Source organism: Micromonospora sp. TSRI0369 (genome assembly GCF_001905625.1).
Classification (GTDB): Bacteria; Actinomycetota; Actinomycetes; order Mycobacteriales; family Micromonosporaceae; genus Micromonospora; species Micromonospora echinospora_A.
In genome coordinates, this window is record NZ_LIVU01000015.1 from 1 (window position 1) to 57,671 (window position 57,671).

The window sequence follows — 57,671 nt, forward strand, 5'->3', positions numbered from 1 at the left end:
CGAGCAGGGAGGTCATGGTCGCTCCGTGAGTTGTCCGGTGTGGCCGCGATGCCAGCGCAACGCGCGTCGCTCGACGAGCTCGAAGAGTTTGGCGAGCCCGAACCCGAGCAGGCCGATCAGCAGCACCCCGCTCCACATCTGCGGGATGGCCCAAACCCCACACCGCACCACCGTCCAGGTCGGTCAGAGGCTCGGAGTCGTCCACGGAGACGGCACCGCTGGTCAACCACCACAGCCGACCCTCGACCTCAGTGACTGCAAGCGCCTGCGCGACCGCCAGTGCCTCGACGACACCGGCGCCGGCCAGCGACATCAGCGAGATCATCCCGGCGACCCGTCCTGCGGCCGCCGAGGCGGCGGACAGCCGGCGCGCGATCTCGTCCCGGTCCAGCGCGCCCAGCACTACCGGCACCACCTCGGCGCCCCGCTCCGCCAGCCCGGCCAGCAACGGGTGGTCCTCCTGGCCGGGGACCATCAGCACCAGCCAGGAGCCGGTCAGGTTCTCGTTCCCGGTCACGTCCTGGCGCCGCCACACCACGCGGTAGCGCCAGGAGTCCACCGTCGACCGCTGCTGTGCGGCCCGCCGCCACTGCGCGAGCTTCGGCAGGACCGCGCTGAACGGTTCGTCCGCGCCGACACCCAGCTCGCCGCCGACCAGGTCGGGGTCGCCGGACTCCACGGCCGCCCAGAACCGCCCGTCGAGAGCTTCGCCGTGCACGTCCCGGCGGGCCGCGGGCGCCGCCTCGGGCCAGTACCAGGTGTGGTCGAAGGCGTACGTGGGCAGGCCGACCACGCCCGGCCGGGCACCGGTCTGACCGTGGTAGGCAGCCCAGTCCACCGGCACACCCGCCACCCACAACTGCCCCAACGCCGCCGTCAACACGCCGACCTCCGGCTGATCCCGCCGCGACACCGCGACACACCGCACCCCGGCATCCGCGACGATCTCCGCCACCATCGCCGTCAACGTCGCGTCCGGGCCGATCTCCAGGAACGTGTCCACCCCCTGCCCCCGCAGAGCAGCCACCCCGTCGGCGAACCGCACGGGCTGCCGCACATGCCGCACCCAGTACTCCGGGTCAACCAACTCCAGCAGCTCCGCGACCGCGCCGGTCACGTTCGACACGATCGGGATCCTCGGCACCCGCCAGTCGAGCCCCGCCACCACCGACGCGAACTCCTCCAACATCGGATCCATCAACCGCGAATGGAACGCGTGACTGACCGCCAGTTCCTTGACCCGCCAACCCCGCTCACGGCAGGCCCCCACCACCACCGCAACCTCACCCACGGCACCCGACACCACCACCGACGCCGGCCCATTCACCGCCGCCACGTCCGCTCCGGCACCCGCAGCGTCGATGACCTCCCGCACATCAGCCTCAGACGCACCCACCGCCGCCATCACCCCACCCGACGGCAACGCCTGCATCAACCGACCCCGCGCCGCCACCAGGGAACAGGCGTCCGCCAACGACAACATCCCCGCCACGTACGCCGCCGTCACCTCACCGATCGAATGACCCGCCAGGAAATCCGCCCGCACCCCCCACGACGCGAGCAACTCCCACAACGCCACCTCCACCGCGAACAGACCAGCCTGGGCAAAGACCGTCTGATCCACCAGGGCAGCCTCATCCGACCCCGCCCGCGCGAACACCACACCCCGCAACTCACGCGGCAACAAACCATCGAACCGGACGCACACCTCGTCCAACGACGCCGCGAACACCGGAAACGCCTCGTACAGCTCCCGGCCCATACCCGCACGCTGCGAACCCTGACCCGTGAACAACACCGCCCGACGACCCGCCGACACCACACCCGACAACCGACCCTCGGCCACCGCCGACAGACCAGCAACCAACTCGTCCACCGACGAACCCCACACCACCGCCCGATGCTCCAACGCAGCCCGCGACGTCACCAACGACCACGACACATCCACCGGCGACAGACCACGACCACGCACGAACGACGCCAACCGCGCCGCCTGACCCGCCAGACCCCGCTCCGAACGCCCCGACACCACCCACGGCACCGGCAAAGCCACCGAAGCACCCCCGGCAGACGCCGGGGCAGACTCCGGCTCCGCCGCGACCTCGGGGACGGCCTCGGGCTCCGGCTGCTCCAAAATCACGTGCGCGTTCGTGCCCGAGATGCCGAACGACGACACACCCGCACGCCGGGGACGCTCCACGCCCGGCCACTCACGCGAGGCCGTCACCAACTCCACCGCACCCGACGTCCAATCCACATGCGACGACGGCACATCCACATGCAACGACGCCGGCACGGTCCCGTACCGCATCGCCAAGACCATCTTGATGACGCCCGCCACCCCCGCGGCGGCCTGCGTGTGACCGATGTTCGACTTCACCGAGCCGAGCAACAGCGGCACATCCCGGCCCTGCCCGTACGTCGCCAGCAAAGCCTGCGCCTCGATCGGATCACCCAACGACGTACCCGTACCGTGCGCCTCCACCACATCCACATCACCCACGCCCAGCCCCGCACTCGCGAGGGCCTGCCGAATCACCCGCTGCTGCGACGGACCATTCGGCGCCGTCAAACCGTTCGACGCACCGTCCTGATTCACCGCCGAACCCCGCACCACCGCCAGAACCCGACGACCGTCACGTTGCGCATCCGACAACCGCTGCACCACCAGCACCCCGACACCCTCGCCCCACGCGGTGCCGTCCGCAGACTCGGCGAAGGCCTTGCAGCGGCCGTCCGCCGACAGCCCACCCTGGCGGGAGAACTCGATGAAGGCGCCCGGGGTGGACATCACCGTGACGCCGCCGGCCAGCGCGAGGTCGCACTCGCCGGACCGCAGCGCCTGCGCCGCCAGATGCAACGCCACCAGCGACGACGAACACGCCGTGTCCACAGTCACCGCCGGGCCCTCGAAACCGAACGAGTACGCCACCCGACCCGACAACACGCTCGCGGAGGCACCCGTCGCGCCGTACCCGGCGAGCGACTCACCGGCCTCGCGTACGACGGTCTCGTAGTCCTGGCCGTTGGTGCCGGCGAACACCCCGACGCGGCTGCCGCGCAGCGCGAGGGGTTCGATCCGGGCGTCTTCGAACGCCTCCCAGGAGACCTCCAGCAGCAGCCGCTGCTGCGGGTCCATGGCGAGCGCCTCCCGCGGCGAGATGCCGAAGAACTCCGCGTCGAAGCCGCCCGCGTCGGCCAGGAAGGCCCCGCGCGAGACGTAGGAGTCGGTGCCGGTCAGCGATTCCAGGTCCCAGTGCCGGTTGGCCGGGAAGTCCGACATCGCGTCGGCACCGGCCGTCAGCAGGTCCCAGAGCCCCTCCGGGGACTCGGCTCCGGCCGGGAAACGGCAGCCCATGCCGACGATGACGATCGGGTCGTCGCCCACGACGGGGCCGGTGGCGGCGGGGACGGGCAGCGCCTGCCCGCCGAGCAGCTCGGCGTGGATGTGGCCGGCCAGAGCCGCCGAGTTCGGGTAGTCGAAGGCGAGCGTGGTCGGCAGCGCGAGGCCGGTCGCCGCGTCGAGCCGGTTGCGCAGCTCGACAGCTGCCAGCGAGGTGAAGCCGAGATCCTGGAACGCCCGGTCCGGCGCCACCCGCTCGACGGACTCGTGGCCGAGCACGGCGGCGACCTCGGCGCGTACCAGCTCACCGAGGACGCGCAACTGCTCCGTGCCGGGCAGTCCCGACAGGCGCAGGCGCAGGTCGGCCGCCGGCACTGGGGCGTCGGCGGGCACCGCCGCGCCGGCCTCGGCCAGCAGGTCGCGGACCAGCGGGTGGGCGCGCCGCGGACCGGTGGCGGCCACCCGGGCCCAGTCGATGTCGGCCACGACGAGGTACGTCTCGTCGCGGTCCAGCGCCCGGCTGAAGGCGCGCACGGCTGTCTCCGGCGCCATCGCGCCGAAACCGGTACGGCTGAGCCGCTGTTCGAAGTCGCCCGCGCTCACCCCGCCGTCGGCCCACAGGCCCCAGGCGAGCGAGGTGCCCGGCAGCCCCTCGGCGCGGCGGCGCTGCGCCAGGGCGTCGAGGAACGCGTTGCCGGGCGCGTACGTGGCCTGGCCGGCGGCGCCCATGAGGCCGGCGAGGGAGGAGAAGAGGACGAAGGCGGAGAGGTCGCTGCCCCGGGTCAGCTCGTCCAGGTTGCGCGCGGCGTCGACCTTCGCCCGCAGGGCGGTGGCCAGCTGGTCGACACTCACGGAGTCGACGACGTTGTCGTCGAGGGCGGCGGCGGTGTGCACGACCGCGCTCAGCGGAAGCTCGGCGGGGACCGAGTCGAGCAGCGTCGCGAGCGCGGCCCGGTCGGCCACGTCGCAGGACGCGAGGGTGACCCGGGTGCCGAGCCCGGCGAGTTCCTCGGCGAGGGCGGTCGCGCCGGGCGCCTCGCCACCCCGCCGGCTGACCAGGAGGAGGTGTTCGGCTCCTTCGGCGGCCAGCGCGCGGGCGACGTGTCCCCCGAGTGCCCCGGTGCCGCCGGTGATCAGCACCGTGCCGCGCGGCGTCCAGGAACCGCGCGCACCGGTGTCGCCGTACGTCGCACGAACGAGCCGGCGGGCGTGGCCGCCGGTGCCGCGCAGGGCGATCTCGTCCTCCCGGCCGGTGCCGGCGATCAGCGTCCGGAGCATCCGCACGACGCTCTGGTCGGGCTGCTCGGGGAGGTCGACGAGCCCGCCCCACCGGTGCGGGTGCTCGGCGCGCAGCACGCTGCCGAACCCCCACGCCATGGCCTGCACGGGGTCGACGTGCCGGTCGCGGGATCCGACGGAGACCGCGCCGCGGGTGGCGATCCAGAGCCGGGCGGTGATCCCGGCGTCGCCGAGGGCCTGCGCGAGCGCGACCGTGGCGGCGAGGCCCGTCGGCACGGAGGCGGCCCCGGCGTATGGCCGGGTGTCGAGGGCCAGCAGGGAGAGTACGGGCAGCACGTCCCCGTCGCGGCCGGTCGACGCCTCGGCGAGGTCGTGGGCGAGGCGCTTGCGGTCGCACGTGGCGTCGACCTCGACGATCCGCCCGCCGGCGGCGCCGAGGGCGGCGGCCCAGTCCGTCACGGCCGCGTCGGCGTCGGCCGGTACGACGAGCAGGAAGTCGGTCGCCTCGGCGCGGGCGGCGTCGTCCGTGAGCGGCTGCCAGGCCACCCGGTAGCGCCAGGAGTCGAGGGCCGCCTCGGCGTCCCGGCGGCGTCGCCAGGTGGACAGCGCCGGCAGCACGTCCGCGAGGGGGGCGTCGGCGTCGACAGCCAGGCTCTCGGCGAGGGTCGTCAGGTCCTCCGCCTCGATCGCCCGCCAGAAGTCCTCGTCGGCGGTGGTACGCCGGGCTGCGGGGGGACGGTAGGACCGCGTCGCGGCATTGATCCAGTAACGTCGATGGTCGAAGGCGTACGTGGGCAGGTCGACCACGCCCGGCCGGGTGCCGGCCTGGCCGTGGTACGCCGCCCAGTCGACCGGCACACCCGCCACCCACAACCGTCCCAACGCCGCCGTCACCGCAGCGAGCTCCGACTGGTCCCGCCGCGACCCCGCGACACACCGCACCCCGGCATCAGCGACGATCTCCGCCACCATCGCCGTCAACGTCGCATCCGGCCCCACCTCCAGGAACGTGTCCACCCCCAGCGCCCGCAACGCCACCACACCGTCGGCGAAGCGCACCGGCTGCCGCACGTGCCGCACCCAGTACTCCGGGTCGACCAACTCCAGCGGCTCCGCGACCGCGCCGGTCACGTTCGACACGATCGGGATCCTCGGCACCCGCCAGTCGAGCCCCGCCACCACCGACGCGAACTCCTCCAGCATCGGATCCATCAACCGCGAGTGGAACGCGTGACTGACCGCCAGTTCCTTGACCCGCCAACCCCGCTCACGGCAGGCCGCCACCACCGAAGCAACCTCATCGGCGGCACCCGACACCACCACCGACGCCGGACCGTTCACCGCCGCCACGTCCACCGCCGCACCGGTCACGCCGATCAGCTCGGCGACAGCCTCCTCCGACGCACCCACCGCCGCCATCACCCCACCCGAGGGCAACGCCTGCATCAGACGACCCCGCGCCGCCACCAGGGAACAGGCGTCCGACAGCGACAACATCCCCGACACGTACGCCGCCGTCACCTCACCGATCGAATGACCCGCCAGGAAATCAACCCGCACACCCCACGACGACAACAACTCCCACAACGCCACCTCCACCGCGAACAGACCAGCCTGGGCAAAGACGGTCTGATCCACCAGGGCAGCCTCATCCGACCCCGCCTGCGCGAACACCACCTCGCGCAACGCACGCGGCAACAAACCATCGAAACGGGCGCACACCCCGTCGAACGACGCCGCGAACACCGGAAACGTCTCATACAGCTCCCGGCCCATACCCACACGCTGCGAACCCTGACCCGTGAACAACACCGCCCGACGACCCGCCGACACCACACCCGCAGACCGACCCTCAGCCACCGCCGACAGACCCACCACCAGCTCGTCCACGTCCGAGCCCCACACCACCGCCCGATGCTCCAACGCAGCCCGGGTCGTCGCCAACGACCACGACACGTCTACCGGCGCAAGGCCGGACCGTTCCCGCACAAACGACGCCAACCGCGCCGCCTGACCCACCAGACCCCGCTCCGAACGACCCGACACCACCCACGGCACCGGCAACCCGACCGGCGCGGCAGACCCCGCGGCGTGCTCCGGCTCTACCTGTTCGATGATCACGTGCGCGTTCGTGCCGGAGATCCCGAACGACGACACGGCAGCCCTGCGTCCGCGGCCCGCACCCGGCCACTCGCGCGCCTGGGTCACCAGCTCCACCGCACCCGACGACCAGTCCACATGTGACGAGGGCTCGTCCACGTGCAGCGTCGCCGGCACCACCCCATACCGCATCGCCAAGACCATCTTGATGACGCCCGCCACCCCGGCAGCAGCCTGCGTGTGACCGATGTTCGACTTCACCGACCCCAGCAGCAGCGCGTCCCGGTCGTCGCGGTCCTGCCCGTACGTGGCGAGCAGCGCCTGGGCCTCGATGGGGTCGCCCAGCGTCGTGCCTGTGCCGTGCGCCTCCACGACGTCGACGTCGGCGACGCCCAGCCGGGCGTTCGCGAGGGCCTGGCGGATCACCCGCTGCTGCGAGGGGCCGTTCGGCGCCGTCAACCCGTTCGACGCGCCGTCCTGGTTGACGGCCGTGCCCCGCACGACCGCGAGGACCCGGCGCCCGTCACGCCGCGCGTCCGACAGCCGCTGCACCAGCAGCACCCCGACGCCCTCGGACCAGCCCGTGCCGTCCGCCGCGTCGGAGAACGACTTGCAGCGGCCGTCGGGGGCCATGCCCCGCTGGCGGGAGAAGTCGATGAACGTCTCGGGCGTCGCCATCACCGTGACGCCGCCGGCCAGCGCCAGGTCGCATTCCCCCGACCGCAGCGCCTGCACCGCCAGGTGCAACGCCACAAGCGACGACGAACACGCCGTGTCCACAGTCACCGCCGGGCCCTCGAACCCGAACGAGTACGCCACCCGACCCGACAACACGCTGCTGGCCGTGCCGACGCCGAGGTAGCCGTCGAGGGTCTCGGGGACGTCGGCCAGCCCTGCGGCATGGTTGTGGTACATCATGCCGGCGAACACGCCGACGGGGCGGCCACGCAGCGCAAGCGGGTCGATCCGGGCGTCCTCGATGGCCTCCCACGAGGTCTCCAGCAGCAGCCGCTGCTGCGGGTCCATGGCGAGGGCCTCGTGCGGCGAGATCTTGAACAGGTCGGCGTCGAAGTCGGCGGCGTCGGCCAGGAAGCCGCCCTCGCGGGCGTAGCTGCTGCCCCGGCGCGCGCCGGACGGGTCGTACAGGTCGGCGACGTCCCAGCCGCGGTCGGCGGGGAAGCCGGTGATGCCGTCGCCACCGGAGACGAGGAGGTCCCACAGTTGCTCGGGGCTGCGTACGCCGCCGGGGTAGCGGCAGCTCATGCCGACGATCGCGATCGGCTCGTCGAGCGCCGCGACGGCGGCGACCGGAGCCGCCCGGGTGCCGGCGTCCGTTCCGGTCTCGGCGTCCAGGTGGTCGGCGAGGGCGAGCGGGGTCGGGTGGTCGAAGACCAGCGTCGCGGGCAGGCGCAGGCCGGTGACCGCGCCCAGCCGGTTGCGCAGTTCGACGGCGGTGAGCGAGTCGAAACCGAGCTCGGTGAACGGACGCCCGGCCTCGACGGCAGCGGCGTCGGCGTACCCCAGGACCGTCGCGACCTGGTCGAGGACGAGCCGCAGCAGGGCCGCGGCGCGCTCCTCGCGGTCGAGGCCGGCGAGCCGCCCGGTCAGCGCGGCGGTCTCCGCCGGGCCGGACCGCGCGGCGCGGCGCCGGGGCGCCCGAACCAGGCCGCGCAGGACCGACGGCAGGGTGCCCGCCTCGGCCTGGGCGCGCAGCGCCGGCCCGTCCAGCGCCATCGGCACCGTCGCGGGCAGGCCGGTGAGCAGGGCGGCGTCGAGGAGCGCGAGGCCGTCCGCCTCGGGAAGCGGCCGTACGCCGGCCCGGGCCAGCCGGTCGGTGTCGGCGCGGTCGAGGCCGGCGGTCATGCCGCCGCCCGACTCCGCCCACGGGCCCCAGGCCAGCGAGTGCGCCGGCAGGCCCGCGGCCCGTCGCCGGTGGGCGAGCGCGTCCAGGAAGGCGTTGGCCGCCGCGTAGTTGGCCTGGCCGGGGCTGCCCGTCACGCCCGCCGCCGAGGAGTACGTGACGAAGAGCGCGAGGCGGGCGGCGGCGGTCAGCTCGTGCAGGTTCGCGGCGGCGTCCACCTTCGGCCGCAGCACGTCGCCGAGGGTCTCGGGGGTGAGCGAGGTCAGGGTGCGGTCGGCCAGCACGCCGGCGGTGTGCACCACGCCGGTCAGCGGGTGCGCCGGGTCGATCCGGTCCAGCAGCGCGGCGAGGGCGGCCCGGTCGGCGGCGTCGCACGCCTCGACCGTCGCGGTGGCCCCCAGGTCGGCGAGGGCGGCGACCAGGTCGGCTGCGCCGTCCGCGTCGGCGCCGCGCCGGCTGGTCAGCAGCAGGTGCCGGGCCCCGTACCGGGTGACCAGGTGGCGGGCGGTCAGCGCGCCGAGGGCACCGGTGCCGCCGGTGACCAGCACCGTGCCCTCCGGGTCCAGCGCCGGCGCCGGCGCGTCGGGTTCCGGGGCGGCGACGAGCCGGGGCACGCGGAGCGCGCCGTCGCGTACCGCCGCCTGCGGCTCGTCGGCCGACAGCAGGCCGGCGAGGACGGCCGCGCAGTTCTCCTCGTCGACGACGTCGACGACGAGGAAGCGGCCGGGGTGCTCGGCCTGGGCGGAGCGGAGCAGGCCCCACACGGCGGCGCCGGCCAGGTCGGTGACCTCCGCGTCGTCGTCCACGGCGACGGCGCCGCCGGTGAGGACCACCAGCCGGGAGTCGCCGGTGTGCGGCTCGGCGGCGAGCCAGCCCTGGAGCACGGCGAGGACCTCGGCGAGCAGGTCGTGGACGGCGCCGGGGCCGGTCGCGCCGGCCACCGGGTACAGCACGGCGTCGGGTACCCCGGCGTCGCGGAGCGCGTCGAGGTCGGCGTACCGGGCGGCGGGCGGGCCGGACGGCAGCGGGGCGGGACGTTCGCCGAGCACCGCCCAGGTCGTGCCGTCGGCGGCGCCCCCGGCGACGGGGTGCCGGAGCCAGTCGAGGCGGAACAGCGAGCGCCGCCACGCGGACCCGCCGGCGGTGAGCTCCCCCGCCGGCAGCGGCCGCAGCACCAGGGAGCCGACCCGGGCGACCGGCGCCCCGGTGGCGTCGGCGACCAGCATGGACACCGTGTCCGGACCGGTGGGGGTCAGCCGCACCCGCAGCGTGTCGGCGCCGTGGGCGGACAGCGTCACGTCGGACCAGGCGAACGGCATCCGGGCCTCGCCGGGGTCGACGATGCCCAGCCCGACCGCCTGCACGGCGGCATCGAGCAACGCCGGGTGCAGCCCGTACCCACCGGCGTCGCCGGCCGCCGGCTCGGGCAGCGCCACCTCGACGTACACGTCCGCGCCGACGCGCCAGGCGGCACGCAGCCCGGAGAAGGCCGGGCCGTACGCGAACCCGGCCCGTGCCGCCCGCCCGGCCAGCTCCGACACCTCCAGGGAGGTGGCGTCGCTCGGCGGCCACTGCGCCAGCGCGCCCGTGTCCTCATCCGGCTCCTGGGTGAGCAGGCCGGTGGCGTGCCGTACCCAGATGTCGTCGGTGCCGGCGCGGCGGGCGTGGACGGTGAGCTGCCACGCTCCGCCGCCGGTGCGTTCGGCGGCGACCTGCACGTCGACGCCGCCGGTCTCGGGCAGCACCAGCGGCGCCTGGAGGGTCAGCTCGGCGAGCCGTTCGGCGCCGACCTCCGCGCCGGCCCGCATCGCCAGCTCCACGAACCCGGTGCCGGGCAGGAGCACGACGTCGCGCAGGGCGTGCTCGGCCAGCCAGGGCTGGGTCTCCACGGACAACCTGCCGGTGAGCGTCACCTCGTCGCCGTCGGCCGAGCGGAACACCGCGCCGAGCAGCGGGTGGCCGGTCGGGGTCAGCCCGGCGGCGGTCACGTCGGCGGGCTGCGGCAGGGGCAGCAACCAGTAGCGTTCGCGCTGGAACGCGTACGTGGGCAGGTCGACCGGCACGGGCGGGCCGGCGAACAGGGCCGCCCAGTTCACCGGCACGCCCCTGGCCCACACGGTGGCCGCGGCGGCCAGGGCGGTCGTCGCCTCGTCGTGCTCGGCGCGCAGCACGGGGGCGCAGACCGCCTGGTCCGCGCCGACGATCTCCTGGGTGAGCGCGCAGAGCACTCCGCCCGGGCCCACCTCGACGTACGCGCCGACACCCAGCTCACGCAGCGTGGTCACGGCGGCGTCGAAGCGGACCGTGTCGCGGACGTTGCGCAGCCAGTACGCCGGGGAGCAGACCTCGTCGGGGTCGAGCACCGCTCCGGTCACGGTGGAGACCACGGGGATGCGGGGCGCGGCGAAGGTCAGTTGCCCGAGCACGTCGCCGAACGCGTCGAGCATCGGGTCCATGCGGGCGGAGTGGAACGCGTGGCTGACCCGCAGCCGCCTGGTGCTGCGGCCGAGGGCTGCGAAGTGTGCGGCGACCGCCAGCACGGCGTCCTCGTCGCCGGAGACGACGACGGACTCCGGGCCGTTGACGGCGGCCAGCCCGGCGCCGGGCGTCCCGCCGACGGTGGCCAGGTGCGCGCGGACCTCCGCCTCGGTGGCGCGGATCGACACCATGGCGCCACCGGTGGGCAGCGCCTGCATCAGGGTGCCCCGGGCGGCCACCAGGCGGGCGGCGTCGGGCAGCGACAGCGCGCCGGCGATGTGCGCGGCGGCCACCTCGCCGACCGAGTGTCCGGCCACGAAGTCCGGCACGACACCCCAGGACTCGACGAGCCGGTAGGCGGCGACCTCGACGGCGAAGAGCGCCGCCTGGGCGTACCCGGTGCGGTCGAGCACGTCGGCGGGGCCGTCGAGCACGCCGCGCAGCGGCCGGTCGAGGTGCCTGTCCAGCTCCGCGCAGGCGGCGTCGAAGGCGTCGGCGAAGGCCGGGAAGGCGGCGTACAACCGCTGGCCCATGCCGACGCGCTGGGCGCCCTGGCCGGTGCAGAGCACGGCGACGCGGGTGGGACTGGCGACCCCGCGCCGCACGGACGCGGCCGGAACCCCGTCGGCCAGCGCGCCGAGCCCGGCGAGCAGTTCGTCCCGGTCGGCGCCGAGCAGCACCGCCCGGTGTTCCAGGACGGACCGGCCGGTGGCCAGGGCCCGGCCCACGGCGGCCGGCGCGGCGTCGGGGTGCTCGGCGAGCCAGGAGCGCAGCCGGTCGGCCTGGGCGCCGAGCGCTGCGGCGCTGCGCGCGGAGACGACCCACGGCAGCGAGTCGGGGCCGGTGACGGCGTCGGTGGCCGGCTGCGGCGCGGGCGGGGCGGCCTCGACGATGACGTGGGCGTTGGTGCCGCTGACACCGAACGAGGAGACGCCCGCGCGCATGGGCCTCGTCGCGCGCGGCCACGGGCGCGGCTCGCGGAGCAGGCTCACCGCGCCGGCCGACCAGTCGACGTGCGGGGACGGCTCGTCGACGTGCAGCGTGCGCGGCAGGACGCCGTGACGCATCGCCATGACCATCTTGATGACGCCGGCGACGCCGGCCGCGGCCTGGGTGTGCCCGAGGTTCGACTTGATCGACCCGAGCCACAGGGGCTGGTCGTCGGCCCGGTCCCGGCCGTACGTGGCGAGCAGGGCCTGCGCCTCGATGGGGTCGCCGAGGCGGGTGCCGGTGCCGTGGGCCTCGACGGCGTCCACGTCGGCCGGGGCGAGCCGGGCGTTGGCGAGGGCCTGGCGGATCACGCGTTGCTGCGACGGGCCGTGCGGCGCGGTGAGGCCGTTGGAGGCGCCGTCGGAGTTGACCGCGCTGCCGCGCACCACGGCGAGCACCCGGTGGCCGTTGCGTTGCGCGTCGGAGAGCCGCTCCAGCAGCAGCAGCCCGGCGCCCTCGCTCCAGCCGGTGCCGTCGGCGGTGGCCGCGAAGGACTTGCACCGCCCGTCCGGGGACAGGCCACGCTGGCGGCTGAAGCCGACGAACGTGTCGGGGCTGGACATGACGGTGACGCCGCCGGCCAGCGCGAGGGTGCACTCGCCGGAACGCAGGGCCTGGACGGCGAGGTGCAGCGCCACCAGTGAGGACGAGCAGGCGGTGTCGACGGTGACGGCCGGGCCCTCGAAGCCGAACGTGTACGCGATCCGGCCGGAGACGACGCTGCCGTGGTTGCCCGTGCCGACGAACGCCTCGACCTCCTGCGGCACGCCGTTGAGCCGGGAGACGTAGTCGTGGTACATGACGCCGGTGAAGACGCCGGTGCGGCTGCCCTTGAGCGAGTCCGCGGCGATGCCGGCCCGCTCGACCGTCTCCCAGGCGACCTCCAGCAGGAGGCGCTGCTGCGGGTCCATGGCCAGCGCCTCGCGGGGCGAGATGCCGAAGAAGCCGCCGTCGAACTCGCCGGCGTCGTGCAGGAAGCCGCCCTCGCGGGTGTACGACTTGCCGTGCGCGTCCGGGTCGGGGTCGTAGAGGCTCTCCACGTCCCAGCCCCGGTCCGCCGGGAAGGGTGTGACGGCGTCGACGCCGGACTCGACCAGCCGCCACAGCGCCTCCGGAGTCCGCACCCCGCCCGGGTAGCGGCAGCCCATCGCCACGATCGCGATCGGCTCGTGATTCTGCTCGTCGACGGCCCGCAGGCGCTCGCTGGTCTCGTGCAGGTCAGCGGTGACGCGCTTGAGGTACTCGCGGAGCTTGGCTTCGTTCGCCATCGGGTTGATCACCTGTCGCTAAGGGGCAAGCGGCGGACTCGTGGTCAGGATCGGCCGAACTTCTGGTCGATGAAGTCGAACAGCTCGTCGTCCGAGGCGTCGTCGAGGGCCTGGCCGACGTCGTCGGGCCGGTCGGTGGTGTCGCTCCACCGGGTGACCAGCGCCCGGAGGCGGACCGCCACGGCGGTACGCGTCTCGTCGTCGGCGGCCAGCCGCTCCAGCTCCTCCGGCGCGGTCGCGGCGAACGCGGCCTCCAGCCGGTCCAGCTCGGCGAGCAGGCCCGGTTCGGGCTTCGGCGGGGCGGCGTCGACCAGCAGGAAGTCGGCGAGGGCGGCGGGCGTGGGGCAGTCGAAGATGAGGCTCGCCGGCAGCCGGATGCCGGTGAGGGCGGTCAGCCGGTTGCGCAGCTCCACGGCTGTCAGCGAGTCGAAGCCGAGGCCGGTGAACGTCTGCCCGGACGGCACGACGGTGGCCGGCGGGTAGCCGAGCACCTCGATGACCTGCGCCTTGACCAGGTCCTCCACCAGCCGGCCGCGTTCGGCCTCGGGCGTGCCGGCGAGGCGCTGCGCGAAGGACGGGCCGCCGTCGCCGCCGCCCTCGACGACGCGCCGCCGGGCCCGGACCAGGCCGCGCAGCGGCGCCGGGAGCTGGCCGGCGTCGGCCTGGCGGCGCAGCACGGCGAGGTCGAGCAGCGCCGGCACCAGGTGGGGGCGTCCACCGTGCAGGCTGGCGTCGAAGAGGCGCAACGCCTGGCCGGTGCCGAGCGGGCTGAGGCCGTTGCGGCTCATCCGCTGCCGCTGGGCGGCGTCGAGTGCGCCCGTCATCCCGCTGTCCGCGGCCCAGAGGCCCCAGGACAGGGACGTGGCTGCGAGGCCGCAGGCGTGCCGGTGCCCGGCGAGGCCGTCGAGGAACGCGTTCGCGGCGGCGTAGTTGCCCTGCCCGGGGCCGCCGAGGACACCGGCGACCGACGAGAAGAGGACGAACATCGCCAGCGGCCGCGATCGGGTCAGCTCGTGCAGGTGCCAGGCGGCGTCGGCCTTGGCGGAGAGAACGGCTGACAGCCGGCCGGGGGTCAGCGCCGAGATCACCGTGTCGTCGAGGACGCCGGCGGCGTGCACCACGCCGGTGAGCGGGTGCTCGGCGGGAACGTCGGCCAGCACCGCGGCCAGGCGGTCCCGGTCCGCCACGTCGGCGGCGACCAGGCGGGCCTGCGCACCCAGCGCGGTCAGCTCGGCGAGCAGCTCCGCCGCGCCGGGGGCGTCGGTTCCGCGGCGGCTGACCAGCAGCAGGTGGCGCACCTTGTGCGTACTGACCAGGTGCCGGGCCAGCAGACCGCCGAGGGCGCCGGTGGCCCCGGTGACCAGGACCGTCCCGTCGGGGTCGAGGGCGGCGGCCGGCGCCGGGTCGAGGACGGCTGGCGCGAGCCGGGGCGCCAGCACCTGCTCGTCCCGGACCGCCAGTTGGGGTTCGCCGGTGGCGACCGCACGGGCCACCAGGTCCACAGTGCAGGACTCCGGCTGCCGCGCCTCGTCGAGGTCCACGAGCACGAAGCGGTCGGGGTGCTCCGCCTGGGCCGAGCGCAGCAGGCCCCAGACCGCCGCGCCGGGCAGGTCGCCCGTACGACAGGTGTCGCCGGCGGCGACGGCCCCGCGGGTCAGCACGACCAGCCGCCGCTCCGCCAGCCGGTCGTCGGCGAGCCAGCCCTGGACGGCGGCCAGGACCGCCGTGAGCCGGCTCCGCGTCGCGGCGGGAACCGGGGCGTCCTCGTCGTCGGTGTACGCGGCGAGCAGCACCAGTTCCGGGTCGATCCGGCCGGAGTCGACCGCCTCCGCCAGCTCGGCGAGCCTGTACCTGGCGATCTCGGACAGGTCGGACGGCGCGTCGCCGAGGAGCACCACGCGGACGGTCGCCGGGGTACCCGGCCGCACGCTCTGCCAGTTGACGGCGTACAGCGGGTCGGCTGCGGAGTCACCGCCGCGCACCTGGTCGGCGGTGACGGGGCGGGAGACCAGGGAGTCGATCCGGGCGACGGGGGCGCCGGCCGGGTCGGTCAGGGTCAGGGCCACGCCGCCGCCGCTGCGCCGGGCGCGTACCCGCAGCGCGGTCGCGCCGACCGCCGAGAGGGTGACGCCGGTCCAGGCGAAGGGCAGGCGTACGCCGGAGGCATCCTCCGCGTCGGAGTCGAGCAGGCCGACGACGTGCAGCGCAGCGTCCAGCAGGGCGGGATGCAGGCCGAAGCCGGCGACCTCGGTGCCGTCGGGCACCGCCACCTCGGCGCACACCTCGTCGCCGGTGCGCCAGACGGCGCGCAGGCCACGGAAGAGGGGGCCGTATTCGACGCCCAGACGGGACAGCTCGGTGTAGATCCCGTCGACCGCGACGGCGGTGGCGGCGCTGGGCGGCCACGGCGCCGGATCGGACCGGTCGGGCTGCGGTACGGCGGGGGCGAGGACGCCCGCCGCGTGGCGGTCCCACTCGCCGTCCGGGTCGGCGGCGGCGCGGGAGTGGATGGTGACCGTCCGGCGACCGTCCTCGTCCGCCGCGCCCAGTTTCACCTGCACCGCCCGGGTGCCGTCCTCGGCGAGCGCCAGCGGGGCCTGGAGGGTCAGCTCGTCGAGGGTGTCGCAGCCGACCTGCGCGCCCGCGTGCAGGACCATGTCGACCAGGGCGGCGCCGGGCACCACCACCGAGTCCCAGACGACGTGTTCGGCGAGCCACGGGTGTGTCAGTACGGAGAGTTCGGTGCCGAAGACCCGTACGTCGTCGTCGGCGACGTGTACGGCGGCGCCGAGCAGCGCGTGGTCGACGGGGCGGACACCGAGCCCGGGCGCCGTCTCGACCCCCGCGCTGGCGTTGAGCCAGTAGCGCTGCTGGTCGAAGGCGTACGTGGGCAGGGCGATGGCGCGGGGGCGTGCCTCGGCTGCCCGCTCGGGGCCGGACCCGTCGAGGGCGGCGAGGTATCCGGTCCAGTCGACGTGGCCGCCGGTGACGTACCACTCGGCGAGGGCGGTGCGCAGCGTGTCGGCCTCGGAGTGCCCGGCGCGCATCGTGGCGGTGAACCGGACTTCGCCGGCCGCCTCGACGCAGTCCTGCGCCATGGCGGTGAGTACGGCGTCGGGGCCGACCTCCAGGAACTGGGTGACGTCCTGTTGGTGGAGGGTGCGCACCGCGTCGGCGAACCGTACCGGCTGGCGCACGTGCCGCACCCAGTAGCCCGGGTCGGTCAGCTCCGCCGCGTCCGCGACCGCACCGGTCACATTCGACACCACCGGCACCCGCGGCGGCTGCCACGACAGCCCCGCCACCACCGACGCGAACTCGTCCAGCATCGGATCCATCAACCGCGAATGAAACGCGTGACTGACCGCCAGTTCCTTGACCCGCCAACCCCGCTCACGGCAGGCCCCCACCACCACCGCAACCTCACCCACGGCACCCGACACCACCACCGACGCCGGCCCATTCACCGCCGCCACGTCCGCTCCGGCACCCGCAGCGTCGATGACCTCCCGCACATCAGCCTCAGACGCACCCACCGCCGCCATCACCCCACCCGACGGCAACGCCTGCATCAGACGACCCCGCGCCGCCACCAGGGAACAGGCGTCCGACAGCGACAACATCCCCGACACGTACGCCGCCGTCACCTCACCGATCGAATGACCCGCCAGGAAATCAACCCGCACACCCCACGACGACAACAACTCCCACAACGCCACCTCCACCGCGAACAACCCCGCCTGCGCGAACACGGTCTGATCCACCAGAGCCCCATCGGCGGTGCCCGGCTCGGCGAACACGACCTCCCGCAACGCCCGCGGCAACAAACCCTCAAACCCCGCACACACCCCGTCGAAGGCCTGCGCGAACACCGGGAACGTCTCGTACAGCTCCCGGCCCATGCCCACACGCTGCGAGCCCTGACCCGTGAACAACACCGCCCGACGACCCGCCGACACCACACCCGACACCACCGACCGGCCCTCGGCAACAGCCGACAGCCCGGCCACCAGCTCGTCCACCGACGAACCCCACACCACCGCCCGATACTCCAACGCCGCCCGCGACCTCACCAACGACCACGACACATCCCACGACGACACGCCAGACCCAGGCACGAACGACGCCAACCTCGACGCCTGCCCCACCAGAGCACGCTCCGAACGCCCCGACACCACCCACGGCACCGGCACACCCACCGGCACCGCGACGGGCTCGGGATCGGCTTCGGCCTCCGGCTGCTCCAGGACCACGTGCGCATTGGTCCCCGAGATGCCGAACGACGACACACCCGCCCGCCGAGGGCGCTCCACGGCCGGCCACTCACGGGTCTCGGTCACCAACTCCACCGCACCCGACGACCAGTCCACATGCGACGACGGCACATCCACATGCAACGACGCCGGCACCACCCCATACCGCATCGCCAAGACCATCTTGATGATCCCCGCCACCCCCGCAGCCGCCTGCGTATGACCGATGTTCGACTTCACCGACCCCAACAACAGCGGCACATCCCGGCCCTGCCCGTACGTCGCCAGCAAAGCCTGCGCCTCGATCGGATCACCCAACGTCGTGCCCGTACCGTGCGCCTCCACCACATCCACGTCGGCGACGCCCAGCCGGGCGCTGGCGAGCGCCTGCCGAATCACCCGCTGCTGGGAGGGGCCGTTCGGCGCCGTCAAACCATTCGACGCACCGTCCTGGTTCACCGCCGAACCCCGCACCACGGCCAAGACCCGACGCCCGTCGCGCCGCGCATCCGACAAGCGCTGCACCAGCAGCACACCGACCCCCTCGGCGAGCGCCGTGCCGTCCGCCGCGTCGGCGAACGCCCGGCACCGGGCCACCGGGGACAGGTTGCCCTGCCGGGTGAAGTCGACGAACACCGCGGGAGTGGGCATCACCGTCACGCCGCCGGCCAGCGCGAGATCGCACTCCCCCGACCGCAGGGCCTGCACCGCCAGGTGCAACGCCACAAGCGACGACGAACACGCCGTGTCCACAGTCACCGCCGGCCCCTCGAACCCGAACGAGTACGCCACCCGACCCGAGGCGATGCTGCCCGCGTTGCCGAGGCCGAGGTAGTCCTCCACGCCCGCCGGCGGGGTCTCCGGCGGGTGGGCGTACCCGCTGTGGGTCATGCCGGCGAAGACCCCGACCCGGGCGCCCTTCAGGCTTGTGGGGTCGATCCCCGCCGTCTCGACGGCCTCCCACGAGGTCTGCAGCAGCAGCCGCTGCTGCGGGTCCATGGCGAGGGCCTCGCGCGGCGAGACCCCGAACAGCCGAGGGTCGAACTCGGCGGCGTCGGCCACGAATCCGCCCTCCCGGACCGAGGAGGTGCCCGGCCGGGACCGCTCCGGGTCGTAGAGCGCGTCGAGATCCCAGCCGCGGTCGGTGGGGAAGGAGGCGATCGCGTCACCGCCGGACGCGACGAGATCCCACAGTTCCTCGGCGGTGCGCACCCCGCCGGGGAACCGGCAGCCGATGCCGACGATCGCGATGGGCTGCTGCGCGTCGGCCTCGACGTCCCGGAGCCGTTGCCGGGTCCGCCGCAGGTCGGCGGTGACTCTCTTCAGGTACTCCCGGAGCTTCTCTTCGGTGTCCATCAACCCAGCCCATCGCGATTCACGGCGGAGACTCGACGTAAGCGACGGTACGAATGCGCAGAAGTCTCAGGCGACACCTGTATCTGTCGTTCGGCTCGCTCGGCCGAGAGCCACGCAGATCCCCATCTGCCGGGAGAAGTTATTGGTTGCGCGCGAGCGCGGACAACCCCTAACCAGGCAACCGACCAGCTAGGGGTGTCCGGTCCCGACCCGTCGCACTAGCGTCGCCTCGACCGGGTCCGCGCCGATCCGGTCGGCAACCGCAGCCGCCGGAAGGACCACCAGAGGATGACGACGCCAGATACCGACAACGGCTTGTGGGTGCGACGCTTCCACCCCGCTCCGGGCGGCGCACGGCGGTTGGTGTGCCTGCCCCACGCCGGCGGGTCGGCAAGCTTCTACTTCCCGGTGTCCCGCGCTCTCTCCCCCGCCGTGGAGGTGCTGTCGATCCAGTACCCGGGGCGGCAGGACCGGCGCCACGAGAGGTGCATCGGCGACATCCACGACCTCGCGCGCGAGGTGTTCACAGTGCTGCGGCCCTGGCGGGACGAGCCGCTGGCCATCTTCGGGCACAGCATGGGGGCCAGCCTCGGCTTCGAACTCGCCCGGCTCATCGAGCAGGACGGCGGCAGCGTCGCGCACCTGTTCGCCTCCGGGCGCCGGGCGCCGTCGAAGTCACGGCACGAGACGGTGCACCTGCTCGACGACGAGGGGCTGCTGGCCGACGTCCGGAAGCTGAGCGGCACCAACTCCGCCGTCCTCGGGGATCCGGAGATGCTGCGCGCCGCGTTGCCGGCGATCCGCAACGACTACCGGGCCGCCGAGCGGTACACCTACCGGCCGGGGCCGCCGCTGAGCTGCCCGATCACCGTCCTCACCGGTGACGACGACCCGAAGACGACTGTCGAGGAGGCCCGGGCGTGGTCGGACCACACCACCGCGGCGTTCGACCTGAAGGTCTACCCGGGCGGGCACTTCTTCCTCGCCGAGCACCAGCCGGCGATCCTGCGGGCCATCTCGACGGCACTGAGCGCGGCGCCGGCGATCTGATCCCACCGGACGAGGGGCCCGTCCGCCGGTCGTCACGACCGGTCGGCGGGCCCCTCGTCCGTGCGCGGTGTCACCGCTTGTGGCCGACCGCGATCACGTAGTCGAGTTGCGCCAGCTCACGCTTCATGAGGTCCTGGTTCTTCCAGTGGGCCGCCATGCTCTTGCGGACGGCCGGCTTGACGACGGCCCGGAACGCGGGGTCGTTGGTCCGCTCGGCCATGTACGCCCGCCAGCCCTCCCAGGTCTGCTCCTTGATCGAGCGGACCTCCGGGTTGGCGAAGCCGGCCTCGACCAACTGCTGCCGGTACGTGTCCCGGTCGTGCCAGTTCTCCTTCGGGATGCTGAACTTGACGAAACTCAGCGGGCCGGACTGGATGGCGGCGCGGACGACGTCGCCGCTGACCGGGATGATGTCGGCCGTGGCGAGCACGCCGCCCGGGCGCAGCACCCGCAGCGCCTCGGCGAAGAACGCGCTGCGCGGGTAGAAGTGGAAGGCGGACTCCAGGGCGACGACCCGGTCGAAGGTGTTGTCCTCGAAGGGCAGTTCGGTGGCGCTGCCGAGCCGGAAGTCGGTCCGGTCGGCGAGCCCCTCCTCCTGCGCCCGGCGCTGTGCCGCCTCGACGTGGTGCGGGGTGATGTTCAGGCCGTACACCTTGGCGACCTGGCGCTCCCGCAGCCACTTGAAGTCCTGGTCCCCGTAGCCGAAGCCGACGTCGAGCACGGTGTCGTCCGGCTTGAGTCCGGCGGCGTCGGCCAGCTTGTCGGCCAGCGCGTCGGCGGCCGTGTCGATGTCGGTGACCCCGTCGGACCAGTAGCCCACGTTCATGTAGTGGGTACGGCGGGCCGCGAACTCCACGTCGGGTGACTGGATCTCGTAGAAGCGCCGGACCCGGGTGATGGGGTCGGCGGTGAAGACCGTGCGGATCGCCCGGCCGGCGATCTTCAGGTTCTCGAACATGTCGGTTCCTTCCGGTGGGTGGATGCCGATCAGCCGCGCCGGATCTGCCGGCGCAGATCCTCGACGAGCGCGGGCACAACGGCCGGGTCGGCGGCGGTGCCGAAGACGTAGAAGTCGGGCCGGACGAGCACCGCCACCGCGTCGTACCGCTTGAGGTGGGGCAGGTACACGTCGTCGAGGTCGAAGGCGGTCGGCGCGGCGCCGGATCCGGGTACGGGCGCGCCGGCGGGAACGATCCGGACGACCCGCGTGCCGAGCGCGTCCAGGAAGGCCCGGGCGTCGGCGTCGAGCAGGTCGTCGGGGTCCTCGGCGCAGAGCAGGACGAAGCCGGTGCCGACGACCTCGTCGAAGAGCCCGGCGCGGCCGTCGACCTCGACGCGGCCCTGCGGCATCGGGGCGCCGGCGGCCTCGCAGCCGCTGTGCAGGATCCCGCCGGACAGGGGCTCCAGCAGGGACCGGGTGCGCGGGCGGGCGGTACGCCGGCGCAGCTCGGCGAGCATCGCGGCGTCGCGGCCGGCCGCGGCGGCGCGGTCGGTCTCGCAGATCACCGTGCCCGAGTCCATGGACATCCGGATGGCGTGCTGCACGTGCGCGCAGCGCTCCTCCTGGTAGGTGTCCAGCAGGGCCTCGTCGGCGAGGCCGCGGTGCACCAGGTCGAGCTTCCAGGCGAGGTTGAGGGCGTCGCGGAAGCCCGAACTCATCCCCTGCCCCATGAACGGCGGCATCACGTGCGCCGCGTCGCCGGCGAGCAGGATCCGCCCGGAACGCCAGCGCCCGGCCGAGCATGCCTGGGTGGTGTAGACGCCGTACCGCTCCAGGGTGGCGTTGTCGGGGGTGATGTCGAAGAGGCCGAGCAGCCGCCACACGCTGGCGGCGCTCTCGAACTCCTCGCGGCTCTCCCCCGGCACCCGCATGAACTCCCACCGCCGGTGCCCCGGGCCGGCCGACACGGCCGTGCGGGGCCGCGCCGGGTCGCAGACCTGCAGGTTGTTCGGCTTGAACTCGCGGGCCTCGTGCGGGACCACGTCGCAGACCAGCCAGTCGTACGTGAAGCCGAGGTCGGTGACGCCGCTGCCCAGGTGCTCCCGCACGAAGCTGTTGGCCCCGTCGCAGCCGATGACCCAGCGGGCCGCGCGGACCTCCTCGCCGTCCGGGCCGGCGATGGTCACCTCGACCCGGTCGTCGTGCTCGACCAGGCCCGTCACCTGGTACGGGCGCAGCACCGTGACACCCGGCAGCTCCGCGCCCCGCTCGGCGAGCAGCGCCTCCAGTCCCGGCTGGTAGAACGAGACCGAGTCGGGCCAGCCCATCGGGCCGTCGCCGGTGACCTTGACGTGCAGCAGGGTCCGGCCGAAGCCGTTCTTGAAGGTGTACTCGCCGGACGACTCCACCACCGGCCCGAGGCGGTCGGCGACGCCGGCGGCGGCCAGGACACGGCTCGCCTCCCCGTCGTACGACACCGCGCGGGGGAAGTTGTACGGAGTGGCCCACCGCTCGACCGCCGTGACGGTGAGCCCTCGCTGCGCCAGCAGGATCGTGAGCATCTCACCGACGGGGCCGTAGCCCACGATCAGGACGTCGGTCGTCAGCATCGGTATCGGTTCCTCAGGGGTCGGTCGGACACGGGTCGGCTTGCGGCGTACGGGGCGGCCGGACGGCCATCAGATACCGAGTTCGGAGTCGATGAGGTCGAACAGGTCGTCGTCGCTGGCCAGTTCGAGATCGAGGTCGGGATCGCCGCCCGTGCCGGCGCGCATCGTCCGCCACTTGGCGATCAGCACCTCCAGGCGCGACCCGATCTGGTCGTGCAGCTCCGGTTCCACAGTGGCCTCGGTCAGCGAGCGCTCCAGGTTCTCCAGGTCCGCGAGGACCGGCGGGGCCGCCGGTCCGGTGTCCGGCGCCAGCTCGGACACCAGGTACGTGGCCAGCTCGTTCGGATCCGGGTAGTCGAAGATCAGCGTGGCCGGCAGGCGCAGGCCGGTGGCCGTGGTCAGCCGGTTGCGCAGCTCGACGGCGGTCAGCGAGTCGAAGCCGATCTGGCTGAACGCCCGGCCCGGGGCCACCGCCACCCGGCTGCCGTGCCCGAGCACGCTCGCCGCCTGCTCGCGTACCAGGTCGACCACGAGGGTGTGGCGCTCGGGCCCGTCCAGCGCCGCCAGCTCGTCGGCGAGCGTGCGCCCGCCGCCGGCCGGGGTGGCCGCCCGCGCCGTCGGCCGCTCCCGGCGCAGCAGCCCGCGCAGCAGCGCCGGGGGCCGCTCGGCCCGCTCGCCGAGCGCGGCGACGTCGATCCTCGTCGGCACCAGCACCGGCTCGGCCAGCCGCAGGCCCGCGTCGAACAGGGCCATCCCCAGCTCGGACGGGATGGCGAGCTGCCCGTCACGGGCGGTGATCCGGGGATCGGTCCGGTCCAGCTTGGCGGTCATCTCGCTGGCCTGCTCCCACAGCCCCCAGGCGAACGACCGGCCCGGCAGCCCCTCCGCACGGCGGGCCAGGGCGAGCGCGTCGAGGAACGCGTTGGCCGCCGCGTAGTTGGCCTGACCGGGGACGCCGAAGACTCCGGCGCCGGAGGAGAAGAGCACGAACCCGGCGAGGTCGAGGTGGCGGGTGAGCTCGTGCAGGTGCCACGCGGCGTCGAGCTTCGGCGCGAAGACCGTGTCGACGCGCTGCGGGGTGAGGGCGGTGACCACCCCGTCGTCGAGCACCCCGGCGAGGTGCACGACGGCGGTCAACGGGTGCCGCTCCGGTACCGCCGCCAGCACCCCGGCGAGGTTGTCGCGGTCGGACACGTCGGCCGCCACCACCGTGGCCTCGGCCCCCAGGGCCCGCAGTTCGTCGAGCGCCTCGGTCGCGCCGGGGGCCCGCTCGCCGCGGCGGCTGACCAGCAGCAGCCGCCGTACGCCGTGCGTCTCGACCAGCCGCCGGGCGACCAGCCGGCCCAGGGTCCCGGTGCCGCCGGTCAGCAGCACCGTGCCGTCGGGGTTCCACGCCCGGGGCATGGTGAGCACCACCTTGCCGACGTGCCGGGCCTGGCTGACGTGCCGGAACGCCTCCGGCGCCTGGCGGACGTCCCACACCTGGGTGGGCAGCGGGGTGAGCGTCCCCCGTTCGAAGAGCCCCAGCAGAACGACCAGCATGCGCTGCACCTCGTCGGGCTCCTGCAGGGTCAGGTCGAAGGCGGTGTAGGCCACCCCCGGATGGTCGACGGCGACGCGGGCGGCGTCGCGGATGTCGGTCTTGCCCATCTCGACGAACCGCCCGCCGCGCGGCAGCAGCCGCAGCGAGGCGTCGACGAACTCGCGGGCCAGCGAGTCCAGCACGACGTCCACGCCCCGGCCGCCGGTGGCGTCGGTGAAGCGGGTCTCGAAGTCGAGGGTCCGGGACGAGGCCAGGTGCTCCTCGTCGAGACCGAGCGCGCGCAGGGCGTCCCACTTGGCGGGGCTGGCGGTGGCGTACACCTCGGCCCCGAGGTGGCGGGCGAGCTGCACGGCGGCCATGCCGACGCCGCCGGCCGCCGCGTGCACCAGCACCGACTCGCCCCGGGTGAGCCCGGCCAGGTTGACCAGCCCGTGGTACGCGGTCAGGAAGACCACCGGCACGGACGCGGCCTCGACGTACGACCAGCCGGCCGGCATCGGGGCCAGCAGGCGGCGGTCGGTGACCGCGACGGGTCCGAAGCAGCCCACGAAGACCCCGAAGACGCGGTCGCCGGGGCGCAGGTCGGTCACCTCGGCGCCCACCTCGACGACCTCGCCGGCGCCCTCGCCGCCGAGCGGGCCCGCGTCGCCCGGGTAGAGGCCGAGCGCGTTGAGCACGTCGCGGAAGTTGAGGCCGGCGGCGCGGACGCGGACCCGGACCTCGCGGGGGCCGAGCGCGACGTCGGCGGCGTCGGTGGCGACCAGGGTGAGGTTCTCCAGGCTGCCGCGCACCGGCGCGTCCAGCCGCCACGCGGCGGCGGGCGGTGCGGGCAGCTCGCCGGCCGACCCGGCCCGCGCCAGCCGCGGCACGTACGCCGCGCCGACCCGGATCGCGGCCTGCGGCTCGTCCGCCGCCAGGAGGGCGGCCACCTCGTCGGGGCCGATCCCGTCGCCGTCGACGTCGACGACGACGATCTGGCCCGGGTTCTCCGACTGGGCGGAGCGCACCAGGCCCCACGCCGCCGCGGCGGCCGGGTCGGTCACCTCGCCGGCGTGGTGCACGGCCACCGCGCCCCGGGTCACCAGCAGCAGCCGCGACGCCGCCCAGCGGGGCTCGGTGAGCCAGCGCCGGACCAGGTCGAGGGCCTGCACGGCGGCGTGGCGCGCCGCGCGGGGGGTGGGCTGCGCGGGGTGCGCGCCGAGCGGCACGAGCACCGCCCCGGGCAGGGCCAGTCCGGCGTCCACCGCGTCGGCGAGCCCGTCCAGCCCGTGGTGCAGCGGGAACCCGTCCAGGCCGGGGGCGACGGCCACGGCGTCGACCGGGGTGGCCGTCCCGACGGGCGGCAGCGGCGTCCACTCGACGCGGAACAGGGCGTCGCGGGTGGCCCGGTCGTCGGTGACGGCCAGCTCGGTGGTGGAGATCGGGCGCATCGTCAGGGCGGCCACCTCGGCCACCGGGGCGCCGGTCGGATCGGCGACGGTCAGCGCGATGGCGTGCGGCCCGACCCGGGTCAGCCGTACCCGCAGGGCGGTGGCCCCGGTGGCGTGCAGGCTGACGCCGTTCCAGGCGAACGGCAGCAGGAGCTGGCCGGCCCCGGCCCCGGCGAGACCGCCGAAGTGCGCGGCGTGCAGGGCGGCGTCGAACAGGGCGGGGTGCAGGCCGTACCGGTCGGCGTCGACCCGCTGGGCCGCCGGCAGCTCCACCTCGGCGTAGACCTCGTCGCCGCCGGTCCACACCGCGCGCAGGCCCTGGAACGCCGGCCCGTACGCGTACCCGTCGGCTTCCAGGCCGGCGTAGAAGCCGGTCAGGTCGACGGGCCGGGTGTCGGGCGGCGGCCAGGCGGTGAGCTGCGGCGACACCGGGGGCTGGTCGGCGCGGAGGGTGGCGCTGGCGTGCCGGGTCCACGGCTGTCCCGCCGGCGCGTCGGCGGGCCGGGAGTGCACGGTCACCGGGCGGCGTCCGTCGCCGGCGCCCGCGCCGACCGCCACCTGCACCTGCGTCGCGCCGTCGGCGGGCAGGGTCAGCGGGGCCTCGATGACCAGCTCGTCGAGGAACGGGTGGCCGACCTCGTCGCCGGCGCGCAGGCAGAACTCCACCAGGCCGGTGCCGGGCACCAGCACGCTGCCGGTGACCTGGTGATCGGCCAGCCACGGCTGCGCGGCGGCCGACAGCCGCCCGGTGAACAGGTGGCCCGTCGTCTCGGCCAGCACGACCGACGCGCCGAGCAGCGGATGACCGGCGGCGTCCAGACCGGCGGCGCCGACGTCGCCGGGGCCGGAGACCGGCCGGGGCCAGTAGCGGCGGTGGGCGAACGCGTACGTGGGCAGGTCGACGCGCCGGCCGCCGGCCAGTGCGGGCCGCCAGTCCACCCCGACCCCGGACACGTGGAGCTGGGCCAGGGAGAGCAGGAACCGCTCCCGGCCGCCCTGGTCGCGTTGCACCGAGCCGACCACCACGGCATCGCCGTCGTGGTCGGCGAGGGTCTCCTCCACGCCGACGGTGAGCACCGGGTGGGGGCTGCACTCGACGTACGCGTCGTGGCCCTCGGCGGCCAGCGCGCGGATCGCCCGTTCCAGCTCGACGGGCCGGCGCAGGTTGCGGTACCAGTAGTCGGGCCCCATCTCCTCGCCGTCGAGCCAGCGCAGGTCGGTGGTGGAGAACAGCGGCACGGCGGCCGGGCCGGGGGCGATGCCGGCCAGCACCTCGGCCAGCTCGTCGCGGATGCGTTCCACCTGGGCGGAGTGGGAGGCGTAGTCGACGGCGATGCGCCGCACCCGGGCCTGCTCGCCGGCCAGCTCGGCGAGCAGCTCCTCGACCGCCTCCGGCTCGCCGGAGACCACGACGGCGGCCGGCCCGTTCACGGCGGCGACCGAGATCCGCTCACCGAAGCGGGCGATCCGGTCGCGGACCGTGTCGGCCGGCAGCGCGACGGAGGCCATCGCCCCGTGCCCGGCCAGAGCCCGTAGCGCGCGGCTGCGCAGCGCCACCACCCGGGCCGCGTCGGGCAGGGAGAGCACCCCGGCGACGCAGGCGGCGGCGATCTCGCCCTGGGAGTGGCCGACCACGGCGGCCGGCTGCACGCCGTACGAGCGCCACAGCTCGGCCAGCGACACCATCATCGCGAACAGGGCGGGCTGCACGACGTCGACCTCGTCGAGGCCGGGCGCGCCCGGCGCCTGGCGCAGCACGTCCAGCAGCGACCAGTCCAGGTACGGCCGCAGCGCCGCGTCGCAGGCCGCCATGCGTTCGGCGAACACGGGGGCCTGGTCGAGCAGGTCCAACCCCATGCCGAGCCACTGGGAGCCCTGCCCGGGGAAGACGAAGACGCACCGGCCGGTGGGCCGCGCCTCGCCGCGCGTGACCGCCGGGTCGGGCCGGCCCTCGACGAGCGCGTCGAGGGCGTCGGCGACCCGCTGCGCGGACGCGGCCACCAGCACCGCTCGGGAGTCGAAGGTGCCCCGGCTGGTGGCCAGCGACCACGCCACGTCGAGGGGCCGCTGGTCGGGCCGGGCGGCGAGGTGCTCCCGCAGCCGCCGCGCCTGGCCGGCGAGCGCCTGCGGGGTACGCGCCGACAGCAGCCACGGCAGCGCGCGCTCCTGCGGCGGCTCGGATTCGGCGGCCTCCGGCGGCGCCTCGGCGACCGCCTCGACGATCACGTGGGCGTTGGTGCCGCTGATGCCGAACGACGAGACGCCGGCGCGCACCGGCCGGTCCGCCGCCGGCCACGGGCGGGCCTCGGTGAGCAGCTGCACCGCTCCCGAGTCCCAGTCGATCCGCGAGCTGCGGCGCTCGGCGTGCAGGGTGCGGGGCAGCCGCCCGTGCCGCATGGCGAGGACCATCTTGAGCACGCCGGCGACGCCGGCCGCGGCCTGGGTGTGCCCGAGGTTGGACTTGACCGAGCCGAGCAGCACCGGCGCGGCGCCGGCTGGGCGCTGCCCGTACGTGGCGAGGATCGCCTCCGCCTCGATGGGGTCGCCGAGCGACGTGCCGGTGCCGTGCGCCTCCACCACGTCCACGTCGGCGGCACTCAGCCCGGCGGCGCCCAGCGCGGCCTTGATGACCCGTTCCTGCGACGGCCCGTTCGGGGCGGTCAGCCCGTTCGACGCGCCGTCGGAGTTGACCGCCGAGCCGCGCACGACGGCCAGCACGGGGTGGCCCCGGCGGCGGGCCTCGGAGAGCCGCTCCACCACCAGCATCCCGACGCCCTCGGACATGCCGAAGCCGTCGGCGTCCTCGGCGAACGCCTTGCACCGCCCGTCGGCGGCGAGACCGCGCTGGCGGCTGAAGCCGGTCAGCCCGGCCGGGGTGGACATCACCGACACCCCACCGGCCAGCGCCAGGTCGCAGTCGCCCTGGCGCAGCGCCTGGACGGCCAGGTGCAGCGCCACCAGCGACGCCGAGCAGGCGGTGTCGACGGTGACAGCTGGTCCCTCCAGCCCGAGCGCGTACGCGACCCGGCCGGAGAGGACGCTGCCGGCGGTGCCGGTCAGCAGGTGCCCCTCGTCGGCGGTGACCTCGCCGTCGTCGGAGACGACACCGGGGGCGACCCGGTCGGCGTAGTCCTGCCCGTGGGTGCCGGCGAAGACGCCGGTGCGGCTGCCCCGCAGGGTGGCCGGGTCGATGCCACCGCGTTCCAGCGCCTCCCAGGAGGTCTCCAGCAGCAGCCGGTGCTGCGGATCCATGGCGAGGGCCTCGCGGGGGCTGATGCCGAAGAACTCGGCGTCGAAGTCGGCGATGCCGGTGAGGAACCCGCCGGAGCGCACGTACGTCCGGCCGGGCGTGCCGGGCACCGGGTCGTGGAGGTCGGCCAGCGGCCAGCCCCGGTCGTCGGGCAGGTCGCCGATGACGTCGTCGCCCGCGTCGAGCAGCCGCCACAGCTCCTCCGGGGAGCCGATCCCGCCGGGGAAACGGCAGGCCATCGCGACGATGGCGACCGGCTCGTCCAGGGCGACGGTGCTCGCGTCGGCGACCTCGGTGGCGGCGGTGCCGAGCAGCCGGGCGTGCAGGTGCGCGGCGAGCAACTCGGGGGTGGGGTGGTTGAACACGGCGTGCGGGGCGAGCCGGACCCCGGTGACGGCGGTGAGCCGGTTGCTCAGCTCGACGGCCATCAGCGAGTCGAAGCCGAGGTCCTTGAACGGGCGGCGCGGCTCGACCTGCTCGGGGCCGGTGTGCCCGACCACTGTGGCGCACCGGGCGCGTACGAGGTCCAGCAGCAGTTCGGCGCGCTCGGGCTCGGCGAGTTCGGCCAGCCGGTCGGCGAAGCCCTTCGCGGCGGCGGGCGCGGAGGCGGCGTTGACCGCCCGGCGGGGCGGCGGGGGCAGCAGCGCCCGCAGCAGGGCGGGCACCTCGCCGGAGGTCCGTACGGCGGCCAGGTCGAGCCCGATCGGCACGAGCGCCGGCCGGTCCACGTGCAGGGCGGCGTCGAACAGCGCCAGCCCGGCGGCCGTGTCGAGGGGGCGGGTGCCGCCGCGGGCGAGCCGGGCCAGGTCGGCGGGGCTGAGCCGGCCGGCCATCCCGTCCTCGGCGGCCCACAGCCCCCAGGCCAGGGCGCTCGCCGGCCGGCCCTGGGCGCGGCGGTGCGCGGCGAGCGCGTCGAGGAACGCGTTGCCGGCCGCGTAGTTGCCCTGGCCGGGGCTGCCGAAGGTGGCGGCGGCCGAGGAGAAGAGCACGAACGCGGCCAGGTCGAGGCCGGCGGTGAGCTCGTGCAGGTGCCAGGCGCCGTGCACCTTGGCGCGCAGGGTCCGGGCCCAGCGGGTCGGGTCGAGGTCGGTGAGCAGGGCGTCGTCGGTGGCCCCGGCGGCGTGCACGACGGCGACGAGCCGGTCGGCCAGCGGGGCGATGACCTCGGCGAGCGCCGCCCGGTCGGCGACGTCGGCCGCGACCACCCGCACTGTGACGCCGGCGTCGGTCAGCGCGGTCGTCCAGTCGCCGGCCCGGCCGCTGCGGCTGACCAGCACCAGTTCGGTGACGCCGTGCGCGGCGGCGAGGTGGGTGGCGACGTGCCGGCCGATCCCGCCGGTGCCGCCGGTGAGGAGCACGGTGCCGCCGGCCAGGGCCGCGAGCGGCGCGCCGGCCGGGGGCCGCTCGACGGGGCGGAGGCGGGGCAGCAGCGCGCGGCCGTCGCGGACGGCCACCTCGGGTTCGTCGTCGGCGGCGGCCAGCGCCGAACGGATGGCGGCGTCGTCGATGGTGTCGAGGCTGAGCAGGAGGAAACGGTCGGGCTGCTCGGCCTGGGCGACGCGGAGCAGCCCGGCCACGGGGGCGTGCACCGGGTCGCCGTCGCGCACGGCGAGGGCCAGGCGGGTGGTCTCCGCGCGGGGGTCGGCCAGCCAGGTCTGGAGCACGTCGAGCACGGCGAGGCCGACGGCGTGCGCCCGGTCGGGCACCGGCCGGCCCGGCTCGCCGTCGCCGACCCGCAGCACCAGCAGCGGCGGCAGCGGCCCGTCCGGCGGCGTGCCGTCGGCGAGCGTCCAGGAGGGCGCCGGGGTCGCCGGGAACGCGGCGGGCAGCCAGTCGACGGCGTACAGCCCGGCGGGGGTGGCCGCCGGCGCCGGCGGGTCGGCGGACGGCAGGTCCACCGACCGCAGCACCACCCGGTCGGCGTCGAGCACGGGCCCGCCCGCGTCGTCGACGGCGCTCAGCGTCACCGCGTCCGCCCCGGCGGGGGCCAGGCAGACGCGCAGCGCGTGCGCCCCGACGGCGTGGCGGCGCACGCCCGCCCACTCGGTGGGCAGCAGCCGGGCGGTGGGCCCGGCGTCGGCGACCGACGCGAAGCCGGCGAGCGGGAGCAGGCGCAGGGCCGCGTCCAGCACCAGCGGGTGCACGCCGTACCGCTCGGCGTCCGGGTCGCGGGCGTCGTCGGGCAGGCGTACGTCGACGTAGAGCCGGTCGGCGGCGACCCACGCGGCACGGGCCAGCTCCCCGGCCAGCGCGCGGTGCGGCGGGGCGCTCAGGTCCACCTGCCGGGCCCCGGCAGGTGGCCAGGCGGGGGCGAGGGCACCCCGGCCGCTCTCCGGGTCGACGGGTGCGAGCACGGCCTCGGCGACCTCCCGCCAGGGCAGCCCCTCGCCGGCCCGGACGTGACAGTGCGCCACCCGGCGTCCGTGCTCGTCCGGCGCGCCCACGTCGATCTGCACCTCGAGGGTTGCCTCGGCGGGCAGCGGAACCGGCTCGGGCACGCGCAGCCGCCGCACGCTCGGGGCGCCGAGCCGGTCGCCGAGGTGGGTGAGCATGTCCAGCAGGGCGGTGGCGGGCAGCAGCGGCGCCGTGCCGTCGCCGGGCGCGGCCAGCCACGGCGAGGTGGCCGTGGCGATCTGCCCGGTGCAGACCACCTGCCCGGTGCCGGCGACCGCCAGCAGGCCACCGAGCAGCGGATGCCCTGCGTCGGCCAGTCCGGCGCCGACGGGACCGCCGGCGCCGGTGGGAGCGGGCAGCCAGTAGTGCCGGCGCTGGAAGGCGTACGTGGGCAGGTCGACGCGGCGGTGCGGGCCGGGGCCGGCGAGGGCGGCACGGTCCACCGCGACGCCCCGCACGTGCAGCCGCGCCACGGCGGCGAGCAGCGCCTCGGCCTCGCCTGCGGTGCCCCGCACGGCGGGGACGAAGGCCAGCTCGTCGGCCTCGGCGACGAGGCAGTCCCGGGCCATCGCGGTGAGCACACCGGCCGGGCCGATCTCCAGGAAGGTGGTGACGCCCTGCCCGTGCAGGGCCCGTACGCCGTCGTGGAAGCGGACGGTGCCCCGCACGTGCGCCACCCAGTGCTCGGGCGAGCAGAGCCGGGCCGGGTCGACGGGGTGGCCGGTCAGGTTGGACACCACCGGCAGGTGCGGGGTGCGGTACGTGAGGCCGGCCGCGACCGCGCGGAACTCGTCGAGCATCGGGTCCATGCGCGGCGAGTGGAACGCGTGCGACACCCGCAGCCGGCTGGTGCGGCGCCCGGCCGCGCGCAGGGTGTCCGCGACGGCCAGCACCGCGTCGGTGTCGCCGGACAGGACGACGCTGGTGGGGCCGTTGACGGCGGCGAGGCCCACCCGGTCGGTCAGGTGCGCGGCGACCTCGGCCTCGTCGGCCTCGACGGCGACCATCGCGCCCCCGGCGGGCAGCTGCTGCATCAGCCGGGCGCGGGCGGCGACCAGCGCCGCCGCGTCGGCGAGGGAGAACACCCCGGCCACGTGCGCGGCGGCAAGCTCGCCGACGGAGTGGCCGAGCACCGCGTCGGGGCGGACCCCCCAGTGCTCCAGGAGGCGGTAGAGCGCCACCTCGAAGGCGAACAGGCCCGGCTGGGTGTACAGGGTCTCGTCGAGCAGTTCGGCCGCTGCGGTGCCCTCGGCCGCGAGGACGACGTCCGCGACGGGGAGCGGGGCGTGGCCGGCGAGGCAGCGGTCGAGTTCGGCGCAGGCCGCGTCGAAGGCGGCCGCGAAGACGGGGTACGCCGCGTGCAGCTCGTGGCCCATGCCGGCGCGCTGGCCGCCCTGCCCACCGAAGAGCAGGCCGAGTCGGCCGTCGACGACCCGGCCGGTCAGCACGCCCGGCAGGTCCGGGTCCGGTCCGCCGCGGGCCAGCACGCCGAGCCCCGTCCGGGCGGACTCCGCGTCGCCCACCAGCACCACGGCCCGGTGTTCGAGAGCGGCGCGGGTGGTGGCGAGGGCGTGCCCGGCGTCGGCCGGGTCGGCGTGCGCCCCCGGCCCGTCGAGCCAGGCCAGCAGGCGGGCCGCCTGGTCACGCAGCGCCTCGCCGGAGGCAGCCGCGAGCAGCCACGGTACGGGCGGCCGAGCGGTGCCGGTCGACGGCCGCGCTGCCGCGGTGGCGGGCGGCGACTGCCGGGCGGCGTCCCCGGCGGCGGTCGGCGGATCGGCGGGGGCCTCGACGATGACGTGGGCGTTGGTGCCACTGATGCCGAACGACGAGACGCCGGCCCGGCGGGGCCGGCGTACGTCGGGCCACGGGCGGGCCTCGGTGAGCACCTCGACCGCGCCGGCGGACCAGTCCACCTCGGAGGTCGGGGCGTCCACGTGCAGGGTGCGCGGCAGTGTCCCGTGCCGCATCGCGAGCACCATCTTGATCACCCCGGCGGCCCCAGCCGCGGCCTGGGTGTGGCCGAGGTTGGACTTCAGCGAGCCCAGCCGCAGCGGTTCGGCGTCACCGCGGCCCACCCCGTACGTGGCGAGCAGCGCCTGCGCCTCGATCGGGTCGCCGAGGGACGTGCCGGTGCCGTGCGCCTCGACGGCGTCCACGTCGGCGGTGGAGAGCCCGGCCGCGTCCAGCGCCCGGCGGATGACCCGCTCCTGGGCGGGCCCGTTGGGGGCGGTCAGCCCGTTGGACGCGCCGTCGGAGTTGACGGCGGAGCCGCGCAGCACGGCGAGGACGGGGTGCCCGTGCCGGCGGGCGTCGGAGAGCCGTTCCAGCAGCAGCACGGCGACGCCCTCGGACCAGCCGGTTCCGTCGGCGCCGTCGGCGAACGCCTTGCACCGGCCGTCCGGGGCGAGCCCGCGCTGCCGGCTGAACTCCACGAACGCCTGCGGGGTGCCCATCACCGCCACGCCGCCGGCCACGGCGAGCGAGCAGTCCCCGGCGCGCAGCGCCTGGGCGGCCAGGTGCAGCGCCACCAGCGACGACGAGCACGCCGTGTCGACGGTGACAGCCGGCCCCTCCAGCTCCAGCGCGTACGCGACCCGGCCGGAGACGACGCTGCCGGCGGTGCCGACGCCGAGGTAGCCCTCGGTGCCGGGCGGCGCCTGGCGCAGGTTCGCGGCGTAGTCGTGGTGCATGACGCCGGTGAAGACGCCCGTGGCGCTGCCGCGCAGCGAGGTGGGGTCGATGCCGGCCCGCTCGAACAGTTCCCAGGACGTCTCCAGCAGCAGCCGCTGCTGCGGGTCCATGGCGAGCGCCTCGCGCGGGCTGATCGCGAACAGGGTGGCGTCGAAGTCCGCGGCGCCGGTGAGGAAGCCGCCCACCCGGGCGTACGAGGTGCCGGGGCGGTCGGGGTCGTCGGAGAACAGGTTCGCCAGGTCCCAGCCCCGGTCCGTGGGGAACTCCGTGAGCCCTTCCCGGCCCTGGTCGACCAGCTCCCACAGCTCCTCGGGGGAGGCGACGCCGCCGGGGAGCCGGCAGGCCATGGCGACGACGGCCACCGGATCGTCCCCGGTGGACGGCACCACCGCCGGGTCCGTCGTGGGAGCGGCCTGCGCGGCGGCACCGCGCAGCCGGGCGGCGAGGTGCCGGGCGAGGGCCTGGGGGCTGGGCCGGTCGAACGCGGCCGTGGCGGAGAGCCGTACCCCGGTGGCCCGGGCCAGCCGGTCGCGCAACGCAACCGCCGCGACCGAGGTGAAGCCGAGTTCCTTGAAGGCGCGGCCGGGGCGGACCGCGGCCGGGCCGGGCAGCCCGGCCACCTGCGCGGTGGCGGCGCGGACCAGGTCGAGCAGGAGCCGGTCCCCCTCGGCGGTGGTGAGCCCGGCCAGCCGGCGGCGCAGCTCGGCGGCGTCCCGGTCGTCCGTGGCGTCGCCGGGCTCGGCCACGGGCCCGCGCCAGGCGGGGTGCGCGGCGTCGGTGTGGCCCGCCGGGCGGGCGAGCACGACCAGGTCGGCGCCGTCGTGGGCCACGTCGAACGCGGCGAGGTCGGCACGGACGGCCGCCGACGCGGTGCCCGCTGCGGGTCCGGTCGCCGCCGGCCCGCGCTCGGCGGGCGCGGTCGTGCCGACGAGCCGGGCCGGGTGACCGGCGGCCCGGCGGCGGGTGGCCAGGGCGTGCAGGGCGCCGACGGCCGAGGCGGCCCGTTCCCGGCCCGCGGCGCCCAGCAGGAGGGCGGACGGCGCGAGGACGGTGAACGCGGCCCCCGGGTGCCGGCTCGCGGCGTCCAGCGTCGCGGCGAGGCCGAGCAGCCGGGCTGCGGCCTCGGCGTCGGCCAGGTCGTCGTCGCACGGGCAGAGGAAGACGGCGCCGAACGCCTCGTCGCCCGCCCGCTCGGCGGGCAGTGGAACGGCTTCCGCACCGGCGGAGGTGAGTTCGGCGGCCAGGTCCGCCAGGGCCGGGGCGGGCGTCGCGTCAGCGTGCAGCAGCCGCAGCCGGCGGGCGCGGTGCGCGGCGACGAGGTGCCGGGCCAGCGCGGCGCCGGTCGGTCCGTCGGCGCCGGTGACCAGGACGGGGCGCTCCGGGTCGGCCACGGTCGCCGGCCGTCCCGGCACGGTCGCCGGGGCGGGCACGAGGGCCGCGTGCCGGGCCGCCCCGGCCCGCAGGGCGACCTGCGCGGCGCCGGCTTCCACGACGGCGGGCAGCAGGGCGAGCGAGCGGTCCGCGGCGTCGTGGTCGACCAGCACGATCCGGTCCGGGTACGCGGCCTGCAGGCTGCGCCCGACCGCCCAGACGGCGCCGGCCGCCGGATCGGGCCCGGCCCACCCGGCGGCGTCGCCCCCAGTGGCGGCTCCCCCGGCGACGTCTCCCGCAGTGGCCTCGCCGGCGGCGGCGTCGTGCGCGGGGGCGTCGCCCGCGCTGCCGGCACCGCTCGTGCCGGGGCCGTTGGCCGCGTCGCCGGCCGGGCCGGTCAGCAGCATCAGCCGGGTGCCGGCGAAGCGGTCGTCGTCGAGCCAGCCACGCAACCGGTCGGCGAGGTCCGCCGCGTCGGCGTCGGCCGGCCCGGCCAGCAGCACCGTCACGTCGGGCGCGTCGGGAGTCTCGCGCAGGGTGGCCAGATCCCGGTGGGCCCGGAACCGCTCCCCCGGCGACGCCGCGCGCAGCGGCTCCACCAGCGGCTCGCTCCCGGCGCCGACGAGCGCCCAGCGGTGGGCCGGGGCGGCGGCGTCCTGCGCGGCCGCCGGGACGGGCGTCGCCACCGGCGGTACGGCGGCCAGGTCCAGCGGTCGCCAGGCGAGCAGGCTGAGCGCCTCGTGGTGGCTGCCGTTGACCGCCCGCAGCCGGGCCGGCCCGTCGAGCAGGAGCCGGCGGGTGACCTTGCCGGACGCGGTGCGGGGCACCTGCCCGATCTCGTACAGCGCCTCGGGGACCTTGTGGTAGCTGAGCCTCTCCCGGCAGGCCGCGTACCCCGCGGCGGGGTCGAAGCCCTCCGGCCCCGGCACCACGAACGCCACCGGCACCTCGCCGAGCACCTCGTGCGGCCGGCCGGTCACCGCCACGTCGGCGACGCCGGGCACCGCGCGCAGCACCTCCTCCACCTCGGCCGGGTGGATCTTCTCCCCGCCCCGGATGATCAGCTCCTGGTGGCGGCCGGTGACGAAGATGTTGCCGTCGGCGTCGCGGCGGGCCAGGTCGCCGGTGCGGTACCAGCCGTCGCGCAGGGCGGCGGCGGTGACCTCCGGCAGGCCGTGGTAGCCGAGCATGACGCTCGGACCGCTGACCCAGACCTCCCCCTCGGCGCCGGTCGGCACGTCCAGACCCGTCTGCGGGCTGACCAGGCGCACCTCGACGCCGGGCACCGCGCGCCCGCAGGAGCCCTCGACCCGGGGCTGCTCCGGCCGGGTGACGGCGATCGAGCCGCAGGTCTCCGTGCTGCCGTACGCGTCGAGCAGCGGCGCGTCGAAGACCTCGTCGAACGCCCGCCGCAGCGCGCCGGTGGTGATCGCCCCGCCGACCAGGCAGACCCGCAGGGCCGGGGCGCGGAAGCCGGTCTCCCGGGCGGCGGTGACCAGGTGGTGGTACATGGCCGGCACACCGGCGAGCACTGTGGCCTCGTCCTCGTCGACCGCGCGCAGCACGTCGTCGGCGGAGAAGCCGTCGATGAGCCGGGCCGTGGCCCCGACCGCCGTCACGCTGAGCACGCACCCGATGTGGGAGAGGCTGTGGAACAGCGGCAGTGGCCAGACCACCCGGTCGGCGGCGGTGAGCCCGGGGATCGGCACGTAACAGGCGGCGACCGACCAGAGGCAGGTGCGCTGGGTGGAAAGGACACCCTTGGGCCGGCCGGTGGTGCCGGAGGTGTAGAGCATCCAGGCCACCTCGTCGAGGCCCAGGTCGTCGCGGGCCCCCACGGACGGCTCGGTGTCGACCAGGTCGCGCCAGGCGACGACCCCGTCCGGAACCGGGTTGTCCTCGGTGACCACGATCCGCAGGGCCGGCCGGCCGGTACGCAGCCGCAGCATCTGGTCGAGGTGGCGCGGGTCGGTGACCACCAGGACCGCGCCGGAGTCGTCCAGCAGATGGGCCAGTTCCGCGTCGGTGCTGTGCGGATTCACCGGCACGCCGACCGCGGCGGCCCGCGTGACGGCCAGCCAGGTCTCCACCGTCTCCACGCGGTTGCCGAGGCAGAAGGCCACCCGGTCGCCCCGGGCGACCCCGGCCGCCGCCAGGTGACCGGCCAGCCGACGGGTCCGCGCCGCCAGATCGGCGTATCCGACCGCCCGGCGGTCGTCGCGGAATGCGACCTTGTTCCCCGACCTGGCGGCGTGCGCCTCGATCAGATCGGACAACGGCTGGATCAGGTCGCTCCGAAGCATGTCACCACATCCATCCGTCGGCGAGACTCCTCATCCGCGGCGTAGACCTCGCTCGCCGTAGCGGCCCAAGTCTTCCGAGCACCCTGCCGGTGTCCTACCCCTGTCACCCCCTAAGTCGTCCCCAGTTCGGAGCGCCGATCGGGTGGTGGAACGGGCCCGCGGGCCGATGATGGGGCGACCCCCGCGGACCGTCGAATCCCGTGCTCCACCCGCCCGTCAGCCGAGGTGCCGTCGTTGGAACGCTGCTGGTTGTTCGCCCGTTCGGCCGTACCGGCCGGCGGCTGCCCGGGCACGCGGCTGACCGAGCTGGTCGGCACCGTCCTGACCGGGCTGGTCGCCGCCGCCCGCCGGGCCGATCCCGGCATGGACTGGTTCTTCGACCCGGAGGACTCCCCCGCCGGGCGGCTGAGCCTCGGCTTCCATGCCGCCCCCGCCGCGCTCGACGCGGTACGGGCGGGACTGCTCGCGTACGACCCGGGAGCGTCCCTCGCCAGCGACCGGCGCGTCGTGCGCGACCCCGCGCGGGGCGGCCCGCTCGCGTTCGCGGGCAGCGAACTGGCCCTCACCCTGCTCGGCGGCGACGTGCCCTGGCTGGCCGGCGGCGAGTTGCCGCTGGCCGTGGCGCACCTGCGGCACCTGACCGGGCTGATGCCGGCGGCCGACCGCCTGGCGTTCCTGTTCCTGCACTGGCAGGAACGCAGCCAGCGGCTCACCGGCGCGCAGCGGCGGGACCTGGCCGCGCAGGCCGACGCCGGGGCGGAGAAGATCGTCCTGTCGGCCGGTGACCTACCGCTGGGCGGGGACGTGGCAGTGGCGTGGCAGCGCTACCTGGACCGGGTGACCGACGTGGTGGGCCACGACCACCCGACGGCCCCTCCCGGGTTCCTGCTGGCGCACCACGCGCAGCTCACCCACGATCGGTGGGGCATCCGGCCGGAGGTCGACTCGCTGGCCGCGCTGGCGCTGCGCCTGTCGATGGTGCGGGGCGGCCCGGCCGCGACCGCGCCGGCCCGCGTTCCGCAGAGGAGGCAGCAACCACATGCACACGCCGGTACCTGACCGTCCCGCCAGCGAGCCGGCCCGCGTCGAGGTGGCACTCGGGGAACGGTCGTACCCGGTGCTGATCGGTCCCGGCGTGCGCCACCGGCTCCCGGCGGAGGTGGCGCGGATCGGCGCCCAGCGGGTCGTGGTGGTCTCGGCCCGGCCACCGGAGTGGACGCCCGACCCGGGCGTGCCGCACCGGGTGGTGCCGGCCCGCGACGGCGAGCACGACAAGAACCTGACCACTGTGGAACAGCTCTGCCGGGCGTTCGCCGAGTTCGGGCTGACCCGGACGGACGCGGTGGTCTCCTGCGGCGGCGGCACCACCACGGACGTGGTCGGGCTGGCCGCCGGCCTCTACCACCGGGGCGTACCGGTGATCCACCTGCCGACCTCGCTGCTGGCCCAGGTGGACGCCAGCGTCGGTGGGAAGACCGCCGTCAACCTGCCGGAGGGCAAGAACCTCGTGGGCGTGTACTGGCAGCCCCGGGCGGTGCTCTGCGACACCGAGCACCTGGGGACGCTGCCGCAGCGGGAGTGGCGCAACGGGTACGGGGAGATCGCCCGGGCGCACTTCATCGGCGCCGGTGATCTGCGTGACCGGCCGGTGGCGGAGCAGATCGCCGCGTCGGTGGCGTTGAAGGCCCGGGTGGTGGCCGCGGACGAGCGGGACTCCGGCCTGCGGCACATCCTCAACTACGGCCACACGCTCGGGCACGCGTTGGAGCGGGCCACCGACTTCGGCCTGCGCCACGGTGAGGCGGTCGGCGTCGGCACGGTCTTCGCGGGCCGGCTGGCCGGCGTCCTCGGCCGGGTACCGGCCGACCGGGTGGCCGAGCACCACGACGTGGTGGCGGGCTACGGGCTCGACACCACGCTGCCCGGCGGCGTCGACCACGACGAGCTGATCACGCTGATGCGCCGGGACAAGAAGGCCACCTCGGGCCTGTCCTTCGTCCTGGACGGACCGGGCGGAGTCGAACTGGTCGCCCGCGTCCCCGAGGCCGCTGTGCGTACCGCACTTTCCGGCATGTGAGGCCGACACCGCCGGGTGCCCGTTCGCCGGCCGGCGCCGCGGGGGCGGCCGGGCCGGCGAACGGATGACGAGCCGCCGGAGCCGAGCCCCGGATCGGCGCGTCAGGTGCCCAGGGCCCGCTGGATCTGCGCCACCAGCACGCCGCAGGCGTACCGGTCCGCGGCCCCGACCATGCCGACGATGGTCGCCGGCAGCGGGCCGTTGTCCGTCTCCGCCGGGTCGTGGTGCATGAACACGACGAACTGCCCCCGGTCGATGAACGGTGCGAGGATCGGTTCGGCGTCGACGCCGGGGGCCAGTGAGAAGAACGTGGTCATGGCGCACGGATGCCGGCCCAGCAGCGAGCTGCGGTGCAGCAGCGAGGTGGTGGCCCCGCTGACCCGGAAGTTCGGGTCGATGACCCGCAGGGCGCCGTCGCGGCCGATCCCGGCGTCGAAGGAGCAGTAGCCCCGGTACCCGAGCGCGCTGGCCTTTCGGACCCCTACGGTCAGCGCTTCGACCAGCTCCTCCGGGGGCTGGTCGTCGTCCATCACACAACCGACCCACGTCGAGGTGGGCTGCGGCAGGTGTACCGACGATCCGAAGTAGTGCACCGATCCGCTGTCGGTCACGCCGAACTGGATACCCCAGATCGTCTGGAAGGGCACCTCCTCCTCGACGATCCACTGCTCGCTCACCTGTTCCAACTGGTTGAACAGGGAACGGTTCCGCCGGTCCCGCAACCGACGGGTGAAGATCGCAATTCCGCTGGACACCTCGACCCCGGCCGGTTTGATGACCGCCGGCCGGCGGTCCCGCGCCACGATCCGGCGCACCTCGGCGGGGGTGGCGACCTGCCGGCGGGGCAGGTACTCCGGCGCGACCAGAGTCTCCAGCACGGTCTTGTTGTTGAGGCGGGCGACCAGATCCGCGGGCACCCGGGCGCGAGCGGCCCGCAGCAGCGGGTCATGCGGAGGAAACTGGAACTCCAGCGTCTCGCCCCGCTCGACGGCTTCCCGCGCGTACCGCACCGCCTGCGCGCCGGAACGGAACTTCCGCAGGTCGCTGGGCGTCTTCAGACCACTCCGGCTGAGCAGACGCAGCGACTTGTCCGCGCTGGAGCCGGTGCTGCAAATCGCCGCCGACTGGTGCGGAAGGGTCAGGTGCAGACCCGTGATCATGTCCAGGCCGTTGTGGAGAGCGGCGCCCGCGCCGGCGAGATAGGGGCTGTCGGCGGTGGCCGACGGGTCGGGCGGTCGAGCCAGGACCACCCCGTCGTGTGCGAACACCTGTACCTGGATGGGCACCTGCATTTAGTCTCCTGACATGCCGGCCCGGTGCGGGCCTCGGGGTGGCGGTGAAACCGGTGCGCCACGGCCACGAACAGCGGAGAACGTGGCCGAAGGGGTGGGCTCCCGGTCCTGATGCGGCCGCTCGGCCGCGAGAGCCGGGCGTGCCGCGTGCACCGACCGGACGGTCGTGAGCTGGACCGGCCGGGAAGCCGGCTGGCTTATGGCCAGCGTTGCGGCGGCGAGGTGCACACCGCCGGTCAGCGGTTGAGTTTCCAGCCACCGACCGGCGTCATGATCGAAAGATCATAGTCACTATGTATTGCCCCGGGATGGGCCGGACAGGCGAACGCGGACGGCTCTTTCGCCGCCGAGGCCGCCGATACTCCTAGCGGGGCCATCGACTCGGGCTGACCGAAAAGCTGTTCTTCAGAAGGGCTGGAGTCGCCGGACGGCGCTGTCGCAGCCCGCGCTGTCGAGTGCCCGGATTCCGACGGCCACGCCCCCTGCCAGCTCACATCGCCGGCCCGGCCTCGACGCGGCCGGCGGGCACCGCCGAAACGTCCCAGGCCTGCCCGGGGAGGAGATCTCCGGCTGATGCGCTAGGGGTCGACGTGCCGATCTCTAGGGGTGTACGTCACTGCACAGCGCTTCGTATGGTCGGGCCCCGTCGGCTCGTCGTTGCCACTCTCAGCGCACCGGATCGGGTGGCCCGCGAGCGGTGCCGCCCGTCGACGCGCCTCGCGTCACCCCTCACCGTCCGGCGTACGGCATCCCGGCTGACCGATCGTCGCGGCCCTGAGCCTTTCGGTCGTCTCCTTTCGATCGGAGGTTGAGCTGTTGTCTGTCGGGTTCGATGGCGCCCAGGCCGCGGACGGCGCGGTTGCTCTGGAACTCGTGGGGGACCTGCGGAGGCCGGCGGTGTGGCCCGCGCGGGCGGCCTCGGTGCACCGGGTGCTTCCCGCCTGGCCGTCGCGCGTGACACCGGCCGGGCACGTCGTGGTGGCGGGGCTCGTGGCGGTCCTGGCCCGCTGGACCGGCCAGGACGAGGTGGTGCTCGGGCTGGCCCCGGCCTGCGGGTCGGTGGCGCGGGTGGACGTCTCGGGCGACCCGGGATTCGGGGAGTTGGCGGCGCGGGTGGGACTGGCGTGGACGGCGCCGGTGGCGGGCCCGGACCGGCCGGACCCGGTGGCGGTGGAGTTCACCGACGGTCCGGTGGCGGAGACGGGACCGGCCGTGGTGGACGTCGACATGGTGGTGCGCGTGGCGGCGGACGGGTCCGTGCTGCGGGTGGACTACGCGGTGGAGGGATTCTCCGCGCAGTTCGTGCGGGGACTCGTGGATCAGGTAGTGGTGCTCGTCTCCGCCGGGACGGCGGCGCCGCAGGTCGCCCTGTCGCGATTGCCGTTGCTGGATGCCGCGGAACGGGAGCGGTTGCTGGCGTGGGGGCGCGGCCCGGTGCGGGCGATCCCGGGTGAGCCGATCCACGAGCTCGTGCTGAGCTGGGCGCGGCGGTCGCCGGAGGCGGTGGCGGGTGTCGCGGGCGACGAGGTGCTGACGTACGGGGAACTGGATCGCCGGTCCGGGCTGCTGGCGGCGTACCTGCGGTCGGTGGGTGTCCGTGCCGGTGACGTGGTGTCCGTGGCGTTGGAGCGCGGGTTGTGGTCGCTGGTGGCGGCGATGGGCGTGCTGCGGGCGGGTGCCGCGTACACGCCGATGGACGTGTCGTGGCCCGCGGAGCGGATGCGGGTGCTGCTGGCCGACCACGGCGCGCGGGTGGTGTTGACGGTCGGTGCGGTAGCGCCCCGGATTCCCGCCGGGGACGGGGTCACGGTGGTGGCGCTGGACGACGGCTGGCCCGCGGTACCGGCCGGTGCGGTGGCGGATCTGCCTGCGGTGCCGGTGGACGCGCCGGCGTTCGTCATCTACACGTCGGGTTCGACAGGCACGCCGAAGGGCGTGGTGCTGTCACACGAGAGGCTGGCGAACTTCCTGGCGTGGATGACCGGCGAGTGCGCCATCGGCCCCGGCAGCCGGATGCTGCACTCGGCGGCACCGGTCTTCGACGCCGCGTTCGGGGAGATCTTCGCCGCGCTCACCGGCGGGGGCCGCGTCGTCGTGTGCCCGCGCGACGATCTGCTCGACGCGCGCCGGCTCACCGACCTCGTCAACACCCAGGGCGTCACGCACACGTTCGGACCGGCCACCAACATCGCCCCGCTCGACCCAGGCGCCTGTCCCGGCCTCCGCTGCGTCATCTTCGGCGGCGAGGCCGTCCCGCCGCGGCTGGCCCAGCGGTGGCTGACGGCGGGCACGCGGGTGGTCAACGCGTACGGGCCGGCCGAGATCGCCGTGGCGTGCACCTGGTTCGACGCGTCGGCCGGGTGGGGTGGCGCGTACGTGCCGATCGGCTGGCCGATGCCGAACCGGCAGGTCCGCGTCGTCGACGCGAACCTCGACCTCTTGCCGGCCGGGGTTCCCGGGGAGATCCTGATCGCCGGCTTCGGCGTCGCCGACGGTTACCTCAACCGCCCCGAACTGACCGCCCAGCGGTTCGTCACCGACCCGTACGGCGGCGGGCTCGCCTACCGCAGCGGCGACCTGGGGAGGTGGAACAGCGCGGGCGCACTGGAGATCCTCGGCCGGATGGACCACCAGGTGAAGGTCAACGGCATCCGCATCGAGCTGGGCGAGATCGAGAGCATCCTCGCCCAGCACCCGGAGGTGGAGACCGCAGTCGTCGTCCGCCGCGAGGACCGGGGCGTGGCCCGGCTCGTCGCGTACGTCACCGGGCGCGACGGCCGCACCCCGGGTACCGGCGACCTGCGCGACCACGCCACGGCCCACCTGCCCGGCTACATGGTCCCCGCCGCCTTCGTCGTCCTCGACCGCTTCCCCCTCGGCGGCACCGGCAAGATCGACCGGAGTGCCCTTCCCGCACCCGGCGCCCAACGCCCCGACCTCGGCGTGCCGTACGTGGAGCCGGCCACCGAGGGCGAGCGCCTCGTCGCGGAGGTGTTCGCGAGCGTGCTCGGCATCGAGCGGGTCGGTGCCCGCGACAGCTTCTTCCACCTCGGCGGCACGTCGTTGCAGTCCGCCGCCGTCGCCGCAGGCATCGACGAGGCCGCCGACGTGGTCGTGCCCGTCTCGCAGATCCACCGCACGCCCACCCCGCACGAGCTGGCCCGCTGGCTCGCCACCGCCCCCCGCCGTACGGACACCGGCTCGACCGCGGGACAGACCCGGCAGCGCCCGGGACCGGTCCCGCTCGCGCAGCAGGTGGCGAAGTGCCTGATGTCGCCGCTGGAGGTCGTCGTCCCGGTCACCTGGTGGATCGAGGGTGAGCTGGACCTACGAGCCCTCATGGCCGCCCTCGGCGACCTCCACCACCGCCACCAGGCCCTGCACGCCCGCTACCGGCGCACCGACCCACCAACCGCAATCATCCCACCCAACCCCGGCATGCCACAGCTACGGCTACTCGCCGACGCCGCCACCGAACACGACGCCCTCGACCAACTCGCCGAAGCAGTACAACAACCCCTCGACTACACCCAGGGCCGCAACTGGCGCGCCGGCCTGATCCGAAACAAAACCACCAACCGAATCCTGTTCGGCATCGGCATCCACCACATCGCCTTCGACGGCTGGTCATACGGACTACTCGTCCGAGACCTCAGCCACGCCTACACCGCACGACAAGCCGGCCACACACCCACCTGGACACACCCCGCACCCACACTGCACCAGTCCCACGACGAATACACCCGCCTCCGCAACGCCGCCGACCTGCAAACCCAACGAACCTACTGGCGCGAACAACTACGCGACCTACCCCGCCAAGGCGAAGGCCCGGCCACCGCGCCCCTGGAGCAGGCCCTCGCCTGGGGACCGAAGGCGGGCCACACCGTCACCGTCACCCCCGAGGTGCTCGACCGCTGGGACCGGGCCGCCCGCGACCAGCGCTTCAGCCGCTCCAGCTACTTCGTGGCGGCCTTCGCCTCGGCGCTGCGCGCCATCCACGGGCAGGACGACATCGCCCTGCTGATGGTGGTCGCCAAGCGCGGCAGCCGCGTCCTCGACTCCGCGTTCACCACCCGGCTCAACCTCAACTGCGTGCGGGTGCGCTTCGACGGGCCGCAGGACGACAAGCTGGTCCTGCGGGTCGACGAGACGATCCGCGATCTCATGCGGGCCCAGGACGTTCCCTTCGCGGAGACCGCCGACGATCCCGCCGCCGGGCTCTCCGGCGAGGTGGTCGCGAGCCTGCCGACGTTCGTGTTCCAGGACAACGTGGTGGTGCCGCTGGAGCTGCCCGGCTGCCGGGCCGAGGAGGTCGTCGACCCGTACGCCCGGGAGGTGCCCAACGGGCTCACGGTCGAGGTGCTGCCCCGCGTCGACCATGCTCTCCTGCGCGTCACCATCCGCACCGACTACCTGCCGTACAGCTTCGCCGAGGAGCTGAACCACCACATGCTGCGCTTCCTCGAAGACGGGCCGGCGGGTACGCCCACCGCCGGCTGACCGTCCGCCCCTGCGTACCGGACCGCTCGTCGCCGCGTGGCACGCGGCCCGTTGTCCCGAGAGTTCGTGGTTGTCCCCTCCGGCGCACCCCTCTGGGTGGCGCCGGCCCTGATCGGAGGCTGGCTCAATGTCTGTCGGAATCGTCGGTGCGCAGACCACGGATGTCGCTGGGCCCGGCTTCGAGATCCTCGACCTGATGGGGGACCTGCGCCGGCCGGCCGCGTGGCCGGCCCGGGCGGCCTCCGCGTACCGGCGGGTCGACCTGCCCGTCCCGGCGGGGACGCGCTCTCCCGGCGCGGTGCTGCTGGCCGGTCTGCTGGGGGTGCTGGCCCGGTACACCGGCCAGGCCGAGGTGGCGGTCGGCCTGTCGTCGGGCGGCGTGCTGCGGGTCGACGTCGCGGACGAACCGGGCTTCGGCGAGCTGACGTCGCGGGTGGCCACGGCGCTGGCCGGACCGGTCGCGCGCAGCGCGGGCGCGGCGGGGCCGGTGGTGGTCGGGCTGGTGGACGCCCCGGTGGCCGAGGTGGGGCCGGACGTGGTGGACGTGGACATCGTGGTGACCGTCGCGGGGGACGGGTCGGCGCTCCGGGTGGACTACGCCGCCGACGGCTTCTCGGCGGACTGGGTGCGGGGCCTGGTGGACCAGACCGTGTCGTTGCTGTCGGCCGGGGTCCGGGAACCCGGGGTGCCGCTGGGCGCGCTGCCGCTGCTGGGCGCGACCGAGCGCGAGCGGCTGCTCGCGTGGGGCCGGGGCCCGGCCCGCCCGGTGCCGGGTGCGCCGCTGCACGAGCTGGTGCTCGAATGGGCGCGACGCACGCCGGACGCGGTGGCCGGAGTCGCCGCCGGGGAGGTGCTGACGTACGCGGAGCTGGCCCGTCGCTCGGGGGAGTTGGCCGCGCGACTACGGTCGATGGGCGTACGGCCCGGGGACGTGGTGTCGCTGGCGCTGGACCGCAGCATGTGGACGCTCGTCGCCACCCTGGCGGTGCTGCGGGCGGGGGCGGCGTACACGCCGATGGACGTGTCCTGGCCGGCGGAGCGGATGCGGATGCTGCTGGCCGACCACGGCGCCCGGGTCGTCCTCACCGTCGGCGAGGTCGCCCCGCGTGTCCCCAGACCTGACGGCGTACGGGTCGTCGCCCTCGATGCCGACTGGCCCACCGTGACGGCGGCCGAGGCGGCCGACCTGCCGGTGGTGGCACCCTCCCGGCCGGCGTTCGTGATCTACACGTCCGGCTCGACCGGGACACCGAAGGGTGTCGTGCTGACCCACGAGCACCTGACGAACTTCGTCACCTGGATGCGGGAGGAGTGCGCGGTCGGGCCGGACAGCCGGATGCTCCATTCCTGTGCCCCGGTCTTCGACGTGGCCCTCGGCGAGATCTACACCGCGCTGACCTCCGGTGCCCGCGTCGTCGTCAGCTCCCGCGACGATCTGCTCGACGCCCGCCGGTTGACGGAGCTGATCGCCAAGGAGCAGGCCACCCACGCGTTCTGCCCACCCACGAACCTGGCCGCCGTCGATCCCGCCGACTGCCCCAGCCTGACGTGCGTGACCCTCGCCGGGGAACCCATTCCGCCCCGCATGGCGCACCGCTGGACGGCCGCCGGTGCCCGCCTGATCAACGCGTACGGGCCCGCGGAGGCATCCGTCGCCTGTACCTGGTACGACGCGTCGAAGGGCTGGCCCGGCGCGTACGTGCCCATCGGCCGACCCATGCCCAACCGGCAGATCCGCGTCGTCGACGCCAATCTCGACCTCGTCCCCATGGGCGTCCCCGGCGAGATCCTCATCGCCGGCGCCGGCGTCGCCGACGGTTACCTCAACCGCCCCGAACTGACCGCCCAGCGGTTCGTCACCGACCCGTACGGCGGCGGGACCGCCTACCGCACCGGCGACCTCGGCCGGTGGAACGCCGCCGGAGCGCTGGAGATCCTCGGCCGGATGGACCACCAGGTCAAGGTCAACGGCATCCGGATCGAACTCGGTGAGATCGAGGCGACTCTCGAACAACACCCGGACGTCGGCACCGCCGTCGTCACCCGTCGCGAGGACCAGGGCACCGCCCGGCTCGTCGGCTACGTCACCGGACGCGACGGCCGCGTCCCCGTCACCGCGGACCTGCGGGCACACGCCGCCGCGGTGCTCCCGCCCTACATGGTCCCCGCCGTGATCATGGTCCTGGACCGGTTCCCCACCGGCGGCACCGGCAAGATCGACCGGAGGGCGCTACCAGAACCGGGCTCGCGCCGTCCCGACCTCGACGTGCCGTACACCGAACCGGCCACCGACTCCGAACGCCTCGTCGCGGGGATCTTCGCGACGGTGCTCGGGCTGGACCGGGTCGGGGCACTCGACGGGTTCTTCCACCTCGGCGGCACCTCCCTGCAGTCCGCCGCCGTCGCTGTCGCCCTCGACGAGGCCGCCGACGTCGCCGTGCCCGTCTCGCAGATCCACCGCACCCCCACCCCGCAAGGGCTGGCCCGCTGGCTCGCCACCGCCCCCCGCCGCCCCGGGGCCGAGCCGGCGCCGTCCGTCACCGGCCGTCCCGGCCCGCCGAAGCCCGTCCCGCTGACCCCGTCCGTCGCGAAGTGCGTCGTGCTCCCCTTCGAACTGGTCTGCCCGACCACCTGGTGGATCGAGGGTGAACTGGACCTGCGAGCCCTGATGGCCGCCCTCGGCGACCTACACCACCGCCACCAGGCCCTACACGCCCGCTACCGGCGCACCGACCCACCAACCGCAATCATCCCACCCAACCCCGGCATGCCACAGCTACGGCTACTCGCCGACGCCGCCACCGAACACGACGCCCTCGACCAACTCGCCGAAGCAGTACAACAACCCCTCGACTACACCCAGGGCCGCAACTGGCGCGCCGGCCTGATCCGAAACAAAACCACCAACCGAATCCTGTTCGGCATCGGCATCCACCACATCGCCTTCGACGGCTGGTCATACGGACTACTCGTCCGAGACCTCAGCCACGCCTACACCGCACGACAAGCCGGCCACACCCCCACCTGGACACACCCCGCACCCACACTGCACCAGTCCTACGACGAATACACCCGCCTCCGCAACGCCGCCGACCTGCAAACCCAACGAACCTACTGGCGCGAACAACTACGCGACCTACCCCGCCAAGGCGAGGGCCGGCCGCAGGAGATCCTGGAACAGACACCGACCTGGGGCCCCAAGACCGGGCACATCGTCGCCGTCCCGCCCGAGCTGGTGCGGCGCTGGGACCGGGCCGCCGTCGAACACCGCTTCAGCCGCTCCACCTACTTCGCCGCCGCCTACGCCTCAGCGCTGCGCGCCATCCACGGGCAGGACGACATCGCCCTGCTGATGATCGTCGCCCAGCGCGGCAGCCGCGTCCTCGACTCCGCCTTCACGAGCAGGATCAGCAGCAACTGTCTCCGGGTCCGGTTCGGCGGCCCGGAGAAGGACCTGATGCGCGCCCTCCAGCAGACCGCGGACGAGCTGATGGCCGCCCAGGACGTCTCCTTCCTGGAGATGGTCACCGACGACCCGGTCCTCGACCTGCCCCGCGAGGTGATCAACAGCCTGCCCTCGTTCGCCTACCAGGACAACCTCGTCCTCCCGCTGGACCTGCCCGGCTGCCGGACCGAGGAGGTCGTCGAACCGTACGCCCGGGAGTGGTCCGGTGCCTGCGTCGCCGAGGTGCTGCCCGGCGACGAGAGTGTCCTCCTGCGGGTCACCATCCGTACCGACCTGGTCCCGGCCCCCGTCGCCGAGATCCTGGCCACCGGCATGCTGCGCTTCCTGGAAGCCGGCCCCGAGGCGGTCAGCGACACACGCTGACCACAGCCTGGCGGCAGTGCGCCGGGCTGCTCGCGCGAGCCCGGCGCGCTGCGGCCCGGGTCAGTGGACGAGGGCCGCCGGGCAGTGCGCCAGCAACTCCGCCGGGGCGTGCACGACCAGGTCGGGGCCGGCCGCGAGCAGCGCCGCGATGTCCCCGCCGTGCCACGTCGTGGCGACGGCCGTCGCCCCGGCGTCCCGGCCGCTGAGCAGGTCGATCACCGCGTCGCCCACCATCATGGCCTCGTGCGGCGGCACGTCGAGGTTGCCCAGTGCCTGGAGCACGATGTCCGGGGCAGGCTTGGGACGGGCCACCTCGTCGGAACCGATCACCTGGCCGAAGAGGCCCAGCACGCCGAGTTGGTCGAGCAGGGAGCGGGCCCTCGGGCCGGCCTTGCCGGTGGCGATCCCCATCCGGATGCCACGCGAGTGCAGGGTCTCCAGGGTCTCCCGGACGCCGGGGAAGAGCGGCACGAGGTGGGCCATCCGGTAGCTCTCGCGGACGAACGGCCCCTCCATCTCCAGGGGCAGCCCCATCAGGCGCATGATGTCCGGGAAGTACCGGCCCATGTGCCGGTTGTACTCCTCGAACGGTGCCGGCCCGTCGCCCACCACCTCGGCGTACGCGATGCTGAACGCCTCACGCATGACGGCCGAACTGTCGACGATGACGCCGTCGAGGTCGAACACGACCGCGCGGATCGGGCCGCGCGCCGGCGACGGCGGGGTCACCTCGACTGTGGACGATGGACGGCTCATGGCTGCTCCCGGAAGGGGTTGGGGCCGACGGTGGTTCTCACCCGGCGCGATGGCCCACCAGTGCGTGCTGGCGCTCCGGCCGGGTGGGCCGGGCGCACTGGTAGATCCGTTCGATGATGTCGATGGTCCGGCGGGCCTCGACGACGGCCGCGCCCCGGGCGGCCGGGTCGGCGAGCAGCCCGGGCAGGGCGTCGAGCTGGTGGTCGTACTCCGCGCCGATCGGCTCCCCGGGCAGCGGCAGCCGCGCGGTCCGGCCGTCGCGGGTACGCGTCAGCACCGGCGTGGGCTCCCGGTTGGGACTGAAGCCGAACGTGCAGCGCAGCGTCGCCGACCCCGCGGCGCCGTGCACGGTGACGGTGGTGCGGTCCAGCGACTCGTGCGAGGCCCAGCAGGCGTGCAGGGCGACGGAGGCGCCGGTGTCGGTGAGCAGGAAACCCCGGGCGGTGTCCTCGACGTCGCCGGGAACGTGGCCTGCGGTGTCGGCCCCGCCGCGCCAGGCGGCGTGGGCGGCGCTGTCGTTGACGAAGTCGTCCGAGACGCTGCCGATCGCGTGAGTGACCCGGGCCGGGCCGAGCAGCGGCAGCACCGTGTCGAGCAGGTGCCAGCCGAGGTCCACCAGCGCGCCCCCGCCGGACTGGTCGCGGCGGGTGAACCAGCCGCCCGCGTCGGGCACCCCTCGGGCGCGAACCCAGGCCACATCGACGTGCCGGATCGGGCCCAGCCCGCCGGCCACGTCGGCCAGCGCCCGGATGTCGGCCCGGTAACGGGCGGCGCTGCCGGCCAGCAGCACCGCGCCGCCGTCGCGCTCCGCGTCGGCCAGGATGCCCGCCTCGGCGGAGGTCAGGCAGACCGGCTTCTCCAGGAACACCGGTACGCCCCGGCGCAGCAGCCGGACGGCGACGACCGCGTGCAGGTGGTTCGGTACGGCGACCACCGCCAGGTCGACCGTTCCGGCGGGCAGGTCCTCGACGTCGGCGTACGCGGACGCGACGGCGTGCGTGTCGCGGGCCTGATCGCGCACCACGGGCTGCGGGTCGACCACGGCGACCACCTCGAAGCCGGGGTGTGCGGCGAGCCGGGGCAGCCAGATCTCCCGCCCGGCCCAGCCGAGGCCGACCACCGCGACCCGCACCGGCCGGCCGGCCGCGGCCGGGGGCCGGGCCGTCATCCGGCGAGGACGTCGGCGAGCACGGCGGCGATCTCGTGCATCTGCTGCTCCGTGCCGAGCAGCGTGCGGTGGTGCAGCCAGAGGCAGTCGGAGTGGATCTGCTCGGTGTTGGGGCAGCGGGCCGCGATCCCCTCTACCGACTCGTCGGACGCGTCGGCCATCCAGAAGCCCTCACACCGGTAGATCGCCCGGAACGCCACGAACGCCGGGACGCCCCGGGCGATGAGCGCGTCCACCACGGCACGGCGGCGCTCGATGCCGATCCCGGGGATACGGAACATCGCCATGTAGTGCGGGTTGCGGTCGGTGCGGGGGTCGGTCGCCTGCGGGACGACGCCCGGAATCTCGGCGAGCAGGCTCGACAGCAGCGGCCAGCGCTGCTCGCGCAGCGCGATCTGCTCGTCGAGGCGGGTCAGCTGGGCGCGTAGCACAGCGGCGGTGAACTCGCTCATCCGGTAGTTCGAGCCGGTGGTGCTGTGCAGGTATTCGCGGTCGGTGCGGGGCCGGCCGCAGCTGTGCACGAGGAATGCCCGCTCGCGCAGTTCCTCGTCGGGGAAGACGACCGCTCCGCCCTCGCCGGCGGTCATGAGCTTGCCGTTCTGGAAGCTGAAGGCGGCCACCGAGCCGAGCGCGCCGGCCCGCCGGCCGCGCCACTGCGCGCCGTGGGCGTGTGCCGCGTCCTGCAGCAGAGCCACCCCGGCGTCGGCGGCGAGCTTGTCGAGCGCGTCCATGTCGGCGAACTGCCCGGCCATGTGCACCGGCATGATCACCTTGGTACGGGGGGTGATCGCGGCCTCGACGGCGGCGGGGTCGACGCAGTAGGTGTCCAGGTCGACGTCGACCGGCACGGCGACCGCGCCGAGACGCTGCGCGGCCAGCGAGGACGAGATGAACGTGAACGCCGGGACGATCACCTCCGTACCGGGGCCGACGCCGAGCACCTCCAGCGCGACTTCCAGCGCGTGGGTGCCGTTGGTGACGGCAAGCGCGTGAGGGCTGCCGTGGTAGTCACCGAACTCCCGCTCGAAGGAGTCGACCTCACTGCCGCCCATCCGCCACCACTGACCCTGTTCGAGGGCGCGGATCAGTCCGGTTCGCTCCTCGTCGCCGTACTGCGGCCACTCGGGGAACTCGGACACCGTCGAGGGCTGACCACTCATGACTTCCCACTTCCCAACTCGGGCAGACCAGGGGCTTGGGCGGACCATCGGGCGGGACGACCCGAGACCGCCGGTGCGCGGTCCGGGCGCAGCGGAGCACCGGATGGCCGCGCGGTACGTGACGCCTCCGTCTGGAGCCGGCGGCGTCGCTTCAGCAGGGAGGACGGTAACCGACGCGGATACGCGGTCACCGCCCCTAACAGCCCCTAGCCACCCCTTAGTCCGCCCGCGCATCGGGCGCCGCCGGTTCGCCGGGAGCCGTCGGCGTAGTAAGACTGCGGTGACCAGTCATCAGGCTCTGCGGGACCAGGGCCGTGCCCCACGAGGTGAAGCGTGTCGGACGTACTGCTGCTGAACGGCCCGAACCTGGGCATTCTCGGCCGGCGGGAACCGGAGATCTACGGCACCGACACCCTGGACGACATCGAACGCGCCGTCGGCGAGGAGGTCGCCGCCCGGGGCTGGGGTGTGGTCGCCGAGCAGCACGACTGCGAGGGTGCGCTGATCCGTACGATCCAGAACAGCTACGACACGGTGGGCGCGATCGTCAACCCGGGCGCCCTGATGATCGCGGGCTGGAGCCTGCGCGACGCGCTGGCCAACTACCCTCGGCCCTTCGTCGAGGTGCATCTGTCCAACGTGTGGGCGCGGGAGAGCTTCCGGCACGACTCGGTGATCGCCCCGCTGGCCAGCGGGGTGATCGTCGGGCTCGGAGCGCTGGGCTACCGGCTGGCCGCGCGCGCCCTCACCGCGACCGTCCGATGACGACCGGGCACCCCGCCGTCCGGTGCCGTGGGCGCCGGCGTGCCGGCGGTACGGTCGTCCGCACGTCCCGACTCTTCCCGAAGGACCTCACGTGGAGATTCCCGTCCTCGTCCTGACCCTCGTCCTCGCGGCCGTGTTCGCGGGCACCGCCGTGCCGAAGCTCACCGGGCAGGCACAGATGCGCGAGCGGATGGACCACCTCGGCGTCTCGCCGGGGCTGACCCGCGTGCTGGGGGTGCTGGAACTCGCCGCGGTCGCCGGGCTGCTGCTCGGCCTGCTCTGGCCGCCCCTGGGCATCGCGGCGGCGATCGGTCTCGCCCTGCAGATGACGGGCGCGGTCGTCTACCACGCCCGGGCGAAGGACCCGGCCGCGACGATCCTGACGCCGGTGATCTTTGCCGTGGCCGCCCTGGCGCTCGTCTACCTGCACGTGCGGCTGGGCTGAGGCCGGCCGTGTCCGGTCCGCAGCGCCACGGCGGCGTCCTCGGCATCGACGTCGGCGGCACCAAGGTCGCCCTGCACGCGGAGGCACCCGGGCGGCCGGCGTACGACCGGACCTTCCGCTGGCCCCGGGGGGCCGCCGACCCGGCCGACGACCTGACGGTGCTGGCCGTCGAGGTGGACCGGCTGCTCGACCGGTGGGGACCGGTGGACGCGGTCGGGGTGGCCATGCCGGCGACCACTGACACCGGGGGCACCGTCACCACCTGGCCTGGGCGCCCCGGCTGGGCGGGCCTCGACCTCACCGGCGCGCTGCGCCGCCTCTTTCCCGACGCGGCGACCGCCGTCGCCGACGACGGTGATCTCGCCGCCCTGGCCGAGGCGCGCTGCGCCGGCGCGGACGACGTGGTCTACCTGGGCGTCGGCACCGGGATCGGCGGCGGCGTCGTACTGGCCGGCCGGCCGGTGCCGGGCCGGTCCTCCGCCGAGATCGGCCACATGGTCGTCGCCCTCGACGGTGAGCGCTGCGACTGCGACCGGCACGGCTGCCTCCAGTCCGTCGCGTCCGGCCCCGCCACCCTGCGCCGCGCCGCCGCCCGCCGGGGCGGCGAGGTGGGCTTCGACGACCTACGGGCCGGACTCGACGGGCGCGAGCCCTGGGCGGTGGCTGCGGTCGAGGAGAGCTGCCGGGCGCTGGCGGCGGCGGTGGTGAGCCTCGGCGAGATCCTCGATCCGGCGCTGGCAATCGTGGGCGGCGGGTTCGCCGCCGGCCTGCCTGGCTTCGTGCCGCTCGTCGCGCAACGGGCACGCCGCGCCGGCCGGCCCGGGCGCCCGGCGCCACCGGTGCGTCCCGCCGCCCTCGGCGGGCTGTCGTCCCTGCACGGCGCGGTGGAGCTGGCTCGTGACCTGACCGGCACGTCGGCTCCCGCGCGCCCCGTCCCCATCGCGTAGAGGAGAGCAGCATGGTCAGGATCGGTGTCATCGTCGGCAGCACGCGACCCGGCCGCAAGGCCGACGCCGTGGCCCGCTGGGTGCGCGACGTCGCCGCCAAGCGGGGCGACGCCACTGTCGAGCTGGTCGACATCGCCGACTACGCCCTGCCACACTTCGACGAGGTGCTGCCGCCGTCGATGGCGCCGTCGCGACGCCCGGCCGTACGCCGCTGGGCGACGACCGTGGCCGGGTTCGACGGCTTCGTCTTCGTCACGCCGGAGTACAACCACTCCATCCCGGGCGCGCTGAAGGATTCCCTCGACTTCCTCTACCAGGAGTGGCAGCACGCCGCCGCCGGCCTCGTCAGCTACGGCGTGCACGGCGGCACCCGGGCGGCGGAGCACCTGCGGCTGGTGCTCGGGCAGCTCGGCGTCGCCGACGTCCGCTCCCAGGTCGCGCTCTCTCTGACGACCGACTTCGTCAACTTCCGCGACTTCCGGCCGGCCGCGCACCACGAGCAGGCCCTCGGCACCATGCTCGACGAGGTGGTCGCCTGGGCCGGCACACTGCGGACGCTGCGCCGGGCCTGACGCCGCTGCGGCTGCGCGGGCCGGTGACGGGGGTCGGGCACCCAGCGTCGACCCGCCCGCTCGGCCCGGCACGGCACCGGTCGCCTGGGTCGTGGCCGGGCCCCGCCCGGTCGTGAGCCAGCGGGGCGGGGCTGCCCGCTCAGGCTCCCGGTGCGACGACCAACCGCTCCGCGGCGACCTGCGCCGCGTCGGTGCATACGACGCCGGCGAACTCGCGGGCGCGGGCGGCCACCTCCGGCCGCAGCGCGGCGCCCAGAGCCTCGGTCAGCGACTCGACGGTCGGCACGGAGCCGGGGTGTGCGGTGCCGATGCCGAGCGCGGACACCCGGCGCGCGAAGTAGTGCTGGTCGTACACCTGCGGTACGACGACCTGCGGCGTCCCGGCCCGCGCGGCCGTGGTCGTGGTGCCCGCGCCGCCATGGTGGACCACCACGGCCACCTCCCGGAACAGGTCCTGCTGGTTCACTTCGCCGACCACCAGGCAGTCGGGGGACCGGTCGACCGGCGAGAGCGGTGCCCAGCCCCGGGAGACGACCAGCCGGCAACCGACCGCGCGCACGGCCCGCACGGCCGTCTCCAGCAGACCCGGGGGTGCGGCGACGCTGCCGAATCCGACGTAGACGCACGGCCCGCCGGCGTCCAGGAAGGCCGTCAGCTCGGCGGGCAGGGCCCGCTTGTCGGGCAGGAGCCAGGCGCCCGGTTGGTAGACGGCCGGATCGGCGACGTCCGGCCAGGGTGCCAGGGTCGGGTCGGTGGCCAGCCACGGCCGGTCGGTGTGGATGTGGTCGCTGACGTCGTCGACCGTGCCCAACCCCACCGCCGACCGCAGCGCGTTGAGGGGCGCGGCGAAGGTGTCGTTGACGTGCCGCAGGTTGGCGGCCCACAGGTCGCTGTTGTCGGCCGACGCGGGCGCCGGGACCTCCCCGAGCACCGGCAGCGGCAGCGGGGGGTGGTGGGGTGAGGGAAGGGCCGCCGGGCAGAGCGCCGCGAAGACGTACGGGATGCCGCGCTTCTCCGCCACGGTGCGGGCGGCGATCTGGAGGCCCGTCGACGCGACGAGGACGTCACAGTCCCGGGCTGCGGCCGACAGCACCTCGAACTGGATGCCGATGGAGGACTCGGCGAGCTTGCGTACCTGCGCGGGCGAGGGTTTTGGCACGGCGGCCCGCGACCTGGGCGCCGCCGACCTGCGCCAGGGCGGGCCGACGGGCACGAAGGGAATCCTGAAGCTGGCCACCCAGCGGGCGAAGTCGGGCGGGGCGCAGAGGCGGACCTGATGGCCGAGGGCCGTCAACCGCGACGCGAGCGCCACCAGTGGTTGGACATCGCCGCGCGACCCGAGAGTCGACAGCAGTACGCGCATGATACTCGCCTTTCCGTCTTTTGCTCCGGATCCGGGCGCGGTTGGGCCAGGCCCGACAGCGTTGTCGGGCCTGGCCGCACCGTCGATCTGCTATCCCCGCGTCGTGGAGCGCCCCGGCACCAGGGCAGCGGATCGCGCCCTGGCGGCGGTCTGAGCGGGTACCCGGCGCGCGGCGCCGGGCGCGGGTCGGAGGGGCCGCAGGATCAGTACCTGGCCGAGCCCTTCGACCGCGCGCAGCTCGGCCGTGCAGGCCGCGGCCTGCGCCTGGCGCAGGTAGTCCAGCGTCTGCGGGTCGGCGGCGCACATCCCCGGCGTCGAGTCGGCGGTGGCGACCAGGTGGACCTCGCCGGCCAGCAGCAGCGAGGCCGAGATGAACTGGCAGAGTTCCGGCCACAGCAGGTACCGCCAGAAGTCCACGCTGATCACCGCGTCCAGGCTGCCCGGCGGCATGGGCGGGGCGACGCCGAGCAGATGGAAGTTGGTCCGCCCGATGGGTGCGGCGTAGTCGAAGGTCAACGCCGAGGTGGGCAACACGGAATCGGCGCGGCCGGTGCCGATCCAGAGCGTGCGGTGCCCCCGCACCTGGCCGGCGAGGCGCGCGGCGGCGGGCCCGATGGCGCAGGCCGACCGCTCGACGCACTCGTCGATGAGCGCGCGATAGTGCAGGATGCGCCGGATCGCCTCGTACCCCATGACAGCGGTAAGGAGCTCCCACTCCAGGCACCGATAGAGCCGGGCCGCCTGCTGGAAGTTGGCCTTCATCTCCATCCAGTTGCGGGTGATGTTCCTGTGGTGCGGCAGGTGGACGACCCGGGCGTCGTCGTCGTAGCCGAAGTTGACGCCGTCGGGGAGGCTGCGGTCGACGCGGTAGAACAACTCGACGTCCTCCATGCCGTAGCTCAGACCGAACGCCTCGCGGTAGCCACCGACCTGCGCGAAGTGCGCGCTGGACAGCGAGATGTTGTGCGTGTAGGCGATGACCCAGCCGGCCCGGAGCCACTCGCCCCCGTCGTCGGGAAGCCCCGTGGCGAACCGCAGGTCGCCGCCGTGCGGGAAGGCGCGTGCGACCGCGTGCGACTCCCCGGCCAGCACTGCCGGCAGGTCAGCGAGGCCGATCTCGTCCCGCCGGCCGATCAGCACCGCCGCGTTGCCGGGCACGCTGTGCCAGGCCAGGTGCCGCTCCAGCAGGTCGGGCACCGCCCACGAGTCGGCGTCGAGGAAGACCAGCAGAGGTGCGCAGGCACGGCGCGCCCCCTCGTTGCGGGCGACGGAGCGGCCCTTGCGCTCGGCGAGTTCCAGCACGCGCAGGCGGAGACCGGCGCCCTCG

20 protein-coding genes (1 of these 20 running past the window's edge) are annotated in these 57,671 nt (G+C 74.8%); 9 read left to right on the forward strand and 11 right to left on the reverse strand.

The features are described from left to right. The coding region (locus AMK25_RS29590; RefSeq protein ID WP_241826551.1) for a type I polyketide synthase at nucleotides 1-13,279 on the reverse strand (13,279 nt) is incomplete at its 3' end. A gap of 44 nt (nucleotides 13,280-13,323) precedes the next feature. Next, the gene (locus AMK25_RS29595; protein WP_073831660.1) at nucleotides 13,324-18,891 is read right to left on the reverse strand and encodes a type I polyketide synthase; all 5,568 of its coding nucleotides are present in this window, start codon (nucleotides 18,889-18,891) and stop codon (nucleotides 13,324-13,326) included. Between the two features lie 285 nt (nucleotides 18,892-19,176). Here AMK25_RS29595 and AMK25_RS29600 point away from each other — a divergent pair, with 285 nt between their 5' ends. Beyond that, complete coding sequence (locus AMK25_RS29600) at nucleotides 19,177-19,938, forward strand: thioesterase II family protein (RefSeq protein WP_073831661.1); 762 nt, start codon at nucleotides 19,177-19,179, stop codon at nucleotides 19,936-19,938. A gap of 70 nt (nucleotides 19,939-20,008) precedes the next feature. On the opposite strand, the gene AMK25_RS29605 is transcribed toward AMK25_RS29600, so the two are convergent. From AMK25_RS29605 to AMK25_RS29615, 3 genes are all read right to left on the reverse strand, one after another. Next, nucleotides 20,009-20,896 carry a class I SAM-dependent methyltransferase gene (locus tag AMK25_RS29605; RefSeq protein WP_073831662.1) on the reverse strand — a complete coding sequence of 296 codons (888 nt, stop codon included), beginning with the start codon at nucleotides 20,894-20,896 and terminating at the stop codon, nucleotides 20,009-20,011. A 29-nt stretch (nucleotides 20,897-20,925) separates the two neighbouring features. Next, nucleotides 20,926-22,488, reverse strand: coding sequence for a bifunctional 3-(3-hydroxy-phenyl)propionate/3-hydroxycinnamic acid hydroxylase MhpA (mhpA, locus tag AMK25_RS29610; RefSeq protein WP_073831663.1), 1,563 nt, complete (start codon nucleotides 22,486-22,488; stop codon nucleotides 20,926-20,928). A gap of 69 nt (nucleotides 22,489-22,557) precedes the next feature. Continuing rightward, nucleotides 22,558-37,470 (reverse strand): type I polyketide synthase, encoded by a 14,913-nt coding sequence (locus AMK25_RS29615; protein WP_073831664.1) that lies wholly within the window; start codon nucleotides 37,468-37,470, stop codon nucleotides 22,558-22,560. A 225-nt stretch (nucleotides 37,471-37,695) separates the two neighbouring features. Between AMK25_RS29615 and AMK25_RS29620 the strand changes: the two genes are divergently transcribed. Then, entirely contained in the window at nucleotides 37,696-38,529 is an 834-nt protein-coding gene (locus AMK25_RS29620; protein WP_241826553.1) for a hypothetical protein, read from the forward strand. Next, nucleotides 38,510-39,547 carry a 3-dehydroquinate synthase family protein gene (locus AMK25_RS29625; RefSeq protein ID WP_073831665.1) on the forward strand — a complete coding sequence of 346 codons (1,038 nt, stop codon included), beginning with the start codon at nucleotides 38,510-38,512 and terminating at the stop codon, nucleotides 39,545-39,547. The genes AMK25_RS29620 and AMK25_RS29625 overlap by 20 nt, the downstream gene beginning before the upstream one ends. A 101-nt stretch (nucleotides 39,548-39,648) precedes the next feature. Here the strand turns inward: AMK25_RS29625 and AMK25_RS29630 are convergent, their stop codons facing one another. Then, nucleotides 39,649-40,839, reverse strand: a complete 1,191-nt coding sequence (locus tag AMK25_RS29630) for an ATP-grasp domain-containing protein (RefSeq protein ID WP_073831666.1) — start codon at nucleotides 40,837-40,839, stop codon at nucleotides 39,649-39,651. 816 nt (nucleotides 40,840-41,655) lie between these two features. On the opposite strand from AMK25_RS29630, the gene AMK25_RS29635 reads away from it, so the two are divergent. Both AMK25_RS29635 and AMK25_RS29640 read left to right on the forward strand, forming a co-directional pair. Then, the gene (locus AMK25_RS29635; protein WP_073831667.1) at nucleotides 41,656-45,339 is read left to right on the forward strand and encodes a non-ribosomal peptide synthetase; all 3,684 of its coding nucleotides are present in this window, start codon (nucleotides 41,656-41,658) and stop codon (nucleotides 45,337-45,339) included. A 127-nt stretch (nucleotides 45,340-45,466) separates the two neighbouring features. After that, on the forward strand, nucleotides 45,467-49,168 hold the full coding sequence (locus tag AMK25_RS29640) for a non-ribosomal peptide synthetase (protein WP_073831668.1): 3,702 nt from the start codon (nucleotides 45,467-45,469) through the stop codon (nucleotides 49,166-49,168). Nucleotides 49,169-49,228: 60 nt separating this feature from the next. Here AMK25_RS29640 and AMK25_RS29645 read toward each other — a convergent pair whose 3' ends face one another. Genes AMK25_RS29645 through AMK25_RS29655 form a run of 3 tightly spaced genes read right to left on the reverse strand, consistent with a single transcriptional unit; the run spans nucleotide 49,229 to nucleotide 52,252 of the window. Beyond that, nucleotides 49,229-49,924 (reverse strand): HAD-IA family hydrolase, encoded by a 696-nt coding sequence (locus AMK25_RS29645; RefSeq protein WP_064445417.1) that lies wholly within the window; start codon nucleotides 49,922-49,924, stop codon nucleotides 49,229-49,231. A 37-nt stretch (nucleotides 49,925-49,961) separates the two neighbouring features. Continuing rightward, nucleotides 49,962-51,092 carry a Gfo/Idh/MocA family protein gene (locus AMK25_RS29650; protein ID WP_013477292.1) on the reverse strand — a complete coding sequence of 377 codons (1,131 nt, stop codon included), beginning with the start codon at nucleotides 51,090-51,092 and terminating at the stop codon, nucleotides 49,962-49,964. Then, entirely contained in the window at nucleotides 51,089-52,252 is a 1,164-nt protein-coding gene (locus AMK25_RS29655) for a DegT/DnrJ/EryC1/StrS family aminotransferase (protein WP_073831669.1), read from the reverse strand. The genes AMK25_RS29650 and AMK25_RS29655 overlap by 4 nt, the downstream gene beginning before the upstream one ends. A gap of 333 nt (nucleotides 52,253-52,585) precedes the next feature. On the opposite strand from AMK25_RS29655, the gene AMK25_RS29660 reads away from it, so the two are divergent. From AMK25_RS29660 to AMK25_RS29675, 4 genes are all read left to right on the forward strand, one after another. Next, nucleotides 52,586-53,017, forward strand: coding sequence for a type II 3-dehydroquinate dehydratase (locus AMK25_RS29660; protein WP_030500472.1), 432 nt, complete (start codon nucleotides 52,586-52,588; stop codon nucleotides 53,015-53,017). Between the two features lie 91 nt (nucleotides 53,018-53,108). Then, nucleotides 53,109-53,462: a DoxX family protein gene (locus AMK25_RS29665; protein ID WP_030500471.1), complete on the forward strand. Its 354-nt coding sequence runs from the start codon at nucleotides 53,109-53,111 to the stop codon at nucleotides 53,460-53,462. A gap of 8 nt (nucleotides 53,463-53,470) precedes the next feature. Further along, nucleotides 53,471-54,409: an ROK family protein gene (locus AMK25_RS29670; protein ID WP_043329860.1), complete on the forward strand. Its 939-nt coding sequence runs from the start codon at nucleotides 53,471-53,473 to the stop codon at nucleotides 54,407-54,409. 11 nt (nucleotides 54,410-54,420) lie between these two features. After that, on the forward strand, nucleotides 54,421-54,981 hold the full coding sequence (locus AMK25_RS29675) for an NADPH-dependent FMN reductase (RefSeq protein WP_013285613.1): 561 nt from the start codon (nucleotides 54,421-54,423) through the stop codon (nucleotides 54,979-54,981). Between the two features lie 139 nt (nucleotides 54,982-55,120). Here the strand turns inward: AMK25_RS29675 and AMK25_RS29680 are convergent, their stop codons facing one another. Together AMK25_RS29680 and AMK25_RS29685 are read right to left on the reverse strand one after the other, a co-directional pair. After that, entirely contained in the window at nucleotides 55,121-56,344 is a 1,224-nt protein-coding gene (locus tag AMK25_RS29680) for a glycosyltransferase (RefSeq protein WP_073831670.1), read from the reverse strand. Nucleotides 56,345-56,434: 90 nt separating this feature from the next. Next, nucleotides 56,435-57,671, reverse strand: the 3' portion of a protein-coding gene (locus tag AMK25_RS29685; RefSeq protein WP_073831671.1) for a glycosyltransferase family 2 protein. It continues 176 nt past the right edge of the window; only the last 1,237 of its 1,413 coding nucleotides appear in the window; the start codon falls outside the window, past its right edge; its stop codon occupies nucleotides 56,435-56,437.

Excerpts from the sequence above, each read along its gene's own strand:
- AMK25_RS29600 (WP_073831661.1), top strand. The coding sequence starts at position 19,177 with ATGACGACGCCAGATACCGACAACGGCTTGTGGGTGCGACGCTTCCAC.
- AMK25_RS29605 (WP_073831662.1), bottom strand. The coding sequence starts at position 20,896 with ATGTTCGAGAACCTGAAGATCGCCGGCCGGGCGATCCGCACGGTCTTC.
- mhpA (WP_073831663.1), bottom strand. The coding sequence starts at position 22,488 with ATGCTGACGACCGACGTCCTGATCGTGGGCTACGGCCCCGTCGGTGAG.
- AMK25_RS29615 (WP_073831664.1), bottom strand. The coding sequence starts at position 37,470 with ATGCTTCGGAGCGACCTGATCCAGCCGTTGTCCGATCTGATCGAGGCG.
- AMK25_RS29625 (WP_073831665.1), top strand. The coding sequence starts at position 38,510 with ATGCACACGCCGGTACCTGACCGTCCCGCCAGCGAGCCGGCCCGCGTC.
- AMK25_RS29630 (WP_073831666.1), bottom strand. The coding sequence starts at position 40,839 with ATGCAGGTGCCCATCCAGGTACAGGTGTTCGCACACGACGGGGTGGTC.
- AMK25_RS29640 (WP_073831668.1), top strand. The coding sequence starts at position 45,467 with ATGTCTGTCGGAATCGTCGGTGCGCAGACCACGGATGTCGCTGGGCCC.
- AMK25_RS29645 (WP_064445417.1), bottom strand. The coding sequence starts at position 49,924 with ATGAGCCGTCCATCGTCCACAGTCGAGGTGACCCCGCCGTCGCCGGCG.
- AMK25_RS29650 (WP_013477292.1), bottom strand. The coding sequence starts at position 51,092 with ATGACGGCCCGGCCCCCGGCCGCGGCCGGCCGGCCGGTGCGGGTCGCG.
- AMK25_RS29655 (WP_073831669.1), bottom strand. The coding sequence starts at position 52,252 with ATGAGTGGTCAGCCCTCGACGGTGTCCGAGTTCCCCGAGTGGCCGCAG.
- AMK25_RS29675 (WP_013285613.1), top strand. The coding sequence starts at position 54,421 with ATGGTCAGGATCGGTGTCATCGTCGGCAGCACGCGACCCGGCCGCAAG.
- AMK25_RS29680 (WP_073831670.1), bottom strand. The coding sequence starts at position 56,344 with ATGCGCGTACTGCTGTCGACTCTCGGGTCGCGCGGCGATGTCCAACCA.